This is a genomic window from Embleya sp. NPDC001921 (assembly GCF_053594475.1).
Genome location: NZ_JBSFEO010000063.1, coordinates 1 through 51,881, shown reverse-complemented (window position 1 = coordinate 51,881; position 51,881 = coordinate 1). Strand labels below are relative to the sequence as shown.

At 71.8% G+C, this 51,881-nt stretch carries 35 protein-coding genes and 1 pseudogene; 18 read left to right on the top strand and 18 right to left on the bottom strand.

What is annotated here, in order from left to right:
• Positions 1-143: sigma-70 family RNA polymerase sigma factor (locus ACWCPW_RS45635; RefSeq protein WP_449767538.1), on the top strand; the 143-nt coding region annotated here is incomplete at its 5' end.
• Here the strand turns inward: ACWCPW_RS45635 and ACWCPW_RS45630 are convergent.
• From ACWCPW_RS45630 to ACWCPW_RS45615, 4 genes are read right to left on the bottom strand one after another with little or no spacing between them, the layout of a single operon-like run.
• Positions 133-1,434, bottom strand: a complete 1,302-nt coding sequence (locus ACWCPW_RS45630) for a preATP grasp domain-containing protein (RefSeq protein ID WP_449767536.1) — start codon at positions 1,432-1,434, stop codon at positions 133-135. The two genes, ACWCPW_RS45635 and ACWCPW_RS45630, sit on opposite strands and share 11 nt — an antisense overlap.
• The gene (locus tag ACWCPW_RS45625) at positions 1,431-2,471 is read right to left on the bottom strand and encodes an iron-containing redox enzyme family protein (protein WP_449767535.1); all 1,041 of its coding nucleotides are present in this window, start codon (positions 2,469-2,471) and stop codon (positions 1,431-1,433) included. Before ACWCPW_RS45625 ends, ACWCPW_RS45630 begins: the two co-directional genes overlap by 4 nt.
• The gene (locus ACWCPW_RS45620) at positions 2,468-2,656 is read right to left on the bottom strand and encodes a CDGSH iron-sulfur domain-containing protein (protein ID WP_449767537.1); all 189 of its coding nucleotides are present in this window, start codon (positions 2,654-2,656) and stop codon (positions 2,468-2,470) included. The genes ACWCPW_RS45625 and ACWCPW_RS45620 overlap by 4 nt, the downstream gene beginning before the upstream one ends.
• A 34-nt stretch (positions 2,657-2,690) precedes the next feature.
• Positions 2,691-3,392, bottom strand: coding sequence for a HemK2/MTQ2 family protein methyltransferase (locus ACWCPW_RS45615; protein WP_449767534.1), 702 nt, complete (start codon positions 3,390-3,392; stop codon positions 2,691-2,693).
• Positions 3,393-3,778: 386 nt separating this feature from the next.
• Between ACWCPW_RS45615 and ACWCPW_RS45610 the strand changes: the two genes are divergently transcribed.
• Positions 3,779-4,318, top strand: a complete 540-nt coding sequence (locus ACWCPW_RS45610) for a DUF4303 domain-containing protein (RefSeq protein WP_449767533.1) — start codon at positions 3,779-3,781, stop codon at positions 4,316-4,318.
• 96 nt (positions 4,319-4,414) lie between these two features.
• Positions 4,415-7,603: an ATP-binding protein gene (locus ACWCPW_RS45605; protein WP_449767532.1), complete on the top strand. Its 3,189-nt coding sequence runs from the start codon at positions 4,415-4,417 to the stop codon at positions 7,601-7,603.
• Here ACWCPW_RS45605 and ACWCPW_RS45600 read toward each other — a convergent pair.
• The 3 genes from ACWCPW_RS45600 to ACWCPW_RS45590 all read right to left on the bottom strand — a co-directional run bounded on the left by ACWCPW_RS45600 (position 7,530) and on the right by ACWCPW_RS45590 (position 10,122).
• Positions 7,530-8,321, bottom strand: coding sequence for an ABC transporter permease (locus tag ACWCPW_RS45600; RefSeq protein WP_449767531.1), 792 nt, complete (start codon positions 8,319-8,321; stop codon positions 7,530-7,532). The two genes, ACWCPW_RS45605 and ACWCPW_RS45600, sit on opposite strands and share 74 nt — an antisense overlap.
• Complete coding sequence (locus ACWCPW_RS45595; RefSeq protein WP_449767530.1) at positions 8,318-9,298, bottom strand: ATP-binding cassette domain-containing protein; 981 nt, start codon at positions 9,296-9,298, stop codon at positions 8,318-8,320. Before ACWCPW_RS45595 ends, ACWCPW_RS45600 begins: the two co-directional genes overlap by 4 nt.
• Before the next feature lie 128 nt (positions 9,299-9,426).
• Complete coding sequence (locus ACWCPW_RS45590) at positions 9,427-10,122, bottom strand: flavin reductase family protein (RefSeq protein WP_449767529.1); 696 nt, start codon at positions 10,120-10,122, stop codon at positions 9,427-9,429.
• A 474-nt stretch (positions 10,123-10,596) separates the two neighbouring features.
• On the opposite strand from ACWCPW_RS45590, the gene ACWCPW_RS45585 reads away from it, so the two are divergent.
• The 5 genes from ACWCPW_RS45585 (at position 10,597) to ACWCPW_RS45565 (ending at position 24,212) form a co-directional block, all read left to right on the top strand.
• Entirely contained in the window at positions 10,597-15,729 is a 5,133-nt protein-coding gene (locus ACWCPW_RS45585; protein ID WP_449767528.1) for a DUF6603 domain-containing protein, read from the top strand.
• Positions 15,726-18,221, top strand: a complete 2,496-nt coding sequence (locus ACWCPW_RS45580) for a hypothetical protein (protein ID WP_449767527.1) — start codon at positions 15,726-15,728, stop codon at positions 18,219-18,221. Before ACWCPW_RS45585 ends, ACWCPW_RS45580 begins: the two co-directional genes overlap by 4 nt.
• Positions 18,218-22,099: a hypothetical protein gene (locus ACWCPW_RS45575; protein ID WP_449767526.1), complete on the top strand. Its 3,882-nt coding sequence runs from the start codon at positions 18,218-18,220 to the stop codon at positions 22,097-22,099. The genes ACWCPW_RS45580 and ACWCPW_RS45575 overlap by 4 nt, the downstream gene beginning before the upstream one ends.
• Complete coding sequence (locus ACWCPW_RS45570; RefSeq protein WP_449767525.1) at positions 22,096-23,571, top strand: hypothetical protein; 1,476 nt, start codon at positions 22,096-22,098, stop codon at positions 23,569-23,571. Before ACWCPW_RS45575 ends, ACWCPW_RS45570 begins: the two co-directional genes overlap by 4 nt.
• A gap of 401 nt (positions 23,572-23,972) precedes the next feature.
• Positions 23,973-24,212, top strand: a complete 240-nt coding sequence (locus ACWCPW_RS45565; RefSeq protein WP_449767524.1) for a hypothetical protein — start codon at positions 23,973-23,975, stop codon at positions 24,210-24,212.
• Between the two features lie 219 nt (positions 24,213-24,431).
• Here ACWCPW_RS45565 and ACWCPW_RS45560 read toward each other — a convergent pair whose 3' ends face one another.
• Positions 24,432-24,839 (bottom strand): ATP-binding protein, encoded by a 408-nt coding sequence (locus ACWCPW_RS45560; protein ID WP_449767523.1) that lies wholly within the window; start codon positions 24,837-24,839, stop codon positions 24,432-24,434.
• 364 nt (positions 24,840-25,203) lie between these two features.
• Here ACWCPW_RS45560 and ACWCPW_RS45555 point away from each other — a divergent pair, with 364 nt between their 5' ends.
• Positions 25,204-26,532: an XRE family transcriptional regulator gene (locus ACWCPW_RS45555; protein ID WP_449767522.1), complete on the top strand. Its 1,329-nt coding sequence runs from the start codon at positions 25,204-25,206 to the stop codon at positions 26,530-26,532.
• Here ACWCPW_RS45555 and cutA read toward each other — a convergent pair.
• Complete coding sequence (gene cutA / locus ACWCPW_RS45550; RefSeq protein WP_449767521.1) at positions 26,529-26,858, bottom strand: divalent-cation tolerance protein CutA; 330 nt, start codon at positions 26,856-26,858, stop codon at positions 26,529-26,531. The genes ACWCPW_RS45555 and cutA overlap by 4 nt on opposite strands.
• Before the next feature lie 676 nt (positions 26,859-27,534).
• Complete coding sequence (locus ACWCPW_RS45545; protein ID WP_449767520.1) at positions 27,535-29,271, bottom strand: amidase; 1,737 nt, start codon at positions 29,269-29,271, stop codon at positions 27,535-27,537.
• A 137-nt stretch (positions 29,272-29,408) separates the two neighbouring features.
• On the opposite strand from ACWCPW_RS45545, the gene ACWCPW_RS45540 reads away from it, so the two are divergent.
• Positions 29,409-30,410, top strand: a complete 1,002-nt coding sequence (locus ACWCPW_RS45540) for a LacI family DNA-binding transcriptional regulator (protein WP_449767519.1) — start codon at positions 29,409-29,411, stop codon at positions 30,408-30,410.
• Between the two features lie 302 nt (positions 30,411-30,712).
• The gene (locus tag ACWCPW_RS45535) at positions 30,713-32,794 is read left to right on the top strand and encodes a SpoIIE family protein phosphatase (RefSeq protein WP_449767518.1); all 2,082 of its coding nucleotides are present in this window, start codon (positions 30,713-30,715) and stop codon (positions 32,792-32,794) included.
• Positions 32,795-33,131: 337 nt separating this feature from the next.
• Here ACWCPW_RS45535 and ACWCPW_RS45530 read toward each other — a convergent pair whose 3' ends face one another.
• Positions 33,132-33,974, bottom strand: coding sequence for an NAD(P)H-binding protein (locus ACWCPW_RS45530; RefSeq protein WP_449767517.1), 843 nt, complete (start codon positions 33,972-33,974; stop codon positions 33,132-33,134).
• A gap of 302 nt (positions 33,975-34,276) precedes the next feature.
• Here ACWCPW_RS45530 and ACWCPW_RS45525 point away from each other — a divergent pair, with 302 nt between their 5' ends.
• Positions 34,277-34,915, top strand: a complete 639-nt coding sequence (locus ACWCPW_RS45525; RefSeq protein ID WP_449767516.1) for a hypothetical protein — start codon at positions 34,277-34,279, stop codon at positions 34,913-34,915.
• A gap of 199 nt (positions 34,916-35,114) precedes the next feature.
• On the opposite strand, the gene ACWCPW_RS45520 is transcribed toward ACWCPW_RS45525, so the two are convergent.
• From ACWCPW_RS45520 to ACWCPW_RS45510, 3 genes are all read right to left on the bottom strand, one after another.
• Positions 35,115-36,794, bottom strand: a complete 1,680-nt coding sequence (locus ACWCPW_RS45520; protein ID WP_449767515.1) for a sensor histidine kinase — start codon at positions 36,792-36,794, stop codon at positions 35,115-35,117.
• A gap of 100 nt (positions 36,795-36,894) precedes the next feature.
• Positions 36,895-37,656, bottom strand: coding sequence for an ABC transporter permease (locus ACWCPW_RS45515; protein WP_449767514.1), 762 nt, complete (start codon positions 37,654-37,656; stop codon positions 36,895-36,897).
• A gap of 59 nt (positions 37,657-37,715) precedes the next feature.
• The gene (locus tag ACWCPW_RS45510) at positions 37,716-38,756 is read right to left on the bottom strand and encodes an ABC transporter ATP-binding protein (protein ID WP_449767513.1); all 1,041 of its coding nucleotides are present in this window, start codon (positions 38,754-38,756) and stop codon (positions 37,716-37,718) included.
• Positions 38,757-39,042: 286 nt separating this feature from the next.
• Between ACWCPW_RS45510 and ACWCPW_RS45505 the strand changes: the two are divergent.
• A pseudogene (locus ACWCPW_RS45505) lies at positions 39,043-39,687 on the top strand (response regulator); the annotation flags it as partial.
• A gap of 318 nt (positions 39,688-40,005) precedes the next feature.
• Here the strand turns inward: ACWCPW_RS45505 and ACWCPW_RS45500 are convergent.
• Together ACWCPW_RS45500 and ACWCPW_RS45495 are read right to left on the bottom strand one after the other, a co-directional pair.
• A complete protein-coding gene (locus ACWCPW_RS45500; RefSeq protein ID WP_449767512.1) occupies positions 40,006-41,370 on the bottom strand; it encodes an MFS transporter in 1,365 nt (454 codons plus the stop codon).
• A complete protein-coding gene (locus ACWCPW_RS45495; protein ID WP_449767511.1) occupies positions 41,367-42,605 on the bottom strand; it encodes an aminotransferase class V-fold PLP-dependent enzyme in 1,239 nt (412 codons plus the stop codon). Before ACWCPW_RS45495 ends, ACWCPW_RS45500 begins: the two co-directional genes overlap by 4 nt.
• On the opposite strand from ACWCPW_RS45495, the gene ACWCPW_RS45490 reads away from it, so the two are divergent.
• Complete coding sequence (locus tag ACWCPW_RS45490) at positions 42,604-44,013, top strand: aminotransferase-like domain-containing protein (RefSeq protein WP_449767510.1); 1,410 nt, start codon at positions 42,604-42,606, stop codon at positions 44,011-44,013. The genes ACWCPW_RS45495 and ACWCPW_RS45490 overlap by 2 nt on opposite strands.
• Before the next feature lie 622 nt (positions 44,014-44,635).
• A complete protein-coding gene (locus ACWCPW_RS45485) occupies positions 44,636-46,471 on the top strand; it encodes a glycoside hydrolase family 15 protein (protein ID WP_449767509.1) in 1,836 nt (611 codons plus the stop codon).
• A 204-nt stretch (positions 46,472-46,675) separates the two neighbouring features.
• On the opposite strand, the gene ACWCPW_RS45480 is transcribed toward ACWCPW_RS45485, so the two are convergent.
• Positions 46,676-47,989 (bottom strand): SgcJ/EcaC family oxidoreductase, encoded by a 1,314-nt coding sequence (locus ACWCPW_RS45480; protein WP_449767508.1) that lies wholly within the window; start codon positions 47,987-47,989, stop codon positions 46,676-46,678.
• Between the two features lie 181 nt (positions 47,990-48,170).
• Between ACWCPW_RS45480 and ACWCPW_RS45475 the strand changes: the two genes are divergently transcribed.
• Positions 48,171-48,698, top strand: a complete 528-nt coding sequence (locus ACWCPW_RS45475) for a MarR family winged helix-turn-helix transcriptional regulator (RefSeq protein ID WP_449767507.1) — start codon at positions 48,171-48,173, stop codon at positions 48,696-48,698.
• 234 nt (positions 48,699-48,932) lie between these two features.
• On the top strand, positions 48,933-49,142 hold the full coding sequence (locus ACWCPW_RS45470; protein WP_449767506.1) for a hypothetical protein: 210 nt from the start codon (positions 48,933-48,935) through the stop codon (positions 49,140-49,142).
• On the opposite strand, the gene ACWCPW_RS45465 is transcribed toward ACWCPW_RS45470, so the two are convergent.
• The gene (locus tag ACWCPW_RS45465) at positions 49,126-50,808 is read right to left on the bottom strand and encodes a tetratricopeptide repeat protein (protein ID WP_449767505.1); all 1,683 of its coding nucleotides are present in this window, start codon (positions 50,806-50,808) and stop codon (positions 49,126-49,128) included. The two genes, ACWCPW_RS45470 and ACWCPW_RS45465, sit on opposite strands and share 17 nt — an antisense overlap.
• Before the next feature lie 436 nt (positions 50,809-51,244).
• On the opposite strand from ACWCPW_RS45465, the gene ACWCPW_RS45460 reads away from it, so the two are divergent.
• The gene (locus tag ACWCPW_RS45460) at positions 51,245-51,598 is read left to right on the top strand and encodes a PCC domain-containing protein (RefSeq protein ID WP_449767504.1); all 354 of its coding nucleotides are present in this window, start codon (positions 51,245-51,247) and stop codon (positions 51,596-51,598) included.
• Positions 51,599-51,881 lie beyond the last annotated feature (283 nt).

Sequence of the window (51,881 nt, the reverse complement as noted above, 5' to 3'; positions counted from 1 at the left end):
AACGCGACATCGTGTCCATGCGCTTCGGCCAGGAGATGACCCAGGCCGAGATCGGCGAACGCCTGGGCCTGTCCCAGATGCACATCTCCCGGCTGATCTCCCGCATCCTCGACAAACTCCGCGCCGAACTGATCACCGCCTGAGCCCATCGTCCCCCGGTCCTTCGACGCCGTCGTGCGCGAAGGCGGTGGTGAGACGGGCCTCCAGTTCGTCGAGTCGCGGGAGATCGGTCGCAAGGGCTACGTATCGCCATCCGACGCCGTCCGCGGGGCGGTCCGTGTAGAGGATCACGCCTTCCCGGCCACCCGGACGAAAGTCCAAGCCGGCCTCGATCAGGCATTCCCTCACCGTGTCGAACGCCATGGCCCGACCGGCTCGAAACGTGCCCATGGACCAGACGGGTGCGGGGCCGTCGCCCACGAGCCGGGTCACCAGGGCATGGGTGGTGGTGGTCGCGGTGCGCCGGACGTTGCATTCCAGGACGTGGAGGCCGCCGTCTCCGGCGCATACCGCGTCCAGACTGTAGGGGCCCAGGTATCCCTCGGCTCCGAGGTGACGTCCCAGGGCGATGGTCCAGTCGGCGAGTTCCGCGCGGGGCGCCTCGGGGAGGTCGTTCAGCGGCGAACGGTAGCCGACGAACGAGCCCCCGCACATGCGCATCTCGCCGTCGTACAGCGCCGTCGCCCGCTCGCGCGCGACGTGGCCCTGGGCACTGACGGCGCGGGTGTGCTCGACGTACCGCTCCACGACCCATCGGCTGTCGGGGGCGACGGGCGCCATGGTCCGCGGTTCTCCCCGGGTCAGGAAGGAGAGGCCGTGGCCGCCGGCGGAGCGGTCGGTTTTGACGACCACGCGCTCCCACACGGACAACATTTCGTCGATGGCCCGGGGGAGGTCGGCGCCTGTACACACCCGACCGGAGGGCAGGCGCATACCCAGTCGGTCGGCGAGGGAGCGGAAACCGGACTTGGTGTTCAGGTCCGCCACCGTTCGCACGACTCGGCGTGAGGGGTGACCCGCTCCGTACGGGGCGACGGGGATGCCGAGGTCCGCGGCGAGGGCGACCGACGCCTCGTCGAGGGCGGTCGGGAGCAGGCGCGCACCGGGGCGTTCGCGCACGAGTGCGCGCAGCGGCTCCAACAGGCCGTGGATGGCGATGGCCTCGGCCATCGGTGCATGTGCGGTGTCCGGCACCGTGACCACCGTGACGGAGTCCTCGGGCATCGCGAGCATGCGCAGGGCGTAGCGCCGAAAGGCATCGGAGAGCGGCATCGGAACGACCAGGAGGTCACCCGGTCTGGTGAGCCAGATCTTGCGGGACGCCTGCTCCGACCATCGCCGCAGGATCGACGTCTCGCGGAGGTCGACGGCCAGGGGCGACACGAAGTTGGCCAGGATCAGGAGCCCGCCCGGGTCGCGATGGTCGGCGATCACCGGGTGTCCGCCCCGGGCCGGGGAGCGGCTCCCGACGCGAAACCGTCGGCCTCGCGGGAACGCAGCGAGCTTCGGCCCTCCTTCCACGCGGCGAGCAGGTGTGCGGCGAGACGGTCCTCCACGAGAGCGGTCGCCCGGATTCCGAACACGAGGTCGCTTTCGAGGCCGGGTTCGTGTTCCAGCAGCGCCGCCACGACCTCGCGTCGCATGAGCTGTTCGTGGACGGCGTCCGCCTCCACGTGTTCGGTGTAGAAGAAGGCGCAGGCGGGGTCCGCGACGTTCAGCCGGCGCAGCGCGGCGGCCAGACGGGCCGCGGCGGGCGGCGAGCCGATCTCGATGGCGGCGAACTGGCCCACCGCCATCGCCCGGTGTCCTCGGTGCAGTCCGAGCAGGGACATCAGGTTGACCACCGCGAGCATGGGCGCGGGCACCCGGTCGAGATAGAAGCCGTACGTGGCGTCCAGCCCCAGACCGCGCATGAGGTCGGCGAACAACCGCGCGTGCATACGCTCGGCGCGGCCGCCGCCGTATTCGTCGAACTCGACCGTGATCACGCCCGCCTTGGCCCGCCCGGTCAGGCGTGGGATGAGCCACGCCTGGGGGTCGGCCTCCTTGAGGTGGTAGAGCGAGCGGTGGACGACGTACTCGCGAAACTGTTCCACGTTGCCGCGGTCGAGCAGATGGTGGCTGACGCCGCCGCGGTCCAACGGCTCGACCAGCAACGGCGCGAGCGCCTCGTCCACACCGGCGTCGGTGGCCCCGACGTGCTCGCGCAGGGCGCGCAGGAACGCCCCTTCGAGTCGACCCCGCAGGCGCAGCAGATCGGGATCCCACTCCCACCGGGCGTCCACTCCCGCGAACGAGCGGTAGTGCAGTTCGTAGCACGCGTACAACGCGAGTTGGAGGTCCTCGCCGAAGGGATCCGCATCGACCTCGGCCTCGGGGGTCGGCATACCGGTTCCGGCCGGGCTGCGCAGCGCCGCGACGATTGTGCGTGACAGGGGGCCGCGGGGGGTGGGCGGTTCCGGTTCGGTCATGGCTGCTTCCGGGCTGTGGAAGCCGCGGCCTGCGGTTCGCCGGGGCGCCGGTGGGGTCGGTGGCTGGTGTCGCACCACGGCGGTCGGCGGGTGCGGTGGCACGCGCACAGCGCCACGATCCGCCGGTCGGAGGATGCCGTGCTTCCGTCGGCCAGGAGTACCTCCACCGGCCCCTCGATCAGCATCGGACCGCCGTCGACCACCTCGACGCGGCGGGTCTCACGACTGGGAATCGCCACGGATGACCACCAATTCCTCTTCTCGGCAGCCGGGTTTCCCCAGACCGCGTTCTTCCAGGAATGCGGCGCGCGCGGACAGGACGGGACCGAACGGCTCGAGGCTTCGCGCGACCACGCGCGAACGCAGGCCGACCGCCTCGAGCAGACCCAGCGTCGTCCCCACCCCGCACAGGGCCGAATGCACCACCAGCAGCGTCCCGCCGGGGTTCAGGTAGCGCGGGACCTGGGCGCAGAGGCGATCCAGGACCAGCCGGCCGTCCGTGCCGGCGTCCCACGCGCGGGCGCGCCCTCGGACGGGGGCGTCCTCTTCGGGGGAGGGCACGTACGGCGGGTTCGCGAGGATGACGTCGAACGTTTGGCCCGCCACGGGTTCCAGGAGGTCTCCGCGCAGTACGCTGACCCGGCGCCGACGCCAGGCGCTGTTCAGGCGGGCCGTCCAGACGGCTTGGCGGGAGACGTCGATCGCGGTGACCCGACACGTTCCGGACGCCGCGGACGCGGCCGCGAGCGCCACGGCGCCCGTGCCGGTGCCGACGTCCAGAACACGATCGGACCGGTGCAGGTCCTGCTCGATGAACGCCGACGCCAACAGCCTGGTGTCCGCCTGGGGACGGTAGGTCCCCGGCAAGCGCAGCATTCTCATTCCTCTCGGCTGCCCGGCCCTCCCGGGGCGAAACTCCATGATCGCCGCGCTGCCGGGGGCGATCCGGAGTCGACATCGAAGGCACAGGGTGATCGGTCGGACACGGCGGGATATCGATGTACACGTCGGCGTCGACGCGTCGGCCGCGACGGGAGAACCGGCCGTGCCCGGGTCGGGTCGGGTATCCGGTGACCCGGCGCCGATCGCGTGCGACCACGCCGGCCGCGACCGCCGGAGGGGTGCCGACGCGAACGGGAGCACCGTGCGAACGCTCCCGGCCGTGGCCGCATCGACCACGACGGGGTACGTTCCACCCGCACGCCGGCCGCCCGCGCCACCGCCCGGGACAGCCTGGGCGGGGCCTGCCGCGAATCCGTGTGGGCGGGGCCCGCCGTGATCCGTACGAACGCACACAGGGAGTCGACGTGACGCCAACCGAAGCAGATCTCAGCGAAGCCGTGTACCGGGCCGCCCGCGCCGCCATCTCGGACCTGTTCCGGGAATACCCGGAGCACGACTTCTACTACTGTGCGCTGGTCACGCCGGGCGAGGCCTTCGGCCCGTCGCTGTCCGCCTGGTCGACCCAGGCGCTGGCCGCCGCGGCGGGCGACTCGGCGGCCAAGGCCGAGGAACTGCGGTGGTCCTACGCGGATTCGCCGTTCTGCAGCTACGGGGAGCGGCACCTCGCCCCGATCCGAAGTGTCTTCGACGCCCGACCGCAGGTCTTCGAACTCCCCGACGACGATGGGGACGCCGAGTTCGACCTGCGGTTGCGCGCGATGGTCACGGCGATGGCCCGCCTCGACGCGGAAGGGCTGTTCGGCGACGGCGAGCGGCGTCTGTCCATCGTGGCCACCGTCGAGGTTCCCGGGGACGAGGCCGACAACGTCGCCCGCGCCCGCACCCTGAACCCCTCGGCGGCCCTCGCCGCGTACATGGACGCGTTCGGTCCGCCGGCCGAATGATGTATCGGACGGGAGGTGGTGGGGCGTGAGCCTCCGCGGACGGGAGTGTGCTCCGCACCGGGAGTTCCGGCGGCCGGCCTTGGCTAACCTGCACGGGTGACCACCGACCTGACACTGTTGCCGCGTGTCGCCTATCGCGGACGGGAGGTCACCGCGCCCCGGCTCCGTGCTCTCCTCGCGCTGCTCGCGGGCGATCTGCGTACGGGGTGCAGCACCGAGCGTCTGGTGGCGGGGCTGTGGCCGGAGGAGTTGCCGCAGCGGCCGGCAAAGGCGCTGCAGGTTCTGGTGTCCAGGGCGCGGGCGCAGGTGGGCGCCGGCGTCCTGGTAAGCACGCCGACCGGATACCGGCTCGCCCTCGCCGAGGATCGGGTCGACAGCTCGGCCCTGCTGCTGCACGCGGCCGCGAGCGCGGACCGGGCCAGGGCCGGGGACCACGCGGGGTCGCTGGCGGCGGCCGAGGCCGGGCTCGCGTTGTGGGAGGGCACCCCCGACGGGGGCGGCGCCACCGACGACCCGGTAGCCGCGCTGCGCACCGAGCGCGCGCCCGTGCGCGGCACGCTCGTACGCGCGCGGGCGCTCGCGCTCGCCCGACTGGGGCGGCACGCGGAGGCGGTCGGACCGCTGGCCGCGGCCGCCGCGGAGCGTCCACGCGACGAGGAGGTGCTCGCCGAGCTGCTGCGCGGCGAGGCGGCGACGGCGGGCCCGTCCGCCGCGCTGACGCGGTACGAGGCGTACCGCCGCGAGCTGCGCGAGGAACTCGGTTCGGATCCGGGCGGCGGACTCCAAGCCGTACAGCGGGAGTTGCTGCGCGCCGAGCCGCCCGTGGTCAGGCGCGGCGTGCCGCACGAGCCGAACCGGCTGCTGGGACGGGACGCGGACATCGCGGCGGTGGAGCGGCTGCTGCGCGTCTCCCGCGCCGTCACCGTCGTCGGCCCCGGTGGCCTCGGCAAGACCCGGCTCGTGCACGCCGTCAGCCGCCGGGCCGAGCAACGCGCGGTGTACTTCGTACCGCTCGCCGGCGTCACGGCGGACGAGGACGTGGCCGCGGAGGTGGCCTTCGCGCTCGGCGCGGGCGAGGGGCGGCCGGGCGCCCTGAGCGGCCACGTCCCGGCCGACCCGGTGTCCGGCATTCTCGGTGTGCTCGGCACCGGGCCCGCCCTGCTGGTCCTGGACAACTGCGAGCAGGTCGTCGACGGCGCCGCCGACCTCGTACGGATCCTGGTCTCGTCCACGAAAGACCTGCGGGTGCTCTCCACCAGCCGGTCCCCACTGGACCTCACCTCGGAAGTGCTGTACGCGCTGCCGGAGCTCGGTCTCGACACCTCCATCGAATTGTTCACACAGCGGGCCCGGGCCGCCCGGCCCGGCGTGGAGCTGCCGCCGGACACGGTGGCCGGGCTGTGCCGCCACCTCGACGGGCTGCCACTGGCGGTGGAGTTGGCCGCGGCGCGGGTGCGAGTGTTGTCGGTTCCGGAGATCGCCCGCCGCCTCGGCGACCGATTCGCACTCCTTCGCGGCGGGGCACGGGACGTGCCGGAGCGCCACCGCACCCTGCACGCGGTCGTGGAGTGGAGCTGGAACCTGCTCGCCCGGGACGCCAGGGCGGCGCTGCGCACGCTGTCCGTCTTCCCGGGCGGCTTCCTGGCCGAAGCGGCGGAGCACCTCCTCGGCGCCGACGCGCTGTTCCTCCTCGAGCAGTCGAGCGATCAGTCGCTCCTGACTCGCACCGACACCCCGGCCGGCGTGCGGTTCCGGATGCTGGAGACCGTAAGGGAGTTCAGCGCGGCCCGGCGTGCGGAGGCGGGCGAGGACGAGGAGGCCGTCGGTCGATTCCTCGCCTGGGCACGGGACTTCGGGGTCACCTACCACGACTGGGTTTTCGGCTCGGAACCGCGGACCGCCTGGGAGCGGATCAGAGCCGAGCAGGACAACCTCGTGGCGGCGCTGCGGCACGCCCTGGCTCGTGCGGACGGTCCCACCACCGCCGCCCTCACCGCCGTCCTCGCCGCCCTGTGGTTCACCGACTCCAACCACCCCCGCCTCACCGCCCTCGGCACGGACACCGGTCCGCTGCTGTCGCACTATCGCCCTGAGCCCCGTTACGTCGAAGTCGCCCGCGCCGCAGCGGTGTTGTGCATGGCGAGCCGGTTCATGGACTACGGTCCGCACGCCGACGTCACGCGCCGGCTCGTCACCCTGCGGCGACTGCCCCCGGCCCCGCCGGACACGCTGCTGCGCGCCATCGCGGCGGTGCTCAGCGCGATTCCCGAGATGCTGCCTCCCGACTACGACGTTCTGCACAGGCTCTGCGGACACGAGCAGCCGCTGGTCGCCGGCATCGCCGAGTGTGTCGCCACCTATGTCTGGGAGCACGAGCACGACATCGACGGCGCGCTCGCCTCCGCCCGCCGGATGACCGCCGCACTGGCTCCGGTCGACAACCCGTCCCTGCGGCTCATGGGTCATTCCCGGCTGAGCGAGCTGTGCTTGAAGACCGGACAGGGCGAGGCCGCGTACAGGCATCTCAAGGCGGCGCTCGAGGTGCTGCCGCGGCTCGGCGACGCACACGACTACATCGGCATCCGCTCCGCCCTCGCCCTCGCCTGCCTGCAGCGCGGCAACTTCGACGAGGCCGAGTACTGGCTGGGGCAGGCCCAGGGCGACGACACGCCACGGCACGACGCCTTCTACAGCCCCGATCTCGGCGGGCGCGCCGAGATCGCGCTCGCCCGCGGACTGACGGAGACCGGGCTCGGCCTGTGGCGCGGCGCCGTGGAGCGGATGTCCGAGGCCGAGGCGACGCATGGCGGCGACCCCTGGCTCGACCCGTGGGCGCTGCAGATCCAGGCGGCGGCGGTGACCGCGCACGCGCACGCCGGCCGTCTCGAACCCGTCGCGGAGGTGGCCGCTCGGCTGCGGCAGCGGCTGGGGACGCTGCTTTTTGGCCCGTCCCGCACGCCGGCGGAACTCCCGGTGTTCGGGACGGTGTTGCACGCGCTCGGCGTGACGGGGCTCGCGGCCGGCGACGCCCGCGCCGTGCGGATGATCGCCCTGGCCGAACGGCTGCGGGTGCTGCGCGAGTTCGCGCCGACGATGTCGGCGGACCGGGCCCGGCGGGCGGCCGAGGACGCCGACAGGGCGGCGTACTCCGAGGCGGTGTCGGAGTACGCCGCCCTGGGGCGGGACGAGTTGCGGGAGGCGGCCCGCACGCTCATTTCGGGTCGCGGCGATACAGCGCGTTCGACCAGTGGCACCCGAGGGCGGCCAGGCCCAGGCACCAGATGAGGGTGATCCACCCGTTGTCGCCGATCTCGGTGCCGAGCAGCAGGCCGCGCAGGGTTTCGATGGCGGGGGTGAACGGCTGGTACTCGGCGATCGGTTGGAACCAGCCCGGCATCGCGTCGATGGGCACGAAGGCGCTGGAGATGAGCGGGAGGATGATCAGCGGCAGCGCGTTGTTGCCGGCCGCCTCGGGGTTGGGGCCGGCCAGGCCGATGCCGACGGCGATCCAGGTGAGCGCCACGGCGACCAGCACGAGCAGGCCGAACGCCGCGAGCCATTCCAGGGCGGTGGCGTCGGTGGACCGGAAGCCGATGGCGACGGCGACGGCGCCGACGAGGACGACGCTGACGACCGCCTGCAGCACGCTTGCGAGGACGTGCCCGACGAGTACCGCCCCTCGGTGGATCGCCATCGTGCGGAAGCGGGCGATGATGCCCTCGGTCATGTCCATGGACACGGAGATCGCGGCCCCGGTCGGGGTCGCGCCGATGGTCGTCAACAGGATGCCCGGGACGAGATAGGCGATGTAGCCGGAGCGGTCGGCGCCGCCGCCACCGATGCCCGCGCTCATCACGTCGCCGAAGACGTAGACGAAGAGCAGCAGCAGGACGATCGGCGTCAGCAGGATGTTGAGGGTGAGGGAGGGGTAGCGCCGGGTGTGCAGGAGGTTGCGGCGCAGCATCGTGTTCGAGTCGCGTACGGCGAGGGTCAAGGAGCTCATCGGGCCGCCTCCGTGGGCCGGTTCGGCCGGCTCGGGTGGTCGGTGCCGCCGGTGAGGGCGAAGAAGACGTCGTCGAGGTCGGGGGTGTGCACGGTGAGTTCGTCCGCCTCGATGTCGTCCGCGTCCAGCCGGTCGAGGATGGAGCGCAGTTCGCGTTGGCTGCCGTCGCTGGGGATCTGCAGGGACAACGACTCGTCGTCGCACGCGACGCCGTGCAGGGCGGCGGCGGCGCGCTCGTACGCGACGGGGTCGGCGAAGCGCAGTCGCACGTGTCCGCCGGGGATCATGCGCTTGAGTTCCTCGGCGGTGCCCTCGGCGGCGATCCTGCCGTCGTGGAGGACGGCGATGCGGTCGGCGAGTTCGTCGGCCTCGTCCAGGTACTGGGTGGTGAGGAAGACGGTGACGCCGTCGGAGACGAGTTCGCGGATGATGCCCCACATGTTGTGGCGGCTGCGCGGGTCCAGGCCGGTGGTGGGCTCGTCGAGGAAGATGATCCGCGGGTTGCCGACCAGCGTCATGGCGAGGTCGAGGCGGCGTCTCATGCCGCCGGAGTAGGTGGAGGCGGGCTTCCTCGCGGCCTCGGTGAGGTCGAAGCGCTCCAACAACTCGGCGGTGCCGCGGCGGCCTTCGGGACGGGGTAGGTGGTGCAGGTCGGCCATGAGGAGCATGTTCTCCTCGCCGGTGATCAGCCCGTCGACGGCGGAGAACTGCCCGGTGACGCCGATCGCGGCCCGCACCGCCTGCGGGTCGACGGCCGGGTCGTGGCCGCCGACCCGCAGGTCGCCGGCGTCGGCGGTGACGAGGGTGGAGAGGATCTTGACGGTGGTGGTCTTGCCGGCGCCGTTCGGGCCGAGCAGGGAGAAGACGGTGCCGGTCGGCACGGCCAGGTCGATGCCGTCGAGGACCGTCCTGCCCCCGTAGGCCTTGCGCAGCCCCTCGGCCGCGATGGCGGGAGATCGTGATGTCGTTGTCGTCATGCCGCAGAGGTTGCGGCAGGACGCATTCAGCGTGGATTCACGAGGGTTTCAGCGCCCTGAAACCGGGCGGCGGAGGGCAGCGCCTCGACGCCCCCGCCGTCGGCCGGCTACGGGTCGACCACCCGCGATCAGTGGCGCGCGGCGTCGGCGAGTGCCTGTTCTGCGGCGGGGTCCTTGGGGGTGCGGGGTGTTTGGCTGCGGTAGGTGTGGCCGAGTTCCGGGCCGAGCCCGAAGTAGTGGCGGAAGTTGTAGACCAGAGGGCTCCAGGCGGCGGGGTCGATGTGGTCGGTGCCGGGAACGACGATGCGGGAGTCGGCGTGGACCTTGTGTACGACGGCCTCGACGATGACGAATTCGCCGGAGGCGTCCGGCTGTACCCGCTCGGCGCGGGCCTCCAGTTGGATCGGGCATTCGGCGACGCGAGGCGGACGGATCAGGTGGGACGGTTCGGCGGTCAGGCAGGCCGCGCCGAACTTGTCCGGCTCGAAGCGGAAGCCTTCGGCCTTGGTTTGGGGCACCGGATCGCGTCCCGTCAGTGACGCCAGCCGCTCCACCGCCGGCCACTGGGCCGGGGCCGGCAGGTTGATCACCACGTCGGGTCGGCTGCCGAGGTTGTGCGCGGTCTGCCCCTCGCGGCCCAGTCCCAGTACGACGGTGCGCCCGAGCGCCCATGCGGAGGACATCGGGGCGAGGTTGAACGAGCCGTCCCGGTTCTCCGTCGACAGGAGTGCCACCGGGGTGCCGAAGTACAGGATGTTCGGCTCGATCTCCAGGTGGGTGACGGGTGTCCGTGGGGGTGGGGCGCTGCGAGGTGCGGTGTCCATGGTGGGCAACCTAGGGTCCGGTCGCATCGGCGGCGGCCGAAGCGTCGAAGGTGACAATGGCCGCCCGGACACCCGGTGTACTCCTCGGGTCGGTCGCGCGGTGAGCTGACCTGGGCGGATCGGTGCTCGCATGTGCGGTGGAGGGGTCTTCGCCGCAACCGGACGTGTTCTGTGGGTCGTTCCCGAGGCGGCCTGTTCGCGGCGTTCGGTCCTGCCGCGTGCCGTCCGAGGGCGGTGTGCCGAGCGTCGACGGCATTTCGGACACGGTCCGTAGAGTTCCGGTCACTTTCGGTCGATGGCTTCCGGGCTGGTTGGTGGCGTGTCAGGATCGCGTGGCTTCGTCGTTTCGGTGGCGGGGATCCCGTGCGGGCGCGAGCCGGTCGGGTGGTGTCGCGCGATGCGTGGGCGAGTGGCCGTCCGTGTCGTGCGTGAGGGTGGGGCGCGGGCCGGCTGTTGTCGTCGGAGGGAAGTCCCGTGACGGAACCAGTGAAGCTCACCACCACGAACAGCCGCCAGGAGCCTTTCGCGAAGGAACTGGTGACCCGTGATCCCAACGACCTGAACAAGCCGATGAACGGTACCGGCGCGGTCACCCTCTCGCGGCACCACGTCGTTCCGTTCGCCGAGTTGGTCCGTTTCTGGAACGCGGTCGTCGAGAACGACTACAACGAACCCTCGGGCGACGGCGTGCACTTGAGGCGCGCCCTGCTGAAGATGGCCCGTGCGCTTTCGGACAACCGCGATCGGTATCCGGACCTGAAGGTGCCGCACGTCGATTTCAAGGAGTACGTGGACAAGCTCACCGGATCCGCGTACCGACACGACGCGAGCAGGTCGTCCCCGGACGGACACGACGACCTCATGGCCCTGTTCACGTACCTCCCGGCGAACCTCTTCATCGGCCCCAACGGCTCGTCGTGGCGCTACGACGACCCGCGCGAGGGCTTCGAGGAGTACTGCGGCCCCGTCATCGGCGAGGCGCGATTCAAGGCACGGGTGGCGGCCCACAAGGACCTGAGGAGGTATCTCTCGGATCCGATCAACCTGCGGTCCGAGGGAAAGAGCTTCGCGGAGAAGTACATCCTCATGATCGCCGATGCGCAGACGGTCCAGCCCTGGGACCTCAAGGCCACGGATTGGAAGAAGAAGGCCAACAGGTTCGCCCTCACCTCGTTCCCCAGGGCCGCCGCGGCAACGGACGCGCCGACGCCGGGCGCCGAGGTACCGGGGTCGATCATCATCGGCGACAGCGAGTTGGTGCTGACGGTCTGGTACGAGGCGGACGGTCATCGTCGCCTGCACGGCAGCCTGTCGGCCGTCGCCATGGGGGACGTCCTCGACTGGGTCGCCGCGGAGTGGGGTGACGTCGACGTCCCCGAGGGTCTGCGGGAACTCGCGGTGCGCAACCTCACCCTGGACGTCCTGTCCGGCCCCGGCGTGGCGGAGTGGGCGTTCTCCGTCTCGGCGGCGACGACCTTCGCAAGCCTGGAGACGGACTTGCTGCTGTATCTGCGCCGCGTCACCACGGGCACCGGCGCCGGCGCCGAGAGCGAGTTCTCCCTGACGGCCGAGGCCGGGTTCAAAATCGGCACGGGCGAGGACGAGTCCAGGATCTGGTTCGAGGGGGAGGTGACCCGAACGACCGGCGCGCAGAACGCGTGGGCGTTGCGGGGCACCTGGGCAAGCGACGATCAGGGCCTGACCCTGTCCGTGTTGGGTGAGGCCCTGGGCTGGGCCGGCGCCCGGGAACTCGACGAACTCCTTCCCCCGGCGCTGCGGCCGGAGCTGCGGGAGGTGACGCTGGTCCACGACTCGAGGACCGGGCCGCTGATCGGGGCCCGGTTGGCGACGGTGACCGTGGTAGGGGCCGCCGTGCGGCCGGAGCAGACCGCGGCTTTGGTGTGGTGTCTGCAGGTCCACACCGCGGTGGACGCCGGACTGGGCGACCTGCCGCTGCTGGACGGAGCGCTCCCGCCGGCGGCGGATCTGCGCCTGGTGGCGTTGCGCGGCGTTTTGACCTCGGCCGCGCTGTCGAAGCCCGTGCTCGATCGACTCAACGCGGTGGTCTCGGCGGCCGATCTGCCGACCTTTCCCGGCCTTCCGGCGTCCCCGGGCAACCCGGGCGGTGGGCTGGGCCGCGGCGGGATGCTCGCCCTGGACCACACTCTCCCGGGCGGTTCCGCCACCACCCTGGTCTTGCCCCTGGGCCCGCCGACGGGTCCCGCGTCCGGTCCGCTCGCGATACCCGCGGTCGCGGGCGGCTCCGGTGTGAGCGCCTGGTTGGACGTGGGTCGCTCCTTCGGGCCGTTGCACGTGGCGAGGATCGGTGTGGCCTACACCAAGGGCACGATGTGGCTCATGGTGGACGCTTCGCTGTCCGCCGCGGGATTGACGATCGGCGTGGCGGGTCTGGGCCTGGGCATCAACCTGACCGGCACCCAAGTCGCGGACGGCGTGGACGCGTTCCCGGTCCAGACCCGTCTGGACGGCTTGGGCGTGGGTTTCGAACGCCCGCCGCTGCACGTCGCGGGCGCTCTCGTCAGTCGCCCGGACCCGCCCGAGTGGCCGGTGCTGGTCCAAGGCTCGCTGACGGTGGAACTGGCCCCCAAACTGAGCGTGTTGGCGATCGGTGCCTACCAGAAGTCACGGACCGGGGCGGTGTCGTTGTTCGTGTTCGGGCGGGCGTCGGTCCCGTTCGGGGGGCCGCCGCCCTTCCACGTGACCGGGTTCGCCCTCGGTTTCGGCTACCAGTCGAGCGTGCGCGTGCCGGAGCAGCACGAGATCGGGTCCTTCCCGCTGGTGGCGGCCTTGGACGACGAGGACTTCCCGTCGGACCCGCTGCAGGTTCTGGCGCGGCTCACCGGAGGCGAGAACCCGTGGGTGAAACCGACCCAGGGTCAGATCTGGCTGGCAGGGGGTCTGGACTTCACCTCGTTCGAGTTCGTCCGCACCCGCGTGCTGCTGCTCCTGGAGGCCGGGAACGACCTCACCCTGGCGTTGATCGGCCGGGCGAACGCGAGTTTCCCCCATACCGGCACCGCCTATGCCCGCATCGGCGTGGACCTGCGGGTGGTGTACCAGTCCAAGCGGGGTGAACTCGCCGTCACCGCGCAGCTCGTCGACTCCTTCGTGATCGATCCCGCGTGTGTGCTCACCGGCGGGTTCGCGTTCTACCTGTGGTCCGGCCGCAGCGCGTACGCGGGGGATTTCGTGGTCACCGTCGGCGGCTACCACCCCCACTACCAGGTGCCCGGGCATTTCCCGGTGGTGCCGCGGTTGGGGTTCTCCTGGTCGCTGGGCGCGGTGAGCATCACCGGCGGGTCCTACTTCGCGCTCACCCCGAACGCGGTGATGGCGGGCGGGATGCTGGACGTGCGGTACCGGTCGGGGAACGTGGAGGCTTGGTTGACGGCGAAGGCCGACATCCTCGTCCAGTGGGCCCCGTTGAGTTTCCGCGCGGGGATCTCGGTCAGCGTGGGCGTCAAGGTCAAGCTGTTGTTCACGCTGCGCGGCGAGTTGGGCGCGTCGCTGGATCTGTGGGGGCCGCCGACCGGCGGCACGGTCCGCGCGAAGTTCGTGTTCATCACCGTCACCGTGCGCTTCGGCGCACAACTCGCGAGCCCACTCCCGCTGACCTGGCAACAGTTCGCCGCGCAACTCCTGCCGGAGCAGGTCCCGTTGACGGTGACGGCGTCGAGCGGGCTGACGGCCGACGCCGACGCCGACCCGGTGCTGCGGGCCGCGCGGGTGGAGGCGGGGGAGGAGTTGTGGCTGGTGGATCCCGCCGCGTTCTCCTTCGCGGTCGCGACCGTCGTGCCCACAAGGCGCGTCCGCTTCGACACCCGCGAGGACGTGGGCGACAAGGGTGTCGACATCCGCCCGATGGGCAAGACCGGCCTGGACGGCCTCCTGCATGTGAGCGTCACCTACCTGCCTCCCGGGGAGCCCGTCCGGCAAGGGCCGTGGGGCGAGGTTCCCGGCCTGGACCGGTGGATCGTCGAACCGCAGTACGGGCGGGTGCCGTTCTCGGTGTGGGGCGACCCGGCCGTCAAGCCCGAGGACGCGCTCAAGCCCGGCCACGAGGCCATGCTCACCCACATCACCGGCCTGCGCGTGAGCGTGCCCCCGCACCGGGTCAACGGGCAGGACCTGGGCCCGATCGCCGAGAGCGACCTCACCTGGGAGACGCTCCACCCCGACGCCCCGAACCCCCTCGACCCCGCCGACCCGCCCACCGGCCCCCCGGTCCGCGTCCCGGCACCGCCCGGCGCGGGCGTCGCCGCGGTCGCCGACCACCTCGCCACCCTGTCCTCCTCCGCGGCCCGCACCCGCCTGCACGCGGCGCTCACAGGCCTCCTGGGGGACGACGATCTCCCCAACGGCACCCTGGGCGGATACGCCGAACAGGCCGGGACCGTGGGCCTGGACGCCGACCCGCTCCTGCTCACCCACGACATCGCACCACCCCCGCCGGAGTCGGCCCTGCTCGTCCTGGACGACACCACCGCCTCGGTGCTCGCCGTCGATCCCGACACCGGCACCCTCCTGGGACGCGCCGGCGGCCTCGCACCGGGCCCCTACCTCACCGCCACCACACCCGACGGCGCCCGCCTGTACATCGCGGGCACCTCGGCGGGTCGGCTCGACGTCCTCGACAACGCCACCCTGCGCCTCGGCCTGCGGCTGACCGTCGACCTCGGTGCGCGTGCCCAGGTCTTGGCTCTCAGGCGTGACGGGACACGCCTGATCGCCGCCGCGCCGGTGGCGCAGTCCACCGCCGCCGTGTCCATCGACCTCACCGGCGCTCGTGAACCGGTCGCCACCGACGCATACGACTCAGGTGTGCAAAGGATCGACGCTCTGGCCGTGGACGCCGAGTCCGGGCACCTGTACGCCGTCGAGACGAACACCGGCAAGACCGCCGTGTTCGACACCGAGACCGGCACGTACATCGGCGCCGTTTCGGAGCCCTCGGCGCCCCTGCGGGTGTCGGCGGTCCCGGGACAGGACGTGCTGTTCGTATACGGCTCCGAACAGGGCGCCAACGGCGTCGTCCAGGTCCGGCCGCGTCCGCCCGCGTCGAAGTACTACGAGCCCTACCGCTTCCCGAAGAAGGGGACCGCGAAGGCCATGCTCGTCGACACCGACAACCAGGCCGTCCTGGCCCGCACGTTCACCGACGGCACCGGGCACCATCTGGCGACCTTCGCCGTTCAAGGAGGCAGTCCCGCCGGCACACGCCTGGTCTCCGACGTCACCCTGGACGCCGCGCCTGTCGCCCTCGCCCTGGACCCGCGCAACCGCCGTTGGGTCCCGCACGCCGCGGCCGTGTCCGTCGTCGACGGCGCCACCCCGCTCGGCACGCTCACCCTGGACGCGGCCCCGCTGGCGATCGCCTTCTCCGCCGACGCCGCCCGGGCGTACCTCGTGTGCGCCGACGCGACCATCGCCGTCGTCGAGCTCGGCGACGCGGGCCCGCACGTCGTGGACCGGTGGATCCTGCCCGCGGGCACGGTCGCCTCCGCCGCGCTGTTCACCCTGTTCACGGCCGGCGCGTCCACGCGGACCGCGTACACGGCAACCGCCCCGGAAGGGACCGCCCGATGACGGACCAGCTCGACGATCGCGCACCGCTCGCGGATCCCGGCTTCGTCCTGCGGTTCCAGGACAACCGCGAACCCGCCGTACCCGCGGGCAAGTTCCGCATCACCGCCACCCAGACCGTCACCGACCTGGACACCGGCACCTACCTGGACCCCGTCCACGAGGACTTCGAGGTCCGCGCCCCGCAGTTCGCCCTCGACCCGGAACTGGTCCACGCGGTCAACCCCGCGCCGCACGCCGCCGCGGACTTCACCACCACCCTGGCCCACGTCACCCTCACCGACCCGCTCCTGCCGTGGAGGCGCCACCTCGCCGAGACCGACCGCGCCGAGCCCACCGCGCCGTGGCCGGCCCTGCTGCTGTTCGCCCAGGGCGAGTTGCCCGACGACCCCGGGGCGGACGCCGCGACCGTCACCATGACCGCCCGGCAACTCCTCACCGACGCCCCCGGCATCCGCCGGCCCGGCATCGGCCACCAGCAGATCGAAGGCGACCCGGACGCGCCCTGCGCCACGATCGACATCCCCGGTGACATCTTCCAGACCGTCGTCCCGCGCACCGACGAACTGCGCCACCTCCTGCACGTGCGCGACGTCCGCCCCGACCCGGGCCTGCGCGCCGAACAACTCGCCGAGGGCGAGTTCGCCGTCGTCGTCGCCTCCCGCCTGCCCGACCGGACCACCGAGACCCGATACAGCGCCCACCTGGTCTCCCTCGAAGGCTGCCGCTCGATCCTGGCCGACGCCGACGCCGGCACCCTCACCGCCCACGTGCGCATCCGCCTCGCCGCACTCCACAGCTGGGCGTTCACCAGCATCCCCGACAAGGCCGGCGGCTTCCCCGGACGCGTCCGCAACTTCCTCCGCGACGAGAACGACAACGACAACGAACGCGACCTCCTGCTGCGCCTGCCCCAAGCCCCACCCACACCCCCACCCGGCGTCGACCCCGCCGCCCACACCGCAGCCCACTCCCGCCTGGCCTCCGGGCACCTTCCCCTGCCCTACCGGGTGGAGACCGGCGAGGACACCTACGCCTGGTACCGGGGCCCGTTCACCGCCGAACCCGCCCAACCCCTGCCTCCCACCCCCGAGGGGGGATGGACCAGCGCCGCCCGACTCCTGGCCTACGAACAGGCCTGGGGCGTCTTCGACACCAGCCGCGCCGCCGCCTGGACACTGGGCCGCGCACTGGCGCTGGCCGACGCGGACTTCTCCGCCATGCTCACCGCCTGGCACGCCAAGGCCCGCGCCCGCGCCGCCGCCATGGCCCAACGCCTCGCCGCCCCCGGCCTGGACGCCGCCCGGACGCCCACACCGGACCACACCGCCACCGAGGCCCCAGCGGCCACCGGCACCGACGCGACCCCCCAACCCCGAGCCGAAGCAGCCCCCGACTCCGACCCCCAGACCGAGGTCGGAACGGCCGCGTTCGCGGCCCGGCAGGCCCGCGCGCTCGGCCACCGCCCCTTCGGCACACTGCTGGAGACGCTCGTCGCGGACGGCTCCGCCGCCCGGGTACTCCGCGCGACCACCCACCCCGTCGACGCCCGCAACGCCCCACCTCCCCAGCCACGGCGCCGGGGCGCGGTCGCCGGGCGGCGGGGGCAGGGGAGAGCCGCCCGCGGGGCGAACCTGCTCGTGGACCCGCCCGCCGCGTTGCGCACCGCGCTCGCCGAGCTCCTCGCGCTCGAGGGTGCACCGATCGTCGCCTGGCTGGACCACCTGCGGCTGCTGCGCGGCGTGCCGTTCGCCGATCTGGTCCCCGACGAACGCATGTTGCCCGCCGAGTCGTTGCGCCTGTTCCACGTCGACGCCGGCTGGCCGACCGCCCTGGCCGCGGGGGCGGCGGGCATCGCCATCACCGGCGACAACGACACCGACATCACCCACATGGCCGCCCCCTGGGCCTACGGCGGCAACGTCGACCCGCCCCGCGCCGGCGTCCTGATCCGCTCCGCCCTCGTCCACGAATGCCCCGGACTTCTCGTGCGGCCCTACCGCGGCCACGAACAGACCCGTACGCCGATCCGGGTACTGCGCCAGGACACGCTCGCCTCCGACGTCCTGCTCGTCCTGTTCGCCGACGTCCCCGACGAGATCGAACTCGCCGAACCCCCCGAGGGCCTGTCCTTCGGCATCGACACCGCCCCCGGCGGCATCCCGGTCATCGGCCTGCGACGCCTGGACGCCCCCGTCGCCCAAGAAATCCGCGGGGAGGCGTTTCCAGCCCCCACCGGGCCGACGGGGCTCGACGCGTACCTACGGCCCGACCCCTCGGGCAGCCCGGCGATCCTGGACCTGCGCCCCGCGGACCCGGCGGGACTCCTGCGCGCGCTCGGAGCCCGGTTGGCCGCGCTCGGGCAGCCCTCGGCCGCCGCCTTCGGACCGGCGGGCCTGGCCGTGCAACTCGTCAACACCCCACGCCGCCAGCTCATCAGCCGCACCGCCGACCCAGCGCGGCCCACCTCGACGACGGGCAGGGACACACCGTGACCGACCCCCGAACCCCCGCCGCCAACCCCGCCATCGCCGCAGCCGAAGAGCAGCCGCTGGTCGTGCCCATGCGGGTGGAGGCGCTGATGGTCAACGAACGGGTGCGCCAAGCCGAGGTGTTCCAGCGCTGGCAGGCGAACTACGCGCTGACCCGACTCCACCTGTCCCCGGAACCCCCGCCGTTCTCGAACACCGACCTGGGCTTCAACGCCGACCCCGACCGTGAGGGCGTCTACCTGCACTGGCAACTCCCCGACGCGCTCACCGCCGGAATCGACGAGAGCCCCGACCCCGGCCCCGAGCGCGACACCGGGAAGGCAGACGAGGGAGAAGCCGGACCGGAGTTCCCCACGGTGCCCAACCGGTGGCTGGTCGTCCGCCAGGCCGTCGCCACCGCCTCCGGAGCGCGCACGGAGAGTGGCTGGATCGTCGAGAGCGACCACCTCGACCCCGAACACGGCGCCAGCCCCTACCTCCACCCCCACGACGGCAGCCTCACCCGCATCGGGCGTCGCGTCGACCTGGCCACCGGTGCCTGGACCGAGCCGGGGACCCCGGCCGGCGGCATGTTCCTCACCGCGGTGGGCCCCGGCCTGGCGACGTTCGCCGCGTACCAGCCCTACAACACCGACGTGTTCTCCATCCACGACCGCCTCACCGACCTCGACCCGACGCTGGAATGGCGCCTGAACTACCTCGTCGCCGGCTGGTACAGCGACCCCACCAGCGACCCCTTGGCCGGAGACCTCGGGGCCCGGATGGCGGCCCTGAACTGGGTGGCGAGCGGCACCGCGCCCGTCTCGGCCGCCCGCACCCTGTGCCACGGCACCGTCCTGGACGTGCGTTGGCAGCGCGTGGGCGGGATGCCGGCGTCCGACCGCCCCGACTACGTGACCGTCGCCCTCGGCAACACCACCGCGCACGCCACCGGCGCCCTGCGCGAACACGCGGCCCACCGGGCGGGGGAGCCGCCGGAGGTGGCCGCGCTGCTCACCGCGCTGCACGCCGGTGTGCTCGACCTCCTCGACGAGGCCGACGGCGAGTTCTCGGCCGAACGCGCCCTGCACACCTCCTGGTTCACCCCCACCCCCGCGGGCTACGGCTGGGTCCTGGAAGAGGCCGCACCGCAAGGCGACGGCGCCCCCGCACCCCGCACCACGCCCCGACGCCCCCGGGCGACCCGCGCCGCACACACCGCGGCCCTGGCCCGCCTCAACACCGACCAAGCCGTCCACGACACCGCGATGCGCGACCTCGCCGCCGCCCAGCGCCGGCTGTACGACCTGTGGTGGGCCGCAAACCTGCCCAAGGTCCCCGACGCCCCCGGAGAACCCGACGGCGCCTACCGCGAAGACCTCAACGAACTGGTCCGCGAAGCCACCCGGGAAGCCGTCGCCCGCCGCGACGCGGTCACCACCGCACGTGCCGACGTTCCGTGGGGCGACACTCCGCAAGCCCTTGACGCCGCGATCCGCAAGTACCAGACCGACCACGACCTGCCCCCGGCCGAGGTCGTCCTCAAACGCGCCGTCCTGTCCGACTTCCAACTCCCCAACGACCCCGTCGTCGTCATCCGCGGCACCAAGGACAAGCCCACACCACCCACCCTCCTCGACGGCACCGACCCCTACACCGTGCCCGGCACCCGGGACGAAGACGAGGAGGACGAGAACCCGCCGCTCGCCTGCCGCTGGCCCGACCGCCTGATCACCGGCGTCACCGTCGCCGCCCGACCGGTGTCCGCGACCGAGGCGCAGACGCCGAAACCACCCAACCTGCCCGCCCCCGACGGCATCTCCGGCGCGCTGGCAACCCTGCTGCGCGAGCTCTTCCACCTCGCCTCCTCCAACGCCCCCCGGCTCGCGGCCGTCACCGGCTACCCGGGTCAGGTCCAGGCCCTCGCCGACGCCATGCGCGACCCGCACGCCAACGCCGTCGGCACCCCCGGCGCGTACACCCGGCAGTGGCGTCAACCGTGGTCGCCGCTGTTCTTCGAGTGGAAGGTCGACTACTTCCCCATCCAATGGCACGGCGACCCCGACGGCACGGAACCCGACCGGGCGAACTGGGACTTCGACGGCGACCGCTACCACTGGCGGGGCACCGGCGCCCACCCCGTGCCCCTGACCCTGCGCGGCCGACAGTTCCTGACCCCCACACCCGGGCGCACCGACGCCGCCGCGCTGCGCCAGTACGCCCGCACCCACCCCGGCCCGGCCGCGGGCGCCCTGCGCGCCCTCGCCCGCCAGGCCGACGACGGCGACCTGTTCTCCCAACAGATGGTCGGCTTCACCGAGCAACTCACCGCCCGCGGCCACACGCCCGCCGTGATCAACCCCCACCACCTGCTCGACCCGGACCTGCGCACCGCGCTCGCCGAAGCCGCCGGTCGCGTCCTGCCCCCCAACCCCGGCCACCGCCCCCACCCGTTCGAGGGCTGGAACCCGTCCCTCCACCAGCCCCTGCGGGCGGGGCAGTTCGCGTTCGAACGCCTCGCCGTCATCGACCGCTTCGGCCACGCCCTCCCCGCGATCCACCCGGACCCGCGCGCCCTGGACTTCGACGACGACGAACCCGGCGACGTCATCGCCCCCGGCACCCCCGCCCGCCGATTCGCCCCCGAACTCCCCGAGGAACTCACCCCCACCCCCAAGAACCCGGACCGCCCCGAGGACGGCCTGCACACCATCCACCCGCCGACCTGGTACCGCTTCACGCAACTCACCCCACGTCTGCTCCAACCCGCCCGCGCCGGCTTCACCCTCCTCGACGCCCTCGACGACCACACCCCCCTCACCCGCACTCCCGACCCGGACGCCACCGCCGTCGGGGCCTGGCTCGTCCCCGCCCACCTCGACCAGGCCCTGCACTGCTACGCACCCGACGGCGCCCCCCTGGGCGAACTCCGCACGACCCTGCCTCCGGACGGCACCGCGCGGGTGACCTGGCACGCGCTGCCCTACTCCCGCTACCCCGACCAGGACGACCTGCGCGACGACTTCCCGCACCTGCACGCCTTCCTCACCGAACTGAGCGCCCCCGCACGAGGCCCCGCCGCGATGCGCGCACTGCTCACGGTCGTCGACCGGACCCTGTCGATGACCGCGCCCACCGGCGGCACCCCGCCACCGGCCACCCCCAGCGTGCTCCTGGGACGCCCACTCGCCCTGATCCGGGTCAGGCTGCAACTCGACCTCGACGGGCCGCCCCCGGCCGACCCCTCCTGGGAGAACCTGCGCGAGGCCGAACCACCGTCCTACCCCCACTACCGGTGGCCGATCCGCCTGGGGGAGCGCAACGAACTCGCCGACGGCCTCGTCGGCTACTTCCACGGCGCGCGTGGCGCCACCGATTACCGGCTGCTCCACACCGTTCTCGACTGCGAGGAACTACCCGACGAGGGCCGCGCCTACTTCGCACCGATCGGCACCGGCGCCGGCTTGACCCTGCCCGCCAGGCCACCCGGTTCGGACCCGGACGATCGCGAAACGGCGTTCCTCACCCTCCTCGCCGACCCCCGCGGCACCGTGCACGCCACCGCCGACATCCTGCCCACCGCCGAGATCAAACTCCCCACCCGACTCGTCGAACCACCTCTTGCCGCCCTCCCGGTCTCCTTCCGCCTCGGTCCCCTCCCCGCCACCGCCGCCCTCGAACAAGCCCGCACCGGCGAGGTCACCGCGCTCACCGTGCCCCGACCCTCCGACCGCCACGGCACCTGGACCTGGGCCCAACGCGACGGCGACACCTGGACCACCACCCCCACCGACGCCGCCGACGACCGGGCCGAACACCCCCGCGCCACCCCGACCCTGCGCACCGGGCGTCTGCAACTGCGTCCCGAGTCCGCCGACGAGACCGAAGGAAGCCGCCGATGACCACCGCCGTGCGCACCGAACAGGAATGCAAGCTCACCTACGCACTGACGACGACCCCCAACCCGCTGACCGCCAGCCCGCCGAACATCACCCCCGGCACCGAGGACGAACACGCCTTCGCCGACATCGACATCGTCATCTCGAACACCGGCAACCGGCCGGTGCGGTGCTCCAGGATCGCCATCGTGCTGCCCGTGGGCTCCTACGCCCGCGACCTGGCCGTCACCGGCGAGGGCATCGACGCCTACGTCAGCCCCGAGGCGGAATGGACCATCCTCGACATCCAGTCCGACGTCCTGCTCGCCGTACCCACCGCCGAGACCGCCGTGTTCACCCCGGCGGACGACACCGCGGCCGCCTCGTCCACAGCGCGCTTCGAGATGGTCCCGCGCTCGGGCCGCGAGGTCGACGTCGACGGCCTCTACATCCACCTCTCCGGCATCAAGGTCAGCACCAAGAGCGGCACCGCCCGGATCGACATCGAGGAATGGGCCACCGACACCGAAGGCTCCGTCCCCGAAGTCCCCAACACCATGAAGCTCGACGTCGCGAAGTTCCCCTTCCGCAGCGGATCCGACCCCCACCCCGGCATCGGCCGCGCCCTGGTCGCGCTCACCGGTACGGGCCAACCTCCCGCGACGAAGATCGCCGCAGGCGCCCCCGTCGTCCTGGAATGGCACCACCAACGCGGCGACAACCACGAGCTCTACGCCGACGGCAAACGCGTCGGATCCTCCCAGGCCGAACTCGAAGCGATCGCCGGCGGCAGCCGCTGGCCGATCGACGCCGGCCTCACCCGCGACACCGCCTTCGCCCTCAAGACCGCCACGCCCACTCCCGCCTCCGGCCACGTGGTCCGCTGGGACCACGTCACCGTCTGCGTCAGCAACCCCACCCTCGACGCCCTGACGGTCACCAACGCGCTGCAGGCCAACGGCAACGTCACCGCCAACAACTCCCTGACCGCGAACGGCCCCGTCACCGTCGCCGCCGACCAGACGCTCACCGCGAACGGCTCGATCCAGGCCAACAAGGGGCTGACCGTGGCTGCCGACCAGACGCTCACCGCGAACGGTTTGGTCCAGGCCAACAAGGGGCTGACCGTGGCTGCCGACCAGACGCTCACCGCGAACGGTTTGGTCCAGGCCAACAAGGGGCTGACCGTCGCCGCAAACCAGACGCTCACCGCGAACGGGCCGACGGTGCTCAAGGGACTGAAAGCCGGCAGCGCCGAGGTCACCGGCAATCTCACCTCCGCCAGCGCCGAGGTCACCGGAAAGCTCTCAGCCGGGGACGCCACCGCCGGTGGCAAGCGAGTGATCAGGGTGGACGACCGCATCTCACTGGAAGTCAACAGCCACGACAAGGAGCTCTACCTCTACTGCGAGACCGGAAACAGGGACAATGTCTACGGCGGAAGCAACGCCTACCGAAACAGCAAGTGGAAGGTGCACTTCGAGGGCATCTACTGACGCCTCGCCCATACCTCGCCCGTGGGATCGGTCGCGCGGGGTTCGTTGCCCGACCGGTGTCCACGCCTCGCTCCCGCCGCGGTACCCCCGGCCGCGCGGAACATGGCGGCGGCGATCGAGCCGATTGCTCGTGTGGTGCTTGATTGTCGCCTGGCCGGACATCGGCCGTGTCGACGTCGGACGATGGCACCGGGGCGGACCCGCCCGGGGCGCCCGCCCCGGGCGTGCGGCGTTGCCCCCGGTCCCGGGTCGACACCCCGATCGGGCACGCCGCGAGCACACGGCACGCCGCTCCAGCCGGGCGCGTAACGTCACTCGATTGCCACGGACCGTAGAGCATCGTGTCCGCCTCCGTGCCATGGTGGCCAAGAACCCACCCCCCACCGGAACGGAGTTCCAGCATGGGTATCAAGGACGAGACGCAGGAGAAGACCCGGCAGGCCAAGCAGAGGGTGCAGGGCAAGCAGGACGAGTCGAAGCAGAAGATGCAGGGCAAGCAGGACGAGTCGAAGCTGCGAGGTCAGAGCGAGCAGGAGCGTCTGCGGCAGCGTGCCGACGAGGCACGCCGGCAGGGCCGGCGGAGCTTCGACGACATCGAGGACATCGACGACATCGAGGATGAGATGGACGACCGCCGCTGAACCCGGTCGTAGGCGTGGGCCCGCTTTCACCGCCACGGTGTTGCGGGCCCACGCGCGTACCGGGTGGTGGGTCGCGTATGGCCCCGACCGGGTGCCCCTGTCGCGGTGCCGAACGACGTGGGCGTAACACGCCTCCGCACGACAGGACTTCCGGAGGGGATCGAATAACCCTCCGGGTCGATGACGGGGACCACCTCCGGTGTGGTGATCTCCGCCGGCTCAGGCCGGGTGCTCCCGGCGGGACCTGGCGACCGGGTTGAGCAGGAAGCGGCACCATACGGACTTGCCATGGGAATGCCGATGCCACTCCAGCCGATCCGCCAGTGCCCCCACGGTCAGCAGCCCACGATGGCAGTCCGAGAGATTCCCCACGGCGAACGTCGACGCGTCGAGGACCTCTCGCCCCGGCATCTCGGGCAGACGCGGATCCTCGTCGATGACCTCGATCACCAACGCCTCGGGCCAGAACCAGAACCGCACCGTGACCCCCGGATCCGCGTCCCGCGACTCGGCGTGCACAACCGCGTTGGTCACCAACTCCGAGACACAGAAACACGCTTCGTCGACCAGCCAGGTCAGATCCCAATCGCACAACACCCACCGGGTCCACGCCCGCGCCTCGGCCACCGCACCGGGATGGGACCCCCAGATCCGGTCCCGACCCCGCGCCGACCCTCCACCGGGCACGGCCCCCCGCACCTGGGACAGCCAAAGCCACGACCCATCCGGTCTCGGGTACAGCGCAGGCTGCTCCGTGAACGCCCTTGCCTGCTCAGCCGAACCCCGATCGATCATGCTCCGCGTGGTCTGTCCTGTCTGCATTCCGCCCATGCGACAAGCGTGGTAGAGGTCGGGGTCGAGATCCATGACTGCTGTATGTCATCGGCATGCCAAATCGCCGCCGTCGGCAAGTGGCTTTGATCTGCGGGCGTTGCGAAGTCCGGTCTACTGTGGGTGATCGCATCGATTCCTGCGGGGGGTCGGAGTCGCCTTGACTGCCAACAAGGGCAAGAAGCCAAATGTTGTCCTGCGTCGCCTGCGCGAGGAAGTGCGCCATCAGACGCGCGAGGAGTTCGCCCGGTCGATGGCCGAGGCGGCCCGAGAGGTGGGCGTGAACTGTGCCTGCACTTGGCGATATGTAGCCCATCTTGAGGACGGCACCATTCGCATGCCGGGTGCGGCCTACCGCCGCGTGTTGGAACGTACAACGGGACAGCCCTTCTCATCCCTCGGCTGGGGATCTGATAGTGAGTCAGACCGCATCGCACAGGTGTCTGATCCTGCGGTCGAGGTAAAGCCACTCGTACGAGTGGACCGCTCCTCAGTCGAGGATGGAGATGAGCACGTGCTGCGCCGGGAGTTCATGCAGACATCGATGGCCATGGTGGGCTTGACGACAGCCACCGGCACGACGCCGCATCCCGCGTTCGGACGTCGTATCGGACCCAGCACTGTGCGACAACTGGTGCAGCGCACAGCGCGGTTACGCCAACTCGACAACTACCTGGGCGGAGCCGAGACCTACGACCTGTACAGAGCCGAACTCAACGTCACCACGGGCATGGTCAGGACGGCCGGCTACGACGAAGCCACCGGCCGCGCCCTGGTGTCGCTCGTCGCCGAACAAGCACAACAGGCCGGGTGGGCGGCATTCGACGCCGGACGCCATGACGAGGCCGCCAAGCTCTATGAGACGAGTCTGTCCGCAGCGCGGGAAGCCGGAGACAGTTCGCTGGCTGGGAACGCACTTGCCTACAGCGCCTACCAACGTGTGAGCACCGGCCGTCCAGGCGTGGAAATGGCCGCCGCCGCGTGCGAGACGGCCGGCCGCGAAGCGCCCCGCAGTGTGCAAGCGCTGTTGTTCGAACGCCTCGCGTGGGCGTGTGCGGCCAACGGACAGGTCTCCGGCACCGAGCGCGCACTCGCGATGGCGGAGACAGCGCTTGGGCGCTCGGACGACCGGCCGCAACCGGACTGGTCGGTCTGGGTTGATCGGGACGAGATCCAGATCATGAGCGGTCGTTGCTGGGCAGAGCTTCGCCGGCCCCTGCGCGCTGTCCCGGCACTCGAAGACGTGCTTGGGAAATTCGACGACAGCCACGCCCGCGACAAGGCGCTGTATCTGACGTGGCTGGCCGATGCCTACGCCCGCGCAGGCGAGATCGAGCAGGCCGCCGTGACGATTGCCCACACCCTTGACCTGTCCACGGGAGTCGGCTCGGTGCGCCCGCGACAGCGAGCAGTCACAGTCCTCAAGCAATTGTCTCCGCATCGTGAACTGCCGCCGGTAGCGGCTGCCTTCGAGCGGTTGACCGACTAGCCCTGATCGAGGGCAACGGTCCGGCGGATCCACTCCAAGTAGGGTGCCGACCCGGACACCAGTGGCACGGCCGAGACCTCCGGATTGTTCCAGGGGTGATGCTCGACGATGTGTGCTTCAAGATCCGCGTATCGGTCGCCGGTGGTCTTGAAGGACGCCTGCCACTCCTCACCCTCGCCAAGCCGACCCTCGTGCCAGAAGACCGAAACGAGAGGACCGGTCACTTGAGCACTCGCGGCCAGCTTCGCAGCCACTACCGAGCGAGCGAGTTCCGTCGCTGCTTCGCGCGATTCCGCCGCCGTTGACACGATCACGTAATCAGCCATGCGGAGCACACTACCCACGCCGGGATGGGCGATGGGCAGACGAAGCACGTGGGCACAGCCGTGGTTCCCGGGGCGGGCACGGTGATCGGTGACGCGGTGATCGTCCCGCGAATCCGGCCCACCGCCGGACCCGCACGCGACGCGCTCACGCCCGCCGGCCGCCGCCCTCCGCAGGAGTCCGCGCCGGCCGGGTGCGGAGGAGGTGGGCGGGCCGAGTGGTTACTCTCCCCAGAGGGATGAGGCGACGGCCGACTCGATCCCTGTCACACCGTCGGTCCGGCGCTCGCGCAGCAGATCGCCGCCGATGGAGTAGCGAGGCGCCGCGGCTTCCGACCGACCAGCTCGTTCCACGATGGCGTCGACCAACGAACGCACCATGTCCAGAAGGGGGTTGGCCTTCGTCCAGCCGATGGCACGATGCTATCGCTGGATGGCGTGCGTGCCACCGACTGTTGCGCCCGGATCGCGCCTCCGGTCGCCTGATGAGGACGGCTTCGTGCGATCGCGCCGGGCGCAATACCGCCTCGCGCCGCCCGCGACGAGGCCAACGCCGGGAACATCGCGGTGGACACGGCCCGAGCCGTGATCGAGCCGGCCGCGCCCGCGCGGTGGCGATCCGCGTTCCGATGGACATCGAGGGGGCGTCGAAGCCGGGAGGGGCCGCGGCCCCTTCGGGTCACTCGGCGGTGAGCCTCGGCGTGCGCGGGGGTTCGGTGCGGCGGTTGCCGGTCGCCTCGAAGGCCGCGGCCAGGCCGAGCAGGGCGTTGTCGTCGTACGCGCGTCCCGCGAAGGTCAGTCCCACGGGCATGGCGATGTCCGCCATGGTGCCCATCGGCACGGTCACCGTCGGGATGCCCAGGTGTCGGGGCACCAGGTTGCCGTTCGCGACCCAGACCCCGTTGCGCCAGCCGAGGTCGGCGGACGCCTCGTCGACGTCCATGTCCGCCGGGCCGACGTCGGCGACGCTGGGGAACACCACGGCGTCCAGGCGCAGTTCGTCCATCCACACTTCGAGGTCGATCCTGCGGGTCTCCTCGAGCGCGCGCAGTCCCTCCTCGAGGTGCGGCATCTCGGTGAAGGACGCGTACGGACGTTCACGCACCAACCGCGGGTAGTCGGCGATCGTGTCGTCGAACCCGGCGTAGCGGTCCGGGAGTTCGCCGGAGTGCTTGGGCCAGATCCGGGTGCTGTCGACGTCGGCCAGCGTGCCGAGCGCCGGGTCGCCGTTGGCACGGAGGAAGTCGTCCCACGCCCAGGCGGACAGGTCCTCGATCTCGATGGTGAGGAAGTCGCGTGCGACCAGGCCGCGGGTGAGCAGCGAGGGCGCGCCGGGGCGGTCGGACTCGTAGTTCGACACGACGGGGAAGTCGACCTCGACGACCTCGGCGCCCGCTGCCTCCAAGTCGCGGCGCGCGGCCTCCCACAGGGCGATCACGGAGGCGCGCGTCTCGATGCGCTGCCCGGTCTGGCCGCCGATGCCGCCGTCGGGGTTCGTGCCGGCGTCGGGGTCGGCGTTGATGTACATCGTCGGCACGCCGACGCGCTTGCCGGCGAGGGCGGCGCGCGCGGTGGTCGCGTCCGCGGGGGCGAGCATCGAGTACGAGTCGGGACGCACCTGCGACGCCGCGGGCACCGGCACCCACGGCTGGGACCGCCACAGGTCGCCGCGGGTCTCCGGGTCGTCGGCGACGACGACGTCGAGGAGTTCGAACAGGTCGGCCATGGTGCGGGTGTGCGGGACCACGACGTCCATGGTCGGCACGAGGGGCCAGTTGCCGCGCACCGAGATCACGCCGCGACTGGGCGTGTACGCGCACAGCGCGTTGTTCGACGCGGGTGCCCGGCCCGACGACCAGGTCTCCTCGCCGAGGCCGAACGCGCCGAACGACGCCGCGGTCGCGGTGCCCGATCCGTTCGACGACCCGGAACCGTAGGCGCTGGTCAGCCAGTCGGCGCTGTAGGGGCTTTCGGCGCGCCCGTACACGCCGCGCTGCATGCCGCCGTTCGCCATGGGCGGCATGTTGGTCAGGCCGATGAGCACGGCCCCGGCCGCGCGCAGCCGCTCGACGGCGAACGCGTCGCGGCGGGCGACCAGGTGCTCGAACGCCGGCGAGCCGGCCGCCGCGGTCAGCCCCTTCGCGAGGTAGCTGTCCTTCGCCGTGTACGGGATGCCGTCGAGCGGGCCGAGGGTCTTGCCGCGCGCACGGCGGGCGTCGGAGGCTTCGGCGTCGGCACGGGCGTCCGGGTTCATCACGACCATCGCGTTGAGCGCGGTTTCGGTGCCCGGCAGGTCGTAGGCCTCGATCCGCGCGAGGTAGGCGTCGAGCAGCTCGACCGCGGTGGTCTCGCCCTTCTCCAGCGCCGCGCGCAGGTCGGCGATGCTCGTCTCGACGACGTCGAATCCGCGCGTCATGCGGGGTGCCTCCTCGAAGATCGGGCCGTGCGGATGGCATGCCCAGGCCGATGCCGGATCGATCCGGCATAGGTGAATCTAGATGGTGCCGGATCGATCCGGCAAGTACCCGAGCAGGCCATCTACAATCCATGGCTGTGACCGCCCGCATCGTGACCCTGATCGACGTGGCCCGCGCCGCCGGCGTGTCCCGCAGCACCGCCTCGGACGCCCTCCAAGGCTCCGGACGCGTGGCCGAGGCCACCCGCACCCGGGTCCGCGAGACCGCGGAAGCGCTCGGCTACCGCCCCAACAGCGCCGCCCGCCGCCTGCGCCGCGCCGGCACGGGTGCGATCGGTCTCTACCTCCCCCGGACCGCGACCCGGCTCGACTACTACATGAACCTCGCCTTCGGAGTCGTCGCCCGCGCCCAGGACGACGGGTTGGACGTGGTCCTGCTCGGCGGATCCGCCGGCGCCCACGGACCGGTCGCCTCCCGAGTCGACGGCCTCCTGCTCATCGACCCGGACGCCGCCGACCAGGCCGTCGCCGTGATGCTCGACGCCGGTGTCCCCGTCGTCACCGGCGAGCGGTACCCGGGCCCGTCCTCCGTCCCCAGCGGCGCCGTGGTCTGCGACAACGCCGCCTCGCTCACCGCGCTCCTCGACCACCTCGCCGGCCAAGGCGCCCGCCGCCCCGCCCTGCTGGCCCCGGGTGGCGACTCGACGTGGGCCCGGGCGCTGCGGACGACGGCCGAGGCCTGGGGCACGGCGCGCGGCGTCGCGGTCGCCGTACGCCGCGTGCCCTTCGCCGCCACGCCCGCCGAGGCCGCCGAGGCGGTACGCGGCCTGCTCGAAGCCGACCCTGCCGTGGACGCCGTGGTCTGCGGCCCGGACGGCGCCGCCCCGGGCATCCTCCACGCCGCCACCGCCCTCGGGCGCACACCCGGCAGGGACCTGCTGGTCGCCTCCTGCGTGGACGGCACCGCCGTCCGCACCAGCAGCCCGCCGATCACCGCGGTCGACCTCAGACCCGCCGACTACGGGCGCGCCTGCGCCGAACTGCTCTGCGACATCCTGGCCGAGCACACCCCACCCGACACCATCCGCCCGCACGAATGGGTGCTGCACGCCCGAGCCTCGACACAACCCGACCGCTGATCGGCGCCGGGCACCCCGGACCGACTGTTCCGACGCCGGCACAGGACGCCCTTCAGCGGGCGGCGGCTTGTCGGGGTCGACGCGGCAGCGCCACGGTCCGCCCGGCGTCGGCGCGTACCGGGGGGTCGGGGCGAGCGCCGGCCGTGGCGGCGCGCTTCCGTGGTGGGGCGGGCGCGCGACCGACCGACACCACGTCCGCCGCGCGGTCCCGATCGTGGGGCATGCGTTCGAGGTGCAGCATGGAAGGGAGGTGCTTGATCGGCGCGCGCCGAGCGGGCTCCGTGGAGTAGGGAGCTTCGAGGATGGACGCACACGAGCCGCTCCCGGGGGACGACGAGCGGGGCCGGTTCGTGCCGTCGCCGCCGGGTGGACTGCTCGACCTGCTCAACGTGGCCGCGATCGTGTTGGACGGCCGGGGCAGGATCGTGTTCTGGAGCCCGCAGGCGGATGAGGTGTTCGGTTACACGGCCGAGGAGGCCCTGGGGCAGTACGCGGCTCACGTGCTGGTCAACAAGGAGCACACGGACCTGGTGGTCAAGCTGTTCGCCGAGGTGATGGGAACCGGCGCGAGTTGGGCCGGCGCGTTCCCGATCCGGCACAAGGACGGCAGCACGCGCCTGGTGGAGTTCCGCAACATGCGGCTGCTGGACGATCTCGGTGACGTCTACGCCCTGGGTATCGCCGCCGATCAGCGGATGTTGCGGCGGGTGGAGACCGATCTGGCCCTGATGGAGCGCCTGGTGTCGCAGGCCCCCATCGGCATCGCCCTACTGGACAACGACCTGCGATACCGCGTGGTCAACCCGGCGCTGGAACGCATCAACGGCGTCGCGGCGGCGGACCACATCGGCCGCCACCCCGGTGACATCCTGCCGAGTCTCGACATCGACACCGTCGAGTCCGCGCTGCTCCAGGTGCAGCTCACGGGCACGCCCTTGATCGACCAATACATCGTCGGGCGTACCGCGGCGGACCCGGACCACGACCACGCGTGGTCGGTGTCCTACTACCGGCTCGAAGGTGCCGGGGGACGGGTGATCGGGGTGGCCGTCTCGGTCGTCGACGTCAGCGAACGCCACCGGGCCACGACCGAGGCGGACCGGGCCCGGCGCCGCCTGGCCGTGATCGCCGACGCCTCCGTCCGCGTCGGCACCACCTTGGAGGTGGACCGGACCGCCCAGGAACTGGCCGACATCGCCGTGCCCGGCCTGGCCGACGTGGCCGCGGTCGACCTCCTCGACGCCGTCTTGGCGTTCCGCCGAAGCCCTCCCGCGCACGATCCGGGCCCGGAACTGTTTCGCGCACTCGCGGTGGCGTCCGCGTACCCCACACCCGCCACCGCCGCCGTCAAGGCCGGGGACCTCGCCGCCTACGGGGCGGACCGTCTGATCACCCGGTGCGTCCACACCGGGCAACCCGTCATCCTCGCGCATGTCGACGCCGAGGACCTGCGGCGGATCGCCCGGGACGCCGACGGCGCGGCCGCGTTCGCCCACGCCGGCGTGCACTCCTACCTGGCCGTGCCGCTGATCGCCCACAACGAGGTCCTCGGCGCGTTCGACCTGCTGCGCGCGCGCAACCCGCTTCCGTTCGACGAGGACGACGTGCTCCTGGCCGGGGAACTTGCGGCCCGCGCCGCCGTCGCCATCGACAACGCCCGCTGGCACCAGAGCATCCGCAACGCCGCCGAGACCCTGCAACGCAGCCTCCTGCCGGGCCGCCCGCCCCGGCTCACCGGCCTGGAGGTCGCCTCCCGCTACCAACCCGCCCAGGCAACCAGCGAGGTCGGAGGCGACTGGTACGACATCATCCCCCTCACCGACGACAAGACCGCCCTGGTGGTCGGCGACGTGATGGGCAACGGCATCGACGCCGCCGCGACCATGGGCCGGCTGCGCACCGCCACGTGCGCCTTCGCCGACCTCGACCTCGCCCCCGACGAGATCCTGCGCCACCTCGACAAGATCACGCAGGGGCTCGAGCACTACATCGCCACGTGCGTCTACGTGGTCTACGACCCGCACGGCCACCACTGCCGGATAGCGAACGCCGGACATCTCCCGCCCGTGCTCGCGGCGGCCGGACACGAACCCGTTCTGCTCGACCTGCCCACCGGTGCGCCCCTCGGCGTCGGCGGCGTCCCGTTCCGGACCACGGCCTTCGACCTGAACCCGGGCGACCGGCTCGTCCTCTACACCGACGGCCTCGTCGAAACCCGCCACCACTCCATCGACGACCGCCTGAACACGTTGGTGCACACCCTGGAGGGACCGCGCCGGTCGCTGGAGGACACGTGCCGGTGGCTCCTGCACTCCCTGCGCCACCCCGACGACCACGACGACGTCGCCCTCCTGATCGCCCAGGCCACCGCCACGCGCACGTGAGGTCCCGCCGAAGGACCGGCCCGGGTCGGTGTCCGCGTCCCCCGACCGTGGCCGATCCGGCCGGGGCCGCCGCCGGATGAGTCCCCAGATCGCGAAGGAGAACGCCGCGATGAAGGTGTCCGAGACGGGAAACCGCCTTTCGAGTTCGGCGGCGTCGGGTTCCGCGGCGCCGTCGTGTAGAGGACGATCACGTCGACGGGCACCGACACGAGCAGTGCGTCTCCCGAAGCCCCGGCGTTCGCGTTTTCGGTTGCCCCGGGCCCCGCCGAACGGACCTCGTTCGGCGGGGCCGCGGGACCGGTGTGGTCGCGAGCGGTCGGTCGGGTTCGTGCGCCGGTCAGGAGAAGTCGGCGCGGTGGTCGGCGGCCCATTGGGCATAGGTGCGCGCGGGGTGTCCGACGAGTCGTTGGATGGTGTCGTTCACCGGCGCGGGCCGGTCGACGGTGGCGGCCATCAGGTCGAACAGGGCGTTGACGAACGGGGCGTCCAGGAAGTGGCTCATCTGTTCGCGGACGGGGCCGTCGTCGAGTTCCTCGAGAGCCAGGGGGCGGCCCAGCGTCTCGCCGAGGACGCGCACCTGCTCGGCCTGGGTGAGGGAGGCGGGGCCGGTGAGGTCGTAGACGCGTTGGGCGTGCCCGTCGCCGGTGAGCACGGCCGCGGCCGCCTCGGCGACGTCGCGCTCGTGGACCACGGAGGCGGCGGCACCGGCGTACGGGGCCCGGACGATGTCGGATTCCCGGAGCTGCGGGGCGAAGCTCAGCGTGTTGATGGCGGGGAACAGCAGGCGCAGGAAGGTCCAGTCGAGGCCGCGGGCGACAACGGCCTTCTCGACTCCGGCGTGGTAGGCGGCGATCACGTCGGACTGCACGTCGTCCGCGTCGCCGACCACCGCTCCCGAGGAGAGGAACACGATGTGCCGGACCCCGGCGTCGGCGGCCTCGGTGAGCAGGGTGCTCGGGTCCATCCCGTACGGCAGGACGAGGAAGATCTTCTCGACGCCGTCGAGGGCCGGGCGCAGTGATGCGGCGTCGGTGAGGTCGCCTCGCACGACGTCGACCCCGGCGGGCAGGCCGGCGTTCTCCGGCGTGCGGGACAACGCCCGGACCTTCGTGCCCGTGGCGGCAAGGATCTCGACGGTCTCACGCCCGAAACGCGCGGTTGCTCCAACAATCAGAATCATGACGGCTCCATGAGGCTGGGCTGCTTGAACGAGGCTGGCTGCCTGAACGGCTCGACCATAGCCACGCATGCGGAAGGTTCCGTTCCTATATCGAGCGGGCGCGCGGGCCGGAGCGGCACAGGTTGCGGAGAGCCGGCCCGGCGGACCGACCTGTTCGACACGATGCCGGGCGACACCGGGAGTCGGACGTTCCCAGGGTGGGGATCGACCGCTTCTCGGTACTGTGCTCCGCAACCATCGCCCGTCCTCCACGACGGCGGTCACCCGCCCATGGCCGTCCGCTGAATGCCCGAGGAGCACCCTTGTCCGCGTATGACCGGGAAATAGCGCAGACCCGTGCGCTGTTGCTGCGCATGTTCGACGAGCTCGACACCGAATTGGCCGCGGTCGAAGCGCGAGTGGCCGCTTGCGGTTCGCCTCCCCAGGCCGTGGCCCGTACCGCGGACGCCGCGCGCATGCGGGACGCGTTGCGTGCCGCACCCGACCCGACCGACCTCCTCCTGGACGCATCGCCGGTCGGCTGGTTCACCGCTCAGCTCGCCCAGGCCCGCGTGTGCCTGCCCGCAGGACCGGGGGAGGGCTTCGGCCCCGACGCCTCCGGCCTGTACACGGCGCCGTGCCTGTTCGACCCACACCACGGGCCGGCGAACGTCGGCGCGTTGTGGCAGCCGTCGCCGCAACTGCTGCCCCGACCGGTTCTGTGCTGCGCCGAGGACGCCGCACGCCTGGCCGACGGCAAGGCGCCGCGTGCACGGCTGTTCGCGACGATGAAAGGCCCTCGGCCGCTCTGGGAGTGCGGCGACCGTATCCAGGTGTGGTGGCTGCTGGGCCACTTCACGCTCGCGGGCTGGGACCGACTCGCGGCTGTGCTCGCCCACACCACCCTGGCCTCGTCGCTGAATTACGTGATGACCCACGCGGGCGCCACCAGTACGAAATGAGCCCCCGCACCGCCCGCCCGGCGCCTCGTTGGTCGAAAGGCGTGGCAGTCCGCCCCGGTGATACCCGGCCGGATGATGGCGGGCGGCGCCAAATGCCGCCCGCCTCGGGCCACTCTCCTTCCGAACGGGCGAGGAGGGGCCGAAGGGTCGAACCTGCGAGCCGGGCCCGGGGCGACCGTGCGGGGAATCGCCCCGCACCTCACCGGAGTTCGGGCGTGCTGGGCGCCGGCGTGCCGGTGTCGGGCGGGTCGCCGTTCGCCGGCAATACGTCCTTGCCGACCAGTCGGGATCCCGCGAAGCAGAGCCGGTACACGTCCACCTGCTCCAGAAGGTTGCCGTTGGAGCGGTAGAACTCGCAGACGGCACCGGCGGGTCGAGGCAGCGTCCGCATCTCGTCCGGTACGAAGGGGAACTGTCGCAACGGAAGCGAGTTCGCGAAGTCGGCGCGGTCCCCGCCCACGCGCAGCGCCGCGTAGTCCGAGGGGGCAAGGACGCATCCGGACAGGCGAAGCGCCAGATAGGCGGCCGACGCGAGCATCACGAGCGCCGTGCCCGCCGGTAGCGCGAACGCGGCGGCGAAGCGGAATCGGGCGCTGCGCCGGGCGGCCGCGAGTTCACGTACCGACTCCGAACCGGCCTTTGCCGAGGGCCGATCGGTGGCCCCGGCCCGTTCGGGCCGTACCCGATCCGGGAAGCCGGCGACGACCTCGAAGCCACCGTCACGGGGAGCGGCACGGAGCGTCCCACCGATCAGCAGCACCCGCTCCCGCAGCCCGACCAGCCCCTGGCTGCCCGAACCCGGGGGCGCGACCGGGTCGGACGTCGGGCCGGACGTCGGGCCGGACGGCGAGGCCGCGGGCGGCGCGGAGTTGGTCACCCGTACGGTGGTCCGGCCGCCTCGATGGGTGATGCGTATCCGGACCGCGCTGCCCCGGGCGTGCTTGATCGTGTTGGTCAGCGATTCCTGCACCACGCGGTACACCGCGTGCTCGACCAGCGGCGAGAGCGCGGGTGCCGAGCCGTTCCGGCGCAGGTCCACCGCGACACCGGACTCGCCGACCCGGGCGACGAGTTCTTCCACCGGCTCGATCGACGAGGTGGTCGCCGCGGAGTCGGCGGCACCTTCTCGGAGCACGCCGATCGTGTCGCGCAGATGGCCGACGGCGTCCGAGGCGATCGTACGCAATGCCGCGAGGTCCGCACGATCGCGACCGGTCAGGGTGGGCGAGAGCTCCAGTGCGCCGGCGTGCAGCGCGATCAGGCTGAGTTGGTGGCCGAGGGAGTCGTGCATGTCGGCCGCGATGCGGGCGCGTTCGCGCAGCCGCGCCTGTTCGGCGACGACGTCCCGCTGCCGTTCGAGGATTTCGGCTCGCTCCCAGCCGCCTCGCACCACGGCGAGTCTGGCCTGTCGGAAGCGGCCGGCCAGCCAGGGCAGCAGCATGGCCAGGGGCAACATCGACACCGCGTAGAACCAGTACACCGCGTCGACGCGCAGTACGGCGCACAATGTGAGGTCCAGTGCCAGGCAGGCGCCGAACAGCAGGAGCGCCGAGCGTGTGTCGGCCGATCCGATGGCGAGCAGATACGCCAGTGCGACCAGCGCGGGCAGATACCCGCTCGCCGTCGGGACCGGGTCGGCCAGGCCCAGCGCGCACACCGCGTTGGCGAGGAAGACGGCGGTGCCCGGGCGGGTGCGACCGAGCGGGACGGCCACAGCCAGGGTCGACAGGGGCAGTATCAGCCCGGTGAGCAGGGAGGGTTGCGACTGTTCGCGGTAGGCGAAGACACCGGCACTCGCGAGTGCCGCCCACAGCGCCACATCGCGGAGGAGTGATCTCGCGCGAGTACCCGTCTTGTCCGTCCCGGTCGACCGTGTCACCGGGTCGAGGCTACCGACGGCCGCGGATCCCCCGGCGACGGGCCGAGCCCGGAGAGCACAACGGGGCAGGGCGCGCCGGCGTTCGCACCGGTGTGGAGCGTCACGCGTCACGGCGACGTAGGACACCTCGACCGGCCAGGTGTGCGGTGATTGCCCAGGCCGCCAGGATCACGATCGCGACCGGGGGCGGGTAGGGGGCGTCGCCGGCACCCGCACCGTCGGCACGCGTGAAGTAGCCGCCGGCGGTCTGCGGGAGGTAGTCGTCGCACGCGAGGAGAAAGGGGCCGCCCAACGCGTCGCACAGGCCGGGGAGCGCGTAGAGCAGGACGAAGAGCGCCGGGAGTGAGCCCGCCGCGGTGCGCAGGGCGAAGGAGATTCCCACGGCCAGAACGGCGATCAGGGCGTGGTAGAGACCCATGGCGAACACCTGGGAGACCGCTTCGACGGCGTCGAACCTCGCGTGGCCGCGAAACGGGCTCCAGGCCACGGCCATGCCGAGGACGGAGAACCCGACCCCGGCGATGAAGGCGACCACGGCGGCCACGAGCGACTTGGCCAGCTGCATTCGGTCGCGGACCGGCACCCACAGCAGCGACGTGCGGACGCTCCCGGTCGCGTACTCGGCGGTCACCATGGTCATCGCCAGGACCACGACGACGAACTGGCCGAGGACGACGGAGGCGGCCGGGGCATTGCCGAGCGCCTGGAGCGGCTCGTCGTGGATGCGGGCGAGGGACGCGTAATAGAAGGTGAAGATCACAGTCACCGCAAGGCCGACGAGCAGGCACGCGTACGGCACGCGGATGGACCACAGCTTCGTCCACTCGGCCGCGACCGCGTTGCCCAACCCGTGCGATCGCATGCGGGCGGCGATGCGGGCGGGACGCTCGGCGTCGATGGTTGTTCCCGGTCGCACCGCGCTCACACCCCGGCCCTGCCGTGTGCGCGAGCGGACTCGGCCGGCGCCGCGTTCACGGGGGCGAAGGTGGTGGCGGCGGGTGCGGTGGGCGTCCCGTACTCCACGCTCCGCGCGGTGGGCGTCCCGTACTCCACGCTCTGCGCGGTCAGTTCCATGTAGACCTGCTCCAAGGACGGTGAGATGTCGTGCAGTCCGTGCAGTCGGACGCGCAACCGGTGCGCGAGGTCGCCGACTTCGGCCACCGTCCGGCCGCGGACCACGAGTACGTCGCCCTCACGGTGGGGAGCCGCCCCGGAGGTGACGCTCGAGCCGGTGTACGCGGCCAGGTGATCGGCCAGAGTGCGCCGATCCCCGGGGTCGGGGACGCATACCCGTACCGAGGCACGTGGGCTGCCGGCGAGGAGGTCGGCCATGGATGTGTTCGCCAGCAGCTTGCCCTTCCCGATGATCACGAGTCGATCGGCGGTCAGCTGCATCTCGCTCATCAGGTGGCTGGAGAGGAAGACCGTCCGGCCCTGGGCGGCCTGTGCTCGGACGAGTTCGCGGACCCAGCGCACGCCGTCGGGGTCGAGTCCGTTGACCGGCTCGTCGAACACGAGCACGTCGGGGTCGCCGAGCAGGGCGCCCGCGATGCCGAGCCGCTGGTACATGCCGAGCGAGAAGGTTCCGGCGCGGCGCCGGGCGACCTTGGCCAGGCCCACGGTGTCCAACACTTCGTCGACGCGACGTGCGGGAATGCCGTTGCTGCGCGCCTGGGCGAGCAGATGGCCGCGCGCGGAGCGGGCCGGGTGCAGGGCCTTCGCGTCCAGGAGCGCCCCGACCGTGCGGAGTGGGTGGCGGATCGAGGAGTAGGTCCTGCCGTCGATGAGTGCCTCGCCGTCGGTGGGGTGGTCCAAGCCGAGGATCATCCGCATCGTGGTGGACTTCCCCGCGCCGTTGGGGCCGAGGAAGCCGGTCACCCGGCCGGCCTCGATGTCCAGCGTCAGGTCCTCGACGGCGACGGTGTCGCCGTAGCGTTTGGTCAGGCCTCTGAGGGTGATCACGGGTGTCCTTCGGTGGGTTCGTCGATGCGTTCGCGGTCTGTGCGAGTGCCGTTCGGGTTTCGGCCGGGGCTTGCCGGGTTGTGGCGCGTCCGGAGTCGGTCCGGGTTCGGTCGGGGTTCGGGTCGGGGTTCGGTCGGGTTCGTTCGGCACCGAGACGACCGTATGGACGGGCGGGACCGGGGCGCGTCGGCCGCAGGGTGGCGTCCCGACCCCTTACCTTCGACAGGGGTCCCCGACCAAAGGCTCGACCGCCGGCCGTCGTTAGACTGCGCCGGTGGTCGTTCGGGTGGTGCTGGCAGACGACGAGGCGATGGTCCGAGCGGGAGTACGCGCGATCCTGGCGCGGGATCCCGGGATCGAGGTCGTCGCGGAGGCCGTCGACGGGCTCGACGCGGTGGAGGCGGTGGCCCGACTGCGGCCGGCCGTGGCGCTGCTCGACATCCAGATGCCCGGGCTCGACGGGATCGAGGCGGCCGCCCGGATCCACCGCGAGGTTCCGGACACGGCCGTCGTCATGCTCACCACCTTCGACGAGGACGACTTCATCGCCCGGGCCCTGCGGCTGGGTGCCGCCGGCTTCCTGCTCAAGGCGGACGATCCCCGGCAGTTGCCGGCCGGAGTGCACGCGGCGGCGGCGGGCGGCGCCTACCTCTCGCCGAGGGTCGCGGCCCGGGTCGTCGCAAGCCTGCGATCCGGCGCACCGGCGAGCGAAACGCGGCCCCGGCATCGGATGGAGCGACTCACCGATCGCGAGCACGAGGTCCTGGCCCTGCTCGGCACCGGGCTGTCCAACGCGGAGATCGGCGCTCACCTGTGCTTGGTCGAAGGCACGGTGAAGGCGCATGTCAGCTCGATCCTCGGCAAGATCGGCGCACGCAATCGGGTGGAAGCCGCGATAGCCGCCCACGAGGCGGGCCTGACCGAACCCGGCCGGCGTCCCACGGACGACATCGAGCGGTGGGGAACGGGCACCCGGGCCGGCGAAGACGACGGCCGCCTGCTGCCGCCCTTCCCGAACGAACGACCGCCCCGGCGCCCCCTCCAGAACGAACGACCGCCCCGGCGCCCGACCGGAGGTCGCGGCGTACCCGAGTGAGCGGCGCGACGCTTCCCGCTGGTCGACGCGCGGTGACGGGCGCGGCGGTTCGACGGGGGTCGACCCCTCAGCGTTGGTGTCCGAAGGTGTGAGCTTGAGGTCTCCGGCGCCGGCTCTCGCCGGCGCCGGTCCGGCGACCATGCCCGTTTCGCTTCAGTCCGCTGCCACCGCGTTGGGTTCTTCCGGTGCGGACGGCAGGCCGTGGAGTCGGCTCACCGGGGACAGGGCAAGGGGGATCAGTACGGCGGCGGATCCGAACGCCGCCACGGTCAACGCGCCTTGGGCTCCGATTCGGCCCGACAGCAGACCGGCGAAGAGGCCGCCGAGTGCGCCGCCCCCGAACAGCAGGGTGCGGAAGACCGCCGTCATCCGGCCCATCATCGACTGCGGGGTGCCGGCCTGACGCAGGCTGACGATGACGACGCCGGCGACGCCGAGACCGAGGTAGGTGATGAAGAAGGAGAGGACGAACATCCCCACCATCACCGGCCGAGGGCCGGTGGCCAGAACGATCGATATCGGACCGAGGAGAAGCGCCGACTGGGCGACGAGATAGACGCGACCGAGCCGGAAGCGCCGAATGACCTGCCGGGAGATTGCCGCGCCGATCAGACCGCCCACGGAGGCGGTTGCGAAGATGCCACCGAGGGTCGTGGAGTCCAGATGCAGGTCGCGGGCGCCGTACAGCAGGAACATGGTCCACACGGTGACCATGGAGAAATTGCAGCAGAAGCCGATGAGCGCCAGCCATCGCAGGATCGGGTTCTTCAGCACCCAGCGCAGGCCGTCCCGCAGTTCGGTGGGCCAGTGTCGTGGTACGGACGGGGGTTGGGGGCGGGGTTCGGGGGTGCGGATGAGCAACAGCGAGACCAGGGACACCAGATACGAGAACGCGTCCACGATCAGCGCCACCGGTGCCGTCAGGGCGCCGACCAGGACACCGGCGAGCCCGGGTCCCGCCACGTCGGCCGCCGACGAACTCATCCCCATCTTGGCACCGGCTTCGACGTAGTGCCTCGGGTCGCGGACCAGGGTCGGCACGTAGGACATCCAGCTCACGTCGAACAGGACCGAGGCGACCCCGACGGCGCAGGCGATCACCAGCAGCCGGACGAGGGTGAGCGTGTCCGTCCAGTACATGACGGGCACGAGGGCCAGCAGGATCATCCGGACGAGGTTGGCGGCGAGCATGATCCGTCGCCGTCGGGCTCGGTCCACCCAAACCCCGAAGACCAGTGCGAGCCCGAGGTAGGGGACGAGTTGCAGGAATCGCAGGACACCGACCTGCTCGTCACCGGCGTCGAAGGCGATGATCGCGGTCAGTGGCAGCGCGAGGTTGGTGACCTGGGTGCCGAGGAGCGACAGCGTCTCGCCGAGCCAGAATCTGAGGAAATCGCCGTTGCGCCAGAGGCTCTCCGGGCCGGGCAGGCTCTGTGGGCCGGCTGGGCTCTCCGGTTCGTCCGGGCTCTCCGGGCCGTCCGGGGAAGATTCCTCGGCGTGCCTTTCGACGCTCTTCATCGCGGTCCCAGCCGAACGAGGTCCGCGACCGCGTCGGCGACCTGATCCACCTCTTCCTCGGTGTTGTAGTAGTGCGGTGACAGGCGCAGGCACCATTCGACGTCCTTGTCCGCGAAGTCGAACCGTGCGAACTCCCGGAAGCTGAGCGCCGAGTTGATGCCGCGGGCGTCCATGGCCGCCTTGAACGGTTGCGGCTGCCACCCTTCCACGCCGAAGGTGACGAGCGCGGCGAGACGCGGGCCGCGGTCGAGGACGCGTACGCCGGCGATGGGTTCGAGACGCTCGCGCAGCCGGGCCGCGAGCGCCGGTGTGCGCTGCTCGATGGCCTCGAGGCCGACCTCACGGGCGTAGCGCGTCGCGGCGGCGCTGCCGAGCACGGTGGCGTACGGGAACTCCCACTCCTCGAACCGGGCCGCCGTCGCGACGGGTTCGTAGCCGCCCGGTCGCGTCCAGCGGGCCCCGTGCATGTCGATGAACAGCGGTTCGTAGCCGGCGTTCAGGACCCGATCGGATACGTACAGGAATCCGGAGCCGCGTGGGCCGCGGAGGAATTTGCGGCAGGTGGCGGTGAGGAGATCGCAACCGATCTCTTCCACGTCGATGACGTACTGGCCCACCGACTGGCAGGCGTCGACCAGGTAGAGCAGGTCCAATTCTCGGCAGTGGCGGCCGATTTCGGCGACCGGCGAGACCAGTCCCGAGTTGGTGGGGACGTGCGTGGCGGACACCAGGCGGGGGCGGTGGGTCCGCATCAGCGCCGCCATCGCCTCCACCTCGACCCCGCCGTCGGGTGTGTTGGGCGCGTGCACTATCCGTACGCCGAATCGCTTGCGCAGGGAGAGGAACGCGATCTGGTTGGAGACGAAGTCGTCGCGGGTGGTGAGGATGACGTCGTCGGCCTCGAACGGGATCGACGACAAGGCGTTGGCGTAGGCGTGGGTGGCGCTGCCCGCGAAGGCGATGTTGTCGGGCGTGGTGTGGACGAGCGCGGCCATCTCCGTGTAGAACGCGCGGACTTGGGCGGCTCGGGCGGCCGAGGCCTCGTAGCCGCCGATCTCCGCCTCGAGGTTGAGGTGGCCGATCATCGCGTCGAGGACCGGGGTCGCGAGGAGGCCGCAGCCCGCGTTGTTGAAGTGGATGACGTTCCGGCATCCCGGAGTGTCGGCACGCAGGGCGGCGACGTCCAGCCGAAGTGCTTCCCGGTTGAATGCGATAGCGCTACTGTTGGTCTTCATGAATGACAGTAGCACTTCCAGGGTGCTTGCCGACCGTCTTCGCACGCTGATCTCCGGGCTGTCGCCCGGCGACCTGCTGCCGAGCAGCCGGGACCTGATCAGGGAGTACCGGGTCGGCCCCGCGACCGTGGCGCGGGCCATCGCGTCGCTGGCCGCGGAGGGCGTGGTGGTGACCCGGCCGGGCAGCGGAACGTACGTGGCGCAGCGCCCCAGGCCGCGCGACGGAGTCGCCGACACCGACTGGCAGACCGTTGCCCTCACCGACCGCGCCGTCGACACCCACCTGATCGCCGACCCGCTCGGCCCGCCGTCGGCCGGGACGATCTCCATGGACGGCGGCTACGTGCATCGTTCGCTCCAGCCCGCTCGGGCCCTGAGCGCGGCGCTGGCGCGGGCGGCACGCCGTCCGGACGCCTGGGATCGCGCCCCGGCCGGCGGTCTGATGGAGCTGCGCACCGTGTTCGCCCGCATCGTCGGTGGCAGCGTGACGCCGGGCGACGTGCTGGTCACCGCGGGCGGACAGAGTGCCCTGTCGATCGCGTTCCGCGCCATCGCGGGGCCCGGCAGCCCGGTCCTGGTGGAATCGCCCACCTACCCCCAGGCGCTGGCCGCGGCTCGCGCCGCGGGGCTGCGGCCGGTGCCGGTACCCCTCGACGCCGACGGGGTGCGGCCCGACCTGCTGGCCGACGCGTTCGCGATGACCGGCGCCCGGCTGTTCTACTGCCAGCCCACGTTCCAGAATCCGACCGGTACCGTGCTGGCACCCGAACGACGCCGCCAAGTCCTCGATGTCGCGCACGCGTCGGGGGCGTTCGTGATCGAGGACGACTTCGCGCGACACCTGGGGCACGGCGGCGCCGTACGCCGGCCCTTGGCGGCGGACGACAACGACGGCACGGTCGTCTACGTGACCTCACTCACCAAGCCCGGGGCGCCGAGCCTGCGGATCGGGGCACTGGTGGCCCGGGGGCCGGTGATGGAGCGTATGCGGGCGGTGCGCCTGGTCGACGACTTCTTCATCACCCGCCCGCTCCAGGAGGCCGCGCTGGAGGTACTGGGTTCCCCGTCCTGGGACCGGCACATCCGCTCCCTCGGCGCGGCGCTTCGGGAGCGGTGCGCGGTGCTGGCCGCCGCGATCGCCCGCGAGATCCCCGGTGCCGCGTTGACCGGGTTGCCCGCGGGCGGACTGCACCTGTGGGTTCGCCTGCCGGCCGGGGTGGACGACACCGCATTGACGAGCGCGGCTCGGCAACACGGCGTCGCCGTGAGCGCGGGCAGCCGCTACTTCGCCACCGAACCGACCGCGGGCCACCTGCGTATCGGGTTCGCCGCCACAGCCGACCTCGCCGAACTGACGGAGGGCGCACGTCGATTGGGAGCCGCGCTCACCGGTGTGGCAGGGCGCTGACGGCGACGGGCGACGGGCGACGAGCTTCGATCCAGCACCACGCCAGGTCCGACCTCGCCTCCTCGGGACCGCCGCGAACCGACGGGGCGGGCGATGCGGCGGGCGCGCCGGCGCCGGTGTGCAGGCGGACCCGCTGCCGGCGAGCGTCCTCGTGGGCCTGGGCGCCACCAGTCTGTCGATGTCGGCCCGCGCACTGAGCGAAGTCCACGCCGAACTCGCTCGCCACTCGCTCGCCGCGTGCCGACGCTTCGCGGCCCTCGCCCTCGACCCGGATTCGGCGACCGAAGCGCGCACGGCGGTCACCCGGGCCGCCGCCGGGCAGTCGGCCGGCCGCGCGGACGGCGCGCGATCGCGGAGTCCGCGGCGGGCGCGGCGGCTCGCGGCAGCCCTTCGCGCCATGCCCGTGCCTCGTCGACGAAGCCGGTGCGCCGGAGGGCGCCGGAGCCATGCCGACGCGGTGCGGGGCTCTCGGTTTCGTCGAGCCCCCGCCGTGAGTGGCGGTCTAGCATGAAAAGCAAGGCTTGATCTCCAGGCCCGGTGAAGAAGCAAGGCTTCATCCCCGGACCCGGTGAAAAGCAAGGCTTGATCTCCAGGCCCGCGCCGCAGCGGCAGGGAGGCCGGTATGGCGTTCGACACGACTGGTTTCGCGCAGGCGGACGGCTGCCGCTACCTCCCGATCTCCGAGCACGGCCTGATCGGCGATCTGCGTACGACCGCCCTGGTCGGCACGAACGGCACGATCGACTGGTACTGCTGCCCGCGCTTCGACGCGCCCAGCGTCTTCGGGTCCATCCTCGACGCCGACCGGGGCGGGTCGTTCGAGTTGGCCGCCGAGGTCCCGACCCGCACCAGGCAGTTCTACTTCCCCGACACGAATGTGCTGATCACACGGTTCTTCGCCGCGGACGGGGTGGCGGAGATCCAGGACTTCATGCCCGTGGTCGACGAGTCGCGGGAGGCGGCCCGGCACCGGCTGATCCGGCGGGTGATCTGCGTCCGCGGAACCCTCCCGTTCAGGGCGCGGATCGCCCCCCGCTTCGGCTACGGCACCGAAGCGCACACCACGCACCTCGAAGACCACACGGCGGTGTTCCGCTCCCCGTCACTGACGCTCGCGCTGACCGCCACCGCACCCCTGGAAAGCGACGGCGTGGACGTGTGGTCGCACTTCAAGCTCCTGGAGGGCGAGTCCAACGTGTTCGCCCTCGACCGGATCGGCGACGACGTCCGGACCCGGCCGTGCCCGCGTGCCGAGGCGCAGGAGCAGGCCGAGGCGACGGTCCGGTTCTGGCGCCGCTGGCTGGCCGGTTCGCGCTACCACGGGCGGTGGCGGGAGGTGGTGAACCGCTCCGCGCTGCTGCTCAAGCTGCTCACCTACGCGCCGACCGGTGCGATCGTCGCCGCGCCGACCACCAGCCTGCCCGAGCACATCGGCGGCGAGCGCAACTGGGACTACCGCTACGTTTGGGTCCGCGACGCGGCCTTCTGCGTCTACGCGATGTTGCGCCTGGGGTTCACCTCGGAGGCCGAGGCGTTCATGGGGTTCATCTCCGAGCGGGGCATCCTGCGGGGCACGGGGGAGAGCGGTCCGTTGCAGATCATGTACGGGATCGACGGGCGCACCGAGCTGACCGAACACGAGCTTCCGCACCTGGAGGGATACCTCGGTTCCGCCCCGGTCCGGGTGGGCAACGCCGCCACCGGCCAGCTCCAGTTGGACATCTACGGGGCGCTGATCGACTCGATCTACCTCTACGACAAGTGGGGGCAGCCGATCGGCAGTGACCGCTGGGACGAGGTCGGTGCCGTGGTGGACTGGCTGTGCGAGCACTGGGACCAGCCCGACGAGGGGGTGTGGGAGACCAGGGCGGGCCGGCGGAATTTCGTGTACTCGCGGCTGATGTGCTGGGTGGCGCTGGAGCGCGCGATGCGCATGGCGAACCACCGCGGTCTGCCGGCGGACCTGCCCCGCTGGCGGGAGTCCCGGGACGCGATCTACCGGCAAATCATGCGGCGCGGCTGGTCGGCCGAGCGAGGGGCGTTCGTCCAGGGGCTGGACGACCAGGTGCTGGACGCGTCGCTGCTGATGATGCCGATGGCCAAGTTCGTCTCGCCCACCGACCCCAAGTGGCTCTCCACCCTGGACGCGCTCACCACGGACCTGGTCTCCGACTCGCTGGTATACCGCTACGACCCGATCGCCGGCCCGGACGGCCTGCGCGGCCGCGAGGGCACCTTCTCGATCTGCTCCTTCTGGTACGTGGAGGCGCTGGCCCGCGCGGGCCGGCTGGAGGAGGCCAGGCTCGCCTTCGAGAAGATGCTCACCTACGCCAACCACGTCGGTCTGTTCGCGGAGGAGATCGGCCCGACCGGGGAACAACTGGGCAACTTCCCCCAGGCGTTCACCCACCTCTCGCTGATCAGCGCCGCCTTCAACCTCGACCGCACGCTGGGCTGACGTGGCATCACCGCCGGGACGGCGGTGCCCGAAGCGTCGCCGCGGGTCGACGGCCGTGGGCAGCGGTGACGTCGAACACGCTCGGCCGGCAGGTCGGGAGGGCCTCCGGACGCGGACCGCTTCGCCTTCGTGTGTTCGTGGGCCGGCCCGACTCCGATGGGGACGCCATCGGAGTCGGGCCGCGACGGGCGGGCGTCCGGGGCGTCAGCCGGAGAAGACCTGGGTGTTCTGTGCGGCCGCGATCCGCCAGCGGCCGTTGTCCTTGGCGAGGACGTACATCGGGCGGCCTTCCGGCTGTTCCTCGATGGGTCGCCCGTCGAGGGTGACCGGCCGCTGGCGGACGTTGACCGCGGCGACGTCCGGGCGCAGGAACAGGATCCGTACGACCTCGTAGGTGGCCGTCGACTCCTTCGTCGCACCGGGAAGCACCTGGCGCGTGAACGTGTCGATCTCGTCCCAGCCCGACAGCCGCCTGCCGTGCGCCGTCGTCCACACCGGGTGCTGCTTGCGGAAGTTGCTCATGAACGCGTCGACGAGCTCGTTCTGCTGCGCGTACTGGACGCCCGCCACGAAGCGGACGATGGCCTCGACGTCGGCCTCCTGCCCGTCCGACGCACCGAACACCTCGATGCCGTTCGTGTCCACCTGCGGGTACGAGAGTTCGCGTACGTCGGCGACCGCACCCGCGCGCCGCGGCAGCCAGCCGAGGCTTGCGCGCGCCGCGTCCCCGCTCACGGTCTGGTCGAGGGCGAGCACGTCGGCGAACGGTGCGCCGAACTCCGCGCGGGCGTCCTCCAGGGGCCACGACCGCGGCTCGCCGTCGACCCCGGCTGCCGCTCCGGCCGCCGCCGCGAGGTCGTGTACCGGGACCGCGGCTTCGCCGACACCGTGCCACAGGCTGCCGGCGGGTGCCTTCTCGACGGCGGCGACGAACAGGTCGGCCAGGTCGTCGACGTGCACCATCGGCCAGTGCACGGCCACCTCGCCGACGTACGTCGGGGCCCCACGCCTGCGGGCGAGGTCGACGAGGAGTGCGGGTATGCCGCCGCCGTTTCCGTGCACGATGCCGGGGCGGATCACCGTCGCGCGCACGCCGGCGTCGGCGGTGTCGAGCACCTGGCGCTCGATGGCCGGGCGGTATCCGACGATCGCCGGCGGGTTCACCGGGGCGCTCTCGTCGGCGGCGTCCGGGCCGGTGGCGCCGAGGACCCATACGCCGCTCGCGTACACGAACGCGCGCCCGGTGCCGCGCAGCGGGTCGGTGAGCGCGGTCGTCGCGGCGGCGTCCACCGCGGCGTCGCCGGTCGGGGGCGCGAGGTTGACGACGGCGTCGATGTCGGGGGTGACGGCGCGGGTGAGCGAGGCGGGGTCGGTCAGGTCTCCGACGCGCCGCTCGTGTCCGGCGTCCGAGCGGTCGGCGGTACGTACCAGCGCGACCACCTGGTGACCGGCGTCGGCCAGGTGCGCGGAGACGGCGGAGCCGATGTAGCCGGAGGCGCCGATGAGAAGGACCTTCACGGGGATCACCCTTTCGCGGAAGCCGAGCGTTGTGGTTAGGCACTCATCGAAAACTTCGATGTCGAAATATTAGATTCAGATCTGCCGAGATGTCAAAAACTTCGATGTCGAAGTGTTAGCCTCGTGGTGAAGTCGGCTCGCCGGCCGGTCGGCCGGGGCAGGACTCCACGAGGGAGGACACATGGCGGCCACTCCGCCGGGCGACGGCGTGGATGCGATCATCCGGCAGTGGCAGCAGGTCCGGCCCGACCTCGACTGCTCGCCGATGGCCGTGATCGGCCGCCTGTCGCGTGCGTCCCGCCTGCTCGAACGGGCCCTCAAGGAGCACTTCGCGCGGTACGGCGTCGAGCCGTGGGAGTTCGACGTCCTCGCGACGCTCTACCGCTCGGGCCCGCCGTACACCCTCAGCGCGGGAGAGCTCAGCACGGCCGCGATGGTCAGCTCGGCGGCACTCACCAACCGCATCGACCGACTCGTCGACAAGGCCCTCGTCGACCGCGAGGTCGACTCCACCCACCGGCGCCGCGTCCTCATCTCCCTGACGGAGGCGGGCATCCGCGCCACCGACAACCTCGTGGAACACCACTTGGCCAACGAGGAACGCCTCCTCGGCGACCTCGCTCCCACCGAGCGCGAACAACTCGTGCGCAACCTCCGCACCCTGCTGATCTCCCTCGGCGACCAACCGCAGACACCGACGACGGACTGAGGCGACCCGTGCGGCGGGTGGCGCGCGACCGACGCTCGGAGCGCCACGTTCCCGGCGTGCGCAACCTTCGTGCCCGACGCCGAGCACCGGGGGTTCCGCACGCCGGGCCAGTCATGCGCCGCGCGACGGGCACACCCGCGCAAGGGCCGGACGTAGGATGAGGCACACCGTCAACGTCCAGGCCCAGCGGAGTAATCGATGAGGCTGAAGAGTCCCGACTGCGCTGTCTGTCACGTGAAATTGACAGACTTCGAAGGTCCCTCGCGGGCGCGCAAGAACTTCAACCTCGTGGCATTCGACCAACTGCGGAGCGGGAACCGCAACCACCGCGTTCTCTGGTTCTGCAACGAGCACACGGCGTTCGGCCAGGCACGAGCGCACCTGGACATCCCCACGGTGCTCGCCGAAATCCGTGCCCTCACCGCCATCACCGGTGAGGCGTAGCGAGGTTGCCGGCGTCGGCCACACGTCGGAACATCTCTTCGGCCTCGTCGATACGGCCAAGCTCTTCCAGCAACGCGCCGAGGTGGTCGGCAGCTCCGGTATGACCGCCGTAGGCGGCGCGGCGTAGGAACTCCACGGCCTCCTCCACGCGGTCGGACTCCTCCAGCAGACGGCCGAGCCAGTACGCGGCCCCCGTGTGTCCCTCCGCGGCGGCGCGGCGGAGCGCGTCCTCGTCCGACCGCGTCGACATGGCGTGTCCGGGCGGGCGGTGGCCCTCGACGGGCGCAACACCCTTGGCGGCACGCGGCGTGATACCCCTGGCCTGCCGTGACCGGCCGTCCGCGCCGAGATCGTACGCCGAGGCGACATACCCGGCGCCGGCGCCGAGACGCCACACGCTCTCCGCCTCCGCCGTGCGGCCGGTCTGTGCGAGGAAGATGTGGAGGTTGTACGCGGCGAAGGTGTTGCCGGCAGCGACCGCACGGCGGAACCACTCCTCCGCCTCCGCCGTACGGCCGTCCGCGTTGAGGATGAGGCCCAGGATGTGCGCGGCGAGGTTGCTCCCGAGAGCCGCCGCGTTGCGGAACACCTCCTCCGCCTCCTCGAGACGGCCGGACTCGGTGAGCAGCAGGAGGCCCAGGTTGTACGCGGCATCGGCGTCGCCGGCGTCCGCGGCGCGCCGATACCACTTCGCGGCCTCGGCGGTGTCGCCGGATTCGGCGAGCAGGAGGCCCAGATGGAACGCGGCGTTGGTGTGGTCGGCGTCCGCAGCGCGGCGGTACCACTTCGCGGCCTCGGCGGTGTCGCCGGATTCGGCGAGCAGGAAGCCCAGGCGGTACGCGGCTTCGGTGTCGCCGGCGTCCGCGGCGCGGCGGTACCACTTCGCGGCCTCGGCGGTGTCGCCGGATTCGGCGAGCAGGAGGCCCAGGTTGTAGGCGGCGTTGGTGTGGCCGGCGTTCGCGGCGCGGCGGTACCACTCCACGGCCTCGGTTGTGCGCCCGGACTCGGCGGACACGACGCCCAGGTTGTACGCGGCGGTGCTGTCGCTCGCGTCGGCGGCGCGCCGGTACCACTCCTCTGCCTCCGCCGTGCGGCCGGAATTGCCGAGCAGCCAACCGAGGTTGGTCATGGCGTCGGTGTTTCCGGCGTCGACGGCTCGGCGGAACCACTCCTCGGCCTCCGCCGTGCGGCCGGCGTCCCTGCGGAGCACGCCGAGATTGCGCATGGCGGCGCTATGGCCGGCTTCGGCGGAGAACCCGAACAGTCGCTCGGCCTCGTCGACGCGATCGGAGACCGCGAGCAGAAAACCGAGTCGGGTGGCGGCGTAGGGGTCGCCGGCGTCGGCGGCGCGGCGCAGGAACTCCTCGGCCTCGTCGGTGCGCCCGGAGTCGTCGAGGAACACACCGAGCTTGAACGCGGCACCGGTGTCACCCGATTCGGCCGCGGACCGTAGCGTCTCCTCGGTCTCCTCGGTCTCCTCGGTCTCCTCGGTCTCCTCGGTCTCCTCGGTCTCCTCGGTGTTCTTGTCCTTGGTCTCCTCGCTCTCCTCGGGCCGCTCGGTTGCGGAGTGTTCGAGGCGGCGCAGGGCCTCGGTGTAGGAGATGCCCTCGGCGTCCGCCAGTTCACGGGCGGCCTGCTTACGGGCGTTCGAGCCTTGCTTGGTCACGGTCGTTCCATCCCCGGGCAGAACCTCACGCATCCCGCCGGACGGAAGAACCGGGCAAGGAAGTTCGGCGTCGCGGGCCCGAAGGGCCTTGGCCGACAGCGTCACCGGGCGGCGTGAGCGCCAAGGCGACAGCGGCGAAGGGCGGTGCGCGTCCAGCCCGCCCCAACCCTAGCGAAACGCCACCCTTGTGTCACCGAGGCGAGTTCGCCCGCACCACCCGCCACGGCCACCTCCGCGGAGGGACTGCCGGTTCGTCCGGTCGGCGTGAGAGACACGGGCCCTTCGGCTGTCCGGATCGCGCGAGCGGCGGGCGAAGCGCCCCTCGTTGCCGTCGTCCGCGGCTACGATCGCCGACGTGAATCGTCGAACGTTCTCGCGGAGGCCGGCGTGCCACCGCCATGCGGCGAGACCTGTTTCCCTCATCGAGAGGTAAAGGATGAACCGCACCGCCACCGGGTTGCAGCTCATCGAGCTCAAGCACGGCGAACTGATGGAAGAACTCGCGGCGGCATGTGCGAAGTCGGGGGTGACGGACGCCGCGGTGGTCTCGTTGATCGGCGCGGTCGACGCGTTCACCGTCTCGACGATGCCGGCCGACGACGCCACCCGCGACATCGTCACCGACTACGACCTGCCCGCCGAGATGACCGGCACGGGGGAGATCACCGGCGGCGTCCCGCACCTGCATGTCGTCATGGCGGTCGAAGGCGACCGCGCGATCGCCGGTCACCTGCACCGCGCCCGGATCGGCACCTGGTTCGCCCGTATATACCTCCACCCCCTCGGCTGACGTCACGGCTGTTGCCGGGCGTCGTGACGTCGGCGGGGACCAGCGGACGACGAGCGCGGCTTCGCGCGGCTTGCCGAGCCCGAGGACGCCGGGGCCACCCGCCGTCACCTCAACCCGGGCCCCGGTGCGGGCGGTTCGCCCGAACGGAACGGGCGGGGCCTCATGCCGCGGTGGCGGTGCGGTGCAGTGTGAACCAGAAGGTCGGGACCGGGTTCGTGCCGGGCGTCACGTCGTCCAGCTGCCACCCGGAGAACCTGGCGCTGAGTTCGTCCGCGGTGACGCC

Excerpts from the sequence above, each read along its gene's own strand:
- ACWCPW_RS45615 (WP_449767534.1), bottom strand. The coding sequence starts at position 3,392 with ATGGAGTTTCGCCCCGGGAGGGCCGGGCAGCCGAGAGGAATGAGAATG.
- ACWCPW_RS45545 (WP_449767520.1), bottom strand. The coding sequence starts at position 29,271 with ATGACGCGCGGATTCGACGTCGTCGAGACGAGCATCGCCGACCTGCGC.
- ACWCPW_RS45565 (WP_449767524.1), top strand. The coding sequence starts at position 23,973 with ATGGGTATCAAGGACGAGACGCAGGAGAAGACCCGGCAGGCCAAGCAG.
- ACWCPW_RS45490 (WP_449767510.1), top strand. The coding sequence starts at position 42,604 with ATGAATGACAGTAGCACTTCCAGGGTGCTTGCCGACCGTCTTCGCACG.
- ACWCPW_RS45495 (WP_449767511.1), bottom strand. The coding sequence starts at position 42,605 with ATGAAGACCAACAGTAGCGCTATCGCATTCAACCGGGAAGCACTTCGG.
- ACWCPW_RS45580 (WP_449767527.1), top strand. The coding sequence starts at position 15,726 with ATGACGGACCAGCTCGACGATCGCGCACCGCTCGCGGATCCCGGCTTC.
- ACWCPW_RS45625 (WP_449767535.1), bottom strand. The coding sequence starts at position 2,471 with ATGACCGAACCGGAACCGCCCACCCCCCGCGGCCCCCTGTCACGCACA.
- ACWCPW_RS45530 (WP_449767517.1), bottom strand. The coding sequence starts at position 33,974 with ATGATTCTGATTGTTGGAGCAACCGCGCGTTTCGGGCGTGAGACCGTC.
- ACWCPW_RS45475 (WP_449767507.1), top strand. The coding sequence starts at position 48,171 with ATGGCGGCCACTCCGCCGGGCGACGGCGTGGATGCGATCATCCGGCAG.
- ACWCPW_RS45460 (WP_449767504.1), top strand. The coding sequence starts at position 51,245 with ATGAACCGCACCGCCACCGGGTTGCAGCTCATCGAGCTCAAGCACGGC.
- ACWCPW_RS45600 (WP_449767531.1), bottom strand. The coding sequence starts at position 8,321 with ATGAGCTCCTTGACCCTCGCCGTACGCGACTCGAACACGATGCTGCGC.
- ACWCPW_RS45590 (WP_449767529.1), bottom strand. The coding sequence starts at position 10,122 with ATGGACACCGCACCTCGCAGCGCCCCACCCCCACGGACACCCGTCACC.
- ACWCPW_RS45620 (WP_449767537.1), bottom strand. The coding sequence starts at position 2,656 with ATGCTGATCGAGGGGCCGGTGGAGGTACTCCTGGCCGACGGAAGCACG.
- ACWCPW_RS45485 (WP_449767509.1), top strand. The coding sequence starts at position 44,636 with ATGGCGTTCGACACGACTGGTTTCGCGCAGGCGGACGGCTGCCGCTAC.
- ACWCPW_RS45515 (WP_449767514.1), bottom strand. The coding sequence starts at position 37,656 with ATGCGATCGCACGGGTTGGGCAACGCGGTCGCGGCCGAGTGGACGAAG.
- ACWCPW_RS45570 (WP_449767525.1), top strand. The coding sequence starts at position 22,096 with ATGACCACCGCCGTGCGCACCGAACAGGAATGCAAGCTCACCTACGCA.
- ACWCPW_RS45535 (WP_449767518.1), top strand. The coding sequence starts at position 30,713 with ATGGACGCACACGAGCCGCTCCCGGGGGACGACGAGCGGGGCCGGTTC.
- ACWCPW_RS45595 (WP_449767530.1), bottom strand. The coding sequence starts at position 9,298 with ATGACGACAACGACATCACGATCTCCCGCCATCGCGGCCGAGGGGCTG.
- cutA (WP_449767521.1), bottom strand. The coding sequence starts at position 26,858 with ATGGCTGATTACGTGATCGTGTCAACGGCGGCGGAATCGCGCGAAGCA.
- ACWCPW_RS45500 (WP_449767512.1), bottom strand. The coding sequence starts at position 41,370 with ATGAAGAGCGTCGAAAGGCACGCCGAGGAATCTTCCCCGGACGGCCCG.